This window comes from Burkholderia sp. AU18528 (assembly GCF_002223215.2).
GTDB classification, from domain to species: domain Bacteria; phylum Pseudomonadota; class Gammaproteobacteria; order Burkholderiales; family Burkholderiaceae; genus Burkholderia; species Burkholderia semiarida.
Map to the genome: position 1 here is coordinate 2,173,379 of NZ_NKFC02000006.1, position 51,362 is coordinate 2,224,740.

Sequence of the window (51,362 nt, forward strand, 5' to 3'; positions counted from 1 at the left end):
CTGGCGGCCGAACGTCAGCGAACCGTAGGTACGATCGGCGAGCCCGACGTACGCCATGCGCCCGAACTCGCGGCCATTCTGCGCGGCCGTGCCCGTCATCACGTTGAAGCCGTTTTCGAGCTGGAAGACCGCGGACAGCCCCTGCCCCAGATCCTCCTTGCCCTTCAGCCCCCAGCGCGGGTTCTGGTTCGTGCCGGACAGCGCCTGCCACGCGTTCTTGCCGCCCTGATTCGTCGCGAACCCGACACCGGCCGAGATGAGACCGTACAGCGTGATGCTGCTTTGCGCACCGGCATGGGTCGCGAAGGCGCCGAGCATCGCGAGCGGAGCGAGCTTGTAGAGAGTTTTCATGCGGGTCGGGTGGTCGATGAGGGTCCAGGCGCGGCAGGGTTCCGCGAAACTGGGCACGACTATACGAACCCGGATCGGATAATAAAAGTTTGCTTTCCTTATATGTCAATAAAACGGATTTATTCTCATCTTCACGCCTTCCGTGCTCGGCGAACGGGCCGTCAATCCGCCGTGTCCCCACCCTTCGGCAGCTTCGACCACGCGCCGCGCCCCGGCATCGGCGACCAGGCCGGGCGGGTCTTGCGCGCGCTGTCGATCACGACCAGATAGCGGCCCGCGATCGGCGTGATGTCGCGATCGCGACGCAGCACCCACAGCGACTTGCCGGCCTCTACGCGTGCCTGATAGTCGTCGTCGAGCAGCCCGTGCTGGTCGAGGAACGTATTCAGCGACGCGGGAATCCGTACGCAGCCCTTCGAATGCCGGATGCCGAGCAGCGCTTCGAGCCGGTCGGGGTCGGTCGCATGCATCTGGAAGCGCATCGGCGACACGCCGCCCTTGCCCCAGCCGCGCTCGCCGTCCACCCAGCCGAAATCGTAGATGCGCATGTCGCGGCGGCCGTAGCCGCGGATACCGTTCTCGTTCGTCGTGCCTTCCGCGCGGAAATCCATCGTATCGGGCGAGTGATGGAACACGCCGAGCGGCGTCAGGAAATGGTCGTACTGGCCCGGCAACCCGGTGCCGACCGGTGATGCGCCGATCATCAGCCACGCATTGGCCGGCGTCGCGCGAAAATAGATGAACAGCGCCTGCACGTTCGGCGCGCGATCGACCATCACGACGTATTCGCCCGCGAGATCGCCGAGGTCCGCATCGGCGAGTGCTTTCTGAAGCCGCTCGCCGTACGCGCGCTGCTCGTTCGCCGGCACGTTCAGGCGTCGCGTGACTTCCTGCGTGAATCGCTTGCGGATGTCGAGCGCGCGCGTCGTCGCGCGTTGGGCTTCCTCGGCCGACAGCGGCGGATGCCGGCGCGGCGGAGTGGGCGCAGGCGGCTCGGCCTCGCTGGCGGATGTGTCGGAGGCGCCCGATGCAGGCGCGGCGGCCGACGACGCGGAAGCGGCCGACGCACCCGATGCCGCGCCCGCGGGTTCCGCGTAATTCACGTGTGACGCGGCGGATGCCGGCGCTGCCGCCGATGATGCACCCGGCGCCGCATGCGCGGACGAAGCCGGATGCGTACCGGAGGGCGCCGAAGCAGGCGGCACAGCGGGTGAGGATGAGGATGACGCGGCAGACGGCGCAGCGTCGGACGCGGCAAAGGCAGGCCGCTCGGCGAGCACGGAAATCGACACTGCTGCAGCAAGCCACACGGATGCGGCGACTGCGCGGTTGAGGCAACGCGGCTTCGCAAAGCGCCGCGTCAAATAGGCAAGAATCATACGTTCGAGGCCATCGGCCGATCCGGCCGCCGCATGCTGCTGGTGCGAGCGGCGCATCTTCCGCGCAAGCCATCGACACGTGCGGCGCATCGCGCGCGCCCGGCGCCGACGCCTCTTCGCGGCGGAGCCGTTCGCTGATGCAACGCGGGCGCTCCGATGGCGGCTAATGAGTCGTCAGGCCCTCCATTTTACTCGTCGGTGCGTGAATCGGCAGCGACGAAAACCGCGATTTCCCGTGAAATTGCGCTTCGTCACGCTTTGTTTCAACTCGTTTCCACTTGCGCGTTCGTTGCATGGCAGGCTCGTGCCGTTCGATCGATTCGGTCAACCAATCATTCCAACGCCCCGTCCATCTGAACTCAGAACCTCGACCACATCGCACGCATGTCGCACGAACCGCGCGACACGCGTGCGCACCTGCCCACTACTTCGAGATGGTTTCGAGCGCGATACCCTTCGTGCGCGGTCCCATCCCTCCGATCGCGGCCATTACGATCACCATCGCGCCCGCGATGAACGCGAACACGCCGAACGTGCCGAAACCGCGCAGCACGGCCGCGATCACGAACGACGAGAAGATTGCCGAGAAGCGGCTCCACGAATAGACGAAACCGACGGCCCGCGCGCGGATCGACGTCGGGAACAGCTCCGCCTGATATGCGTGGAAGCTGTACGACATGATGTTGCTCGCGAGCGTGAGGCCGATGCCGAGCACGATCAGGAAAGCGCCCACCGTCGTCTGGCTGAACAGCAGCCCGCACACGACGATCGCCGCCGCCATTGCGACGATCACCGACTTGCGCTCGAAGCGATCGGCGATCACGAGGCCGATCAGTGGGCCGATCGGCGCCGCGAGCGCGATCACGCTCGAATACATCAGGCTCGACGTGATCGTGATGCCCTGCTTGATCAGCAGCGTCGGCACCCAGTTCGCGAAACCGTAGAAGCCGACCGTCTGGAACACGTTGAAGATCGTCATCATGATCGTGCGGCTGCGATACGGCGGCACCCACATGTCGCGGAAGCTGCCGCGCGGCGGCACGGGTTCGGCCGGCGCGGGCAGCGGCAGCGGCCGCCCGTATTCGGCTTCGACCTTCGCCTCGAGCGCGCGCATGATGCGGTCGGCTTCGTCGACCCGGCCCTGCTGCGCGAGCCAGCGCGGGCTTTCCGGCAGTTCGCGGCGGATCCACCACACGAACAGCGCGCCATGCGCGCCGATCAGCACGACCCAGCGCCAGCCGTCGAGGCCGAGCGGCGCGTGCGGCACGAGCAGGTACGCGAGAAACGCGACCACCGGCACCGCGACGAACCCCACCGCCTGCTCGCACGCGAACGCGCGACCGCGGATCTGCTTCGGCACGAGTTCGGAGATGTACGTGCCGATCGTCACCATCTCGACGCCGAGGCCGAGACCGACGACGAAGCGCCAGAAATTCAGCCCGGTCGCGGTGTCCTGGAACGCCATCACGACGTTCGCGGCCGTGTACCACAGCAGCGACCACGTGAAGATCGCGCGGCGGCCGAAGCGGTCGGCGAGGAAGCCGCACGCGATCGTGCCGATGAAGAGCCCCGAGAACAGCGCGGCGATGAAACTCGCGACGCCCGTGGTGCCGAACAGACCGTGCGTCGTCGCGGAAAGGATGCCGCTTTTCACGAGGCCCGGCGCGACGTAGCCGCTGTACAGCAGATCGTAGAGTTCGAAGAAGAAGCCGAGGCTCAGCAGCACGACGAGCTTCCAGACGCTGCGCGTCGGCGGCAGGCGGTCGAGGCGGGCCGAAATGGAGCCGGGGTCGATGGAGGGGGATGGGGCTTCTGCCTGCGGAAGGCTGTCCGTTGAGGCCATCTTGGGCGCGTCTCCTGATCGTGTCGTGTTGTGTGTTGTCGTCCGGCGGACCGTCGAACCGCCGCCGGGCGAATCGCTGCATTGTACCGGCACGCCCGTTTCGCGCAGGTGCGAGCCGGCAAGCCAGCTGCGATACAGGCGCCGAACCGATTCGATGCCCGATTCCGCGCCGGATAATGTGTAAATTGCGTAACCGTGTATCAGAGCCGAAACGCGCGTCAGCTCGGCGTTGCCGCGCCGCCTTCCCCCGCCCGCCGACGGCGCAAGCCCGGCAATACGGGCCTGCCGCGCCGTTTCGCGCAGGCACGCGCCGCCAAAATCGCGGCGAACGGCAAGACGCAATCGGTACAACCACGCGTTCCGCGCCCCGGTAACATGCTAGCGGGCCAACTACCGGCTTCCGGCTGCCTTTCGGCAACCGGCATTGTCGGCAAATCGTAAGCATTCCATGTCCATACAACGACTATCCCTGTACGCCCGCCGGATCGCGCTGATCGCGCTGCTGCAGTTCGCGGCGATCGCGACCGCGTCGGCGTTTCCGGCGGCCGCGTCCGCGCCTGTCGCGAGCGGCGTCGGCGCAACCGAGCCGGCCATCTCGCTGCCCGACGCGGTCGCGCAGCTCAAGCAGATGCAGGCCGAGCTGGACCGCATCAAGCAGCAGACTTCGACTACGTCCAACAGCAAGGAGCTGGACGCGCTCGACGATTCGGCGCAGGAACTGAGCGCCGATGTCGCGAAACTGCAGAGCGATCTCACGCCGCAACGCGCGCAGGTCCAGGCGCAACTCGACGTGCTCGGGCCGCCGCCGGCCGAAGGCGCCGCGCCGGAAACGCCCGCCGTCGCGAAGCAGCGGGCCACGCTCGACGCGCGCAAGACGCAGATCGACGCCGCGCTGAAGCAGGCCGCCGACCAGAAGGCGAGCCTCGCGAACCTGACCGAGCAATTCGCGAAGCTGCACCGCAGCCTGCTGAAGAACCAGCTCGCGTTCCGTTCGGGCAGCATCTTCAGCGCGCAGTTCTGGCTGCCGCTGTTCCACCTGGCGCCGGACGACCGTCAGCGACTCGACGATTTCAACGGCGAACTGTTCGACATGCTGCGCTCGTCGTGGGTGCCCGGGCAGCGGACGATCACCGCGATGCTGCTGATCGCCGCATTCGCGGCATGGCTCGGCGGCCGCCGGCTCATCGAGCGCGGGCTCGCCTGGGTCGCGCTGAACCGCCTGCCGCCCACGCGCCTGCGGCGCAGTGCGCTGGCGCTGTCGACCGCCCTGTCGACCTTCCTGGCAACGGCGATTGCGGTGCAGATCTTCTACCTCGCCGTCGCGCGCCGCTACGAGCTCACGCCGTCGCTGACCGATCTGTGGGACCAGTTCGTGAAGCTCGCCGCGACCTGCGCGCTGATCGCGGGCCTCGGCCGTGCGCTGCTCTGCACCAAGCACCCGTCGTGGCGCCTGCCCGCGCTCGCCGATCCCGTCGCGCTCGCGATGAAGCCGTTCCCCAGCATCCTCGCCGCGCTGCTGCTGGTATCCGGTACGCTCGAATCGATCAACCGGATCGTCGACACCAGCCTGTCGGTCACGCTGTTCGGCCGCGGCATCGTATCGCTCGTCGTCGCGCTGACGGTCGGCGCGTCGCTGTTGCGCGCGAACCGCGCGCGTGCCGCACTCGCGGCGGCAGGCGAGGCGCCGGAGCAACGCTCGACGCTCGCGGGCCTGATCCATGCCGGCGTCACGCTCGCGATCGTCGTATCATTGATCGCACTCCTGATCGGTTACATCACGGTCGCGCGCTTCATCACGTACGAGCTCGTGTGGTTCGAGATCGTGCTGTGCGCGACCTACATCCTGATCCAGTTGACGCGCGACGCGAGCGAGAGCCTGTTCTCGTCGAGCCTGTCGACGGGCCAGCAGATCAAGCACCTGTTCGCGCTCGAAGACCGTCACCTCGATCAGGCGCGCACGGTCCTGTCCGGCTTCGGCACGAGCCTGCTGATGCTGATCGCGGCGATCGCGCTGCTGACGGGCGGCTTCGGCACGACGCCCGGCGACCTGCTCGACAGCGCGGTCGCGATGATCGGCAGCCAGCGGCTGCAGAGCCTGAACATCATGCCCGACCGGATCATGAACGCCGTGATCGGGTTCGCGATCGGCTTCTACCTGCTGCGCTCGCTGCGCCGCTGGCTCGACGGCGAGTTCATGCCCGCGCTCGGCATGGATACCGGCATGCGCGTGTCGCTGATCACGCTGTTCACCAACGTCGGCTACGTGCTGCTCGTGCTGATGACGCTCGGTCTGCTCGGCGTCAGGTGGAGCAATCTCGCGTGGATCGTCAGCGCGTTGTCGGTCGGTATCGGCTTCGGCCTGCAGGAAATCGTGAAGAACTTCGTGTCGGGGCTGATCCTGTTGACCGAGCGCCCGGTGAAGGTGGGCGACATGGTCAGCATCGCGGGCGTCGAAGGCGACATCCGCCGCATCAACGTGCGCGCGACCGAGATCCAGTTGAGCGACCGCTCGACCGTGATCGTGCCGAATTCGCAGTTGATCTCGCAGAACGTGCGCAACGTAACGATGGGCAACAGCACGCAGGGTGTCGCGACGCTGGTGCTGACGTTCCCGCTGAACACCGATCCGGAACAGGTGCGCGACCTGCTGCTCGATGCGTATCGCGCGCACCCGGCGATTCTCGACAAACCGGCGCCGTCGGTGACGTTCAGCCAGCTCGCGCCGGACGGGATCACGCTGAGCGTGACGGGTTACGTGTCGAGCCCGCGGATCGCGAGTTCGACGAAGAGCGATCTGCTGTTCGAGATCCTCAAGCAGTTGCGCGCGGCGGGGATTACGCTGTCGAGCCCGCAGATGCTGGTCGTGCAGAACATGCCGGCGGAAGAGAAGTGAACAAAGACGGCCGGTCGCGTACTGCAGCTACCGCGATGGCCGTCTCCAGTCCTACCGGAATGCCCATCGTCCGATGATGCCGGCGCTGGCAAGCAGTCGAAGCCGTGCCGCCTCCCATTCGGCGAGCGTTCGCACCCGTTCCTGGCGGGCATCGGCAAGCGCCGCCTGCGCCGACAGCAGTTCCAGAATATCGCCTGCGCCGAACGCGTAACGATTGCGCGCCGATGTCAGCGCCGCTTCCGCGGCAGCCAGCAAGCGTGCCGACGCTCCCAGGTTATCCGCCGTCGTCTCCGCATCGGCGTGAGCCTTCAGCACGTCACGCAGAATCTGCTGCTGCGTATCGTGAAGCTGTGCCTGTGCCAGTTCGGTCTGAGCCTGCGCGCCGCGAATCCGATACGTGCGGGAAAAACCGTCAAAGAACGGAATCGTCAGAGTCAGGCCGATGCTGGTTTGCGTCGCCCGCACCGACTGCAGCCCCTGATTCGGGTAGCCGTTCCGGGACAACGTGCCGCTCAGATCCAGCGTCGGCATACCCTCTGACCGTGCAGTCGTCACCTTCGCTTGTGCAGCCTCCCATTTGGCTCGCGCTGCACGAATCTCGGGATGAGAACCTTCGGCCGCGCGAAGCCAGTCGCTTAGCTGGCGCTCCGCGTCCAGCGCAACTGGTACGACTGCCTCTTCGACCTCGACCCGCGTGCCGGCGGGCAGACCGGTCGCAAAGACCAGTTCGGCGCGGGCCCGCGCGACCTCTCCGCCCGCTCGCCGGGCAGCGAGCAATGCCTTGGCCAACGCCGTCTCCGCCTGCAATACGTCTGCTCGGGATGCAACGCCCATGGCCAGTCGCTTACGCGACGCACGCAGCGTCGATTCCGCCAAGGTCGCGGATTCGGTACGCGCGGCAAACGCGGCTTGAGCATTCTGAACATCGAAATAACTCCCGACGACATCCGCGACCGCCTTTTGCATCGCTGCGTCGTGGCTCGCCAGCGCGGCCGTCAGCAGCTGTTGCGCCGCCGCGCCGTTTGCAGCCCGCCCGCCAAAGTCGAGTAGCCGCCAGTTCAACGTCGCGTTCGACGCTCGACCGACACCGCGCGTATTCATCGACGGTGCATCGGGATACCGGCTATATGTCGTCAGTTGGCTGATCGATCCGCTGATAGTGGGGAGCCATGCCGATCTGGCTTCACCCACCGCAGCGGCCTGGATCTTGATCGATGCCCACGCCGCTCGGATACGGGGGTTGTGGCATAGCGCAAGATCGACCGCATCACCAATCGTCAGCGGCTTCGCCGGGTCAGTCGACGAAGCGCACACAACTGGCGCGTCATCGCCCGGTAATCGCTTCCCCGCATCCAGCACCGGCGGACGGGTCAGCAGCGGATCGGCGAGGCCATCCGGAATCCAGCGTGTTTCGGCATTGCACGCAATCGAAACCAACATCAGGCCGAAGATCCACGGACGCGCGCGATCTTTCAAGCTCCTAGCGCTCACGCAAACTCTCCCGTGCATGCTGCAGCAACGGCGACAGCACATACTCGATTACCCGCCGCGTGCCGGTTCTGATTTCCGCACTGCCCGACATACCCGGCGACAGTGCGATCTCGCGACCGTCGATCATCAGCGCCGAACGATCGAGCATGATCCTGACCGAGTAGACGAGCCCCTTCTTGTCGTCGTCTATCGCATCGCGCGAGACATGACTCACGGTCGCCGACACCGTGCCGTATTTCGTGTACTCGAATGCGTCGATCTTCACGCTGGCGGCCTGCCCTTCCTTGACGAAGCCGATATCCCGGTTGTCGACGAATGCTTCCATTTCTACCGCCCCCTCTCGCGGCACGATCTGCATCAGCGGCTGCGCGGCCGGCACCGCCGTCCCGATGGTGTGGACGGCGAGCTGCTGGACGGTTCCGTCGATCGGCGCGGTCAGGCGCAGCAGTTCCCCGTGTGCCTCCGCTCGCCGCATGTCGCCCGACGACGCGTCCACGATACGCTGCGCATCGTTCAGCGCATCCTGGGTATTCCTTCGCGTCTCTGCCACGAGCGCCGCGCGTTGGTGACGAGCATCCGCCAGTTGTCCGGCCATATCGATGCGCTGCTGCTCGGCCTCGATCCACGCGTGCTCCGCAACGTCACCGGTCTTCATCAACCTGGCGTAATCGTCCGCACGACGCGCCGCAAGCGGAGCGGCCTGACCGTACCTGTGTATTTCGCTGTCGAGACGGTCCCGCCGCGCGACGAAATCGCGCCATTGATCCAGCAGGTGTCGCTCGACCTCGCGCCGCCGCTCGGGCGACACGCCCTCCACATCCGCCAGTCGAGGTTGTCGCCCCGTGTCGATCGCGTCGATCAACGCCCGTGCACGCTCGACCTGCAGTACCGCATTCAGCCGGTCGCCGTCCGCCCGTTGACGTTCGGCGTCGATCACGCGTGTGTCGAGATCGATCAGCGCATCGCCCGTCTTCACGATCTGCCCGTCGCGCACGTGCAGCGCTCTGACGCTCGCCACTTCGACCGCCGCCAGTGTCTTGGTCCGGGAGGATGGAATGATCTTGCCGCCGCCGTCGACGACAATGTCGATTTTCCCGAAATACGACCAGACGATCGCCGTCATCACGAGCAGGATGAGAATGCGCGCGACCCACCGGCCTGCCGGCGAGACAGGCGCCGCCTGGACCGACAGCGCCGCCGGGAGAAATTCGGCCTCGTTCGCGTCGAATGTCGGCAGCGTCATCCGATGGCGTCGCTTCCAGCAGTGACGCCAGACGTCGCGGTAACGCCCCACCAGTTCACGCCAGGCCTCTGCCTGCTGCCGCACGCTCATGTCCGTGCCTCCGCTACGTCGCGGCCGCCCTGTTGCAGCGAATACAAGTGTGCGTAGATGCCATCCCGCATGCGCAGCAGTGTGTCGTGCGTACCGCTTTCCACGATCTGCCCGCGATCCATCACGAGAATCCGGTCGGCATCGCGCACCGCCGAGAGCCGGTGCGCAATGATCAATACCGTGCGTCGCGCGCAGATGTCGCGCATGTTGGCCTGTATGACGGCTTCGGATTCGTAGTCAAGCGCGCTGGTCGCCTCGTCGAATATCAGGATGCGTGGATCGGTCATCAATGCGCGGGCAATGGCGATGCGCTGCCGCTGGCCACCCGAGAGTCCGGTGCCATGCTCGCCGACGAGTGTGTCGTACCCCTCCGGAAGTTCGCAGACGAACTCGTGTGCGCCGGCCAGCCTCGCAGCATCGATCACCGCGTCGATCGACGCAGTGGGTCGAGCCAGCGCGATGTTGTCCCGTACCGAACGATTGAACAGCGTGTTTTCCTGCAAAACGACGCCAATCTGCTGGCGAAGGCTCGCCGTATCGATCACGGCGATATCCTGCCCGTCGACGAGCACTCGCCCGCGATCCGGCACGTATAGCCGCTGCGCGAGCTTGGTCAGCGTGCTTTTGCCCGACCCGGAGCGGCCAACGATTCCAATGACCTCCCCCGCCGCGATCCTGACGGAGATCTGCCGGATGACATCGCTTGCATCCGGCCGGTAGCGAAACGATACCTGGTCGAACTCGATCGCCCCGTCGAGACGGGGTACACGCGTCTTTTTCGCTGCGGTTTCGGGCGCCGTGTTCAGGATATCCCCGAGGCGCCCCATCGAAATCCCCACCTGCTGAAAGTCGTTCCACAACTGCGCGAGACGCAGTATCGGACTGGATACCTGCCCGGCCAGCATGTTGAACGCGACGAGCTCGCCGACCGTCAACTTGCCGTCGATCACCAGCATGGCGCCCAGCCACATGATCGCCGCGGTCACCAGCTTGCTGATCAACGCCACGCCGCCGCTTGCAATCGTGGCAACGTTGGTCGCCGCCAGCCCCGCACTCACATAAGCGGCCAGTTGACGATCCCATCGGTCCGTCCAGCGCGGCTCGAGTGCCATCGCCTTGACCGTATCGATTCCGCTGATGGTTTCAACGAGGAATGACTGATTCTCGGCGCCCTTATTGAATTTTTCGTTCAGACGCCGCCGAATGATCGGCGTAAACACGACCGACAACAACCCGTAGAGCGGAATCGAAACAACGACGATCAACGTAAGCCACGCGCTGTACCAGAGCATCACCCCGAGAAAAACGAACGAAAACGCGAGGTCCATCACCAGCGTCACGGCGTTGCCGGTCAGGAACGCGCGAATGTTCTCCAGCTCGCGAATACGGGCGACGGAATCGCCTACACGGCGCGCCTGAAACCACGCCAGCGGTAACGCCAAAAGATGGCGGAAGAGCCGCGCGCCGAGTTCGACGTCGATCTTGCTGCTCGTATGCGCGAAGACCCACGTTCGTATCCCCGAGAGCGCCGCCTCGAACAGCGTCGCGCAAATCAGCCCAACGGCGATCACGTTCAACGTCTTCATCGCGTGATTGACGAGCACCTTGTCCATCACCACCTGGAAAAAGAGCGGCGTGGCGAGCGCAATCAACTGCAACACCAGAGAAATCACGAGGACCTCGCCCAGCAGCTTCCGATACGTGACGATTGCCGGAATGAACCAGCTGAAATCGAAGCGCGCCAGAGTGCCCGCAATGCTGCTCCTGCTCGTGAAATAGATGAGCTCTCCCGTCCAGATTTCTAGAAGACGCTCGCGCGTCAGCACGGTAGGCGCCTCCCCCGGAAACTGGACAAGCGTTCGGGGCGCGCGCGTTCCATCCCCGGCCTGATACTGCGCGACCACGAAATAGCCGCCTTCACCCTTCATCCGTGCGACCGCGGGCATAGGCGCCCGATCCAGTCGTTCGGGGTTCTGTTGAACGACCCGGGCCGTCATGCCGAGCGAACGCGCGGCTCGCAGGATTGTTTGAGTATCGAAACGATCGAAACCAAATTCATGTCGCAACGCGGCTTCGTCGGCCGCGATGCCGTGCAGGCTCGCCATCGTCAGAACGACGGCGAGACCGGAGTCGACATCCTGCGTCGGAAACGACGCCTGAGGCCGGAAATTGGAACTGTCCATGGAGGGAATACGTGGCGAGGAAGGAAATGCGATACGGCCGGCAGCAGGCCGTCCGGTCGCACTAATGTGCAACCGGACGGATGGACGTTCGGGAACGGGAATTAGCGCCAGCTTGTCGCCAGCGTGGGCGCAAGCGCGGCCTGATGCTCAGGGGGCAGCGTTACCGCTCCTGCAGCCGGCGGCGACCATGCCGCCATGGCCTGTACCAGCTTCTCGACATCGGCGTTGACGAGCGTCCGACCATCGTCCAAGCGGATCTGCTCGATCTGATAGCGTGATCCCGAGTACCAGTCCCGAACCGTAGCCGTATCGCTGGAGCCGAGGATACTGATCTCGAGATCGTCGCCGACGTGACGGAACCACAATTGATCCGCGGATACGCCAGCCCCGATGCTGATCACATCGCTGTTGCCGAGCGTTTCGTCGTCGTCCCGGATCGTGTCGCGGCCGGACCCGCGGCCAAATCGATAGGTATCGTTGCCCAAGCCGCCGACCAGGATGTCGTTGCCGGCACCACCATCCAGCACGTTGTTACCGCGATTGCCGATGATCGTGTTGTCGAGTGCGTTACCCGTGCCGTCGATGTCCTCGTTCCACAGTTTCAGCGCTTCGGCCGTGTAGATCGCGTAGGCATTCGGTACGTTGGCGGCTGCCCGGAACTCCTGAAGGCTGATGTAGCGCGTCATGTCGCTGACGCGCCGGCGGCCCGAGTCGGCGATATAGAAGCCTTTGAGCTGGCCGTCAGAGTCTCCATAGACCGCGCCCGTCACGGTGACGACGTGATTCACGCCACCGCCATCGAGATAAGCGCTGTCCTCCCAGAGCCGCCCCGAGTTCAGCGCGAGTATCACGCCACGACCACTGCGCACGAGATTCGCAACCGCATGCTCGTCGTAGCCGGCAAGCAGATTGTTTGCAATACCGTAACTCTTGAGCAGCGCCTGTTGCTGAACGTAATTCGACCCGCCTCGCTGGTAATCCGTTGCCGCCGGGCTGGTGACGGCCCATTGATTGTCGATTGCGCGTCGGACGACGTCTCCCTCAGTCGTCGGCGTCCCGGTCTGCGTCAACAGATTCGCGATCGAGGTCAGCGCACACGTTCCCTGGAACGTCGGAACCGCATCGCCTTGCATGTAATCCAGCTCGTTGGCCTTCGGGTACCCGTACACGTGAACAGCCACGCCGTCGACAAGCCCTTTTTCCGGCTTGCCGAAATCCAGCAGGTTCAGGTTCTCGACGTGTTCGCCCAACGTATAGCTGATCTTGCTCTGCACGGTATCGATACCCTCGCCGGCGAATTCGACGACACGGTCGCCGACATTGTCGACGTAGTAGGTATCGTTGCCCTTTCCGCCGATCATCGTATCGGCACCGGTGACACCATCGAGGATGTTGTCTGCGCTGTTGCCGACGATCCGGTTATCGAGCGCATTGCCCGTGCCGTTGATGTTGAAGCCTTCGACGAGTCTCAATTCTTCGATATTGGCATTGAGAATGTAGTTTGCGCTGCTGATGACCGTGTCGTAACCCTCGTTTGCGTATTCGAGAATCACGTCATTGACGCTGTTCACGATATAGGTATCGTTGCCCGCGCCGCCTTCCATGTGATCCGCGCCGGCCCCACCGTCGAGATAGTCGTCGCCGAGACCGCCGAGCAGCGTGTCATTGCCTTCTCCACCGTAGAGATAGTCATCGTCGGTTTCACCGGGGCCTAGCGTCCTCTTCGCCTCGTTGTCGCCGGTGAAACCCACCAGCAAATCGTCGCCGGCGCCGCCGTACAGGATGTCGTTTCCGACCTGGCCGAACAGTCGGTCGTCGCCGTCGCCGCCGTAAAGCCGGTCGTGGCCGTCGCCCCCCTGAATTTCGTCGTTGCCTGCGTCGCCGTGGAGCAGATCGTTGCCGAGACCGCCGAGGATCAGATCGTTTCCGGCTCCGCCGTAGATCGTATCGTCGTCGGTTTCCCATGCGGCCAGCGACTGCTTCGCGTCATTGCTGGCCGTAAAGCCGACGAGAATATCGTCGCCGTCGCCACCCCAGATCGTGTCGTTGCCTGCACCACCAAAAATCTTGTCGTTGCCGGATTCACCGGAAAGCGCGTCGTTGCCGTTGCCGCCGTTCAACTCGTCGTTACCCGCCCCACCGAAGAGCCGGTCGTCGCCATCTCCGCCGTCGAGGAAATCGTGGTCGTTGCCGCCGTCGAGGTAATCGTTGCCCAAACCGCCGTACAGCGCATCATTGCCGTTGCCGCCATACAGCGTGTCGTTGTCGGATTCACCCCACGACAACGTTTGCTTCGCATCGTTGCTGGCGGTGAAGCCGACCAGCACGTCATCGCCATCGCCGCCCCAGAGCACGTCGTCGCCGGCTTCGCCGAAGATGCGGTCGTTACCGGCGTCTCCAAGTAGCTGGTCGTTGCCTGCGTCACCATGCAGTTCGTCGTTCCCGGCGCCGCCGAAGACCGTATCGTTTCCGTCCCCGCCACTCACGAAGTCCGCTCCGTCGCCACCGTCCATGTAGTCGTGGCCGAGGCCTCCCCACATCCGGTCGTTGCCGGCGCCACCGTACATGACGTCGTCATCCGTTTCGCCCCAGGCCAGCGTTTGCTTGCTTTCGTTCGATGCGGTAAAGCCCATCATGATGTCGTCACCGTCGCCGCCGTTCATGATGTCGTTGCCGACCTGGCCAAATAGCCTGTCGTTGCCGATCCCGCCGTCGAGGACGTCGTTGCCGGCGCCGCCGTTGAGTTCGTCGTCACCTTCCTCGCCGTACAGTCTGTCGTCGCCGTCATAGCCGAACAGCGTGTCGTTGCCGGTGCCGCCCCACAAATTGTCGTTGCGGCTGCTGCCGCCCATGATGTCGTCGCCGCCGCCGGCGAGGAAGTTCACGAGCAGGCCGCTGTTGATCCAGTGACCGTATGCGGCGTAGTAGTTCGCATCGAATACGTCGTTGCCGTCGGTTCCGACGAGATAGGTTCGATTGCTGTTGTTGACCTTGATTTGATTCGGGCCGAAAAAGATAAAGTCTCTGCCGCCGTTGACCCAGTAAATATTGTCGTTGTCGCGCAACCACCGATAGTTCGAAAACGGTACGCTCGGCGCCAGATAGATTCTTCCGGGCTGGCCCGCAACGTCGCTCCCCTTCCACGGCGCGGCGGCAGAGCCTGCCGCATACCAAGCGTTGCCGCGGGTCAGAAGGTCGTAATCGATAGCGCGGATCTCGGAAATCCCTGCCTGCCGGAGTGTTTGAAATTCGCCCGCGTCGCCGATGCCATCTTCATTGGTGTCGACCCAGACTTGCAGCCCGCTCAATTCCGCGCCTGAAAGCTTGCCGTCGCGATTGGCGTCAAGCGATCCAAGCGCTGCCGCGCTCAGGCGACGCCGCTGCGCGTCGAGCAGTACGGGGGTCTTGTTTGCAATCGATACTGCCGCGTCCAGTGCGGCGCTTTTCGCTTCGTAGAATGCGCCGATCGGGTTTTGCCAGCCTGCGGGCATCGTGAACCCGTAGTCGTTTTTTCCGCCAAAGGTCAGGGTTCGCGAAATAATCTGGCTCAGATCCAGATAACTTGTGCCGCTCAGTAGGCCGGTGGCGCGATATCGCGACAGCAGGCTGTCGGCAAAGGCGGCATCGCGGACGTTGGACAAGTCGTAGCGCTGACCGCCGTTTACGACGAAATTGCGGTCGGTAACGCCGTCGCCGTTGGTGTCTTCGCGGATTACGCTGGCGCCGTTACCGAGGTGGGTTTCTGTTTTGATGTTGTCGAAGACGCCGTCGCAGTTGGCATCGGTTCTGGTAGTAACCACGCGGCCATCATTGGCAAATCGAGTCTCTTGAAGCCTGGCACCATTCGTCGCATATCTTACATATTCCGTCACCTGTCCGTTCGAGCCGTACAACGTTGCGGTACTGAGCGCCCCGCTAACGTACTGGTTGATCTGCGTTGCACCGGTAGAAAATACCAGCGTGGTGGCCTTGATAAAACCCGTCGCCAGATCCAATGAATAGCTCACTCCCGCGACTGGCGCTTGGGACAAACGTTTGCCGGTCGCACCGTAAGCTACTCCATTTTGCTCATAGTACGTTGTATCCAGATCCGCTCCGGGACGCGCCCGAGCCAGATAGTTTCCCGCCACCTCGATCATGACCAGCTCCAGCGTGTCAGCAGACATCTTTCCGACGTTCGCGTCGTAGACCTTGGTCAGCGCACTGTTCAGATCGAATCCGGGCGCAGTGTCGTGGTCCGGGCGATCGCCCAGTACGGGGATCAACACACCGCCGTTTTTTGCGATCTCCCGAGATACCAACCAATTGTTATAGGCAGCCGCAGCCTCTCTTGTCACTCCCACCATAGCCGCCACATGGTAGTCGTCTCGCATCTCAGCTGCATGGAGCCGCTCCCGAGCTTGATCGCGTGCATCGTTGACATAGTGGCCAATCTCGTGACTCAAGATGCCGACCAAAACACGCGGATCGAGTCCGTCGAACGTCATTCCACCGTAACTCCCAAATACAATTCCTGGCCGCCGACGATCCCAGAATATTCCCCGCTCGTCAGTGTCAACCCTAATTGCCTCCAGATCCTTATTCACAACACCTTCGTTGTATTTGATTATTTGCTCTACAAGCAGATTACTCTTATTAATCAGATCAATAGCCTCTCGCCCCAACTCAATATCTCGAAACAATTCTTCACGACCAGTTATCCGCATAATCCGCCTCACTTTCTCCCACGATTCATCGAAATATAAACACCACTAATACAACCACCACGATCAATCGAAAAAACCGCCCTGGTATTCACATCCTTCTTTTCATATATATATGCCCACCACGTCCCGTGAGAAACCGGATATTTTTCAACATTATCAAATATCTCGAACAGATCGCTCGGTGTTATACATATTTCCTTGCTATCAATGGGGAGCGACAACCCGGCCCTATAGAAACCTCTCCCCATAGGCCAGAATATTCCATAGTCAAACCCTCTCGTCTTCCTGTATTCTTTAGAGGATGCCATGCGTTTCACATCAACCCCATACCCCTCAATCACTCCCTTGCTATCGCTAACTGGCTGCCGTGGGTCCACTCTGTAGTCAATCCTTAGTCGATTCGCAACAAACTCGACATTCTCAAGATCGCCAGAATCTGCAACAGTCTTGATATCCGTCAAAAAAATCTTTGGAGACCGAACCGGGTAATCCTCCACTGAATTAATCGCACACGCAGAGACAAAAAACGAAATCACGAGCAAAACAAAAATCTTCCTCACGCCCCCCAATGCTAAGCCATGACGTCGACCATCCTCTGGCAGCAATGGCAAGCCATCTTGATCCGCTTCATATTTCATACGTAGATCTAATCAATATATACACAACATCAACACTTATCCCTACATCACACTATTGAACCGCACGATGCCATGTCACGAAGATATAGAAATAATTGAAAGAAGACAAGCGAACGCTTAACTTCCGTACGCATACGAAACGACAGAATAATTCCGTACTTGTCCGAGTATGCGATATATTCCTGCCGAGCACCGTCGGTTAAGTCTCCCAATAGCATCCCCCACGCAGGCTAATCTCAACATAAAGAAGGAAACGGATGGCGGTCGTAAAGCGGTGGCCACGGCCGCGCTAACAATTCCGCCCAATTTTCACCAGAATCCCGACGTCAATTTGGAGACGAAGGCTCCGCTTCCTATGCGATCTTGGAAAACAAGCCATCTTTCCAAGATCCGCCGTGCGACCTCAACGTAATTCAAAAGTTGAACATCAAGTCGGCTACAAACAATGCTATCCAACGTGCTGATTGTTACGTTACTCAACTCATCCAAGCTCTGCCACATCGTACTCGCATATTGGACCCACGCAGCAGGACCCGTAGAAAGACACACCGCATTGTTCGACACTTACCCCATCTGAGCGGAACCATATTGCAGCGAATTTAATTCCTTTCCCATGGCGAACCCAGCCCATCCCACTCATCAAGTTCATGCCAAGCCATGAATCACTCCTCTTTCGATGAAAAAATTCTGGTCATAAAAAACCAAATCCAACTAAGACCTAGAGAAATACTCATAATATGAGCACCGCCGGCGAACAATGGCCCCACCAAGCCAAGCCACAATCGAGACTCACTAATTGGAATGAAATTAAATTCGTAGTAATACCCCTCAACCAAAACAAAAATCCCACATAAAAGGAAAAACGGAGCCCCAAAAATTACCTTTGCCTTCCCTGCCATCGACAATCTTTCATACGTTTCCCTCCCCTTAGCCTGACCAGCATAAAGCAAGCGAAATCCGACCAGAAGCCTAAAAGGGAACGCGGCAAGCATCAGTGCAAAATAGAGTGCAGTGACGTCGGGGAATTTTGACTTTTCAACAGCACCGAATATCAAAGGAAATACTTTGCCGACGCCGGCTACAATCACATCCAGAAAGGGCCATTGCACCAGCACATCCTCCGGCGCAAGCCAAGCTACGATTACACCGGCGACATGCAATACCAGAATAACCGGACTGAATTTATAAATTCCAATTATTTCACCAACAATACTTCGAGATTCATTCGAATCAGTTTCCTTTTTCAATATTGAGTCACGTCCCATTAATTTTACTTTCCAATCCATTCAACATTGGCGACCCATATTAAAGCCACCCCAACCAGTTCTTACTCATTCATCAATCGCTCGACGCCAATACTTCTTTCTGCTCAGATTCGCGTAATTTCATAATTCGAAATATCAATGTCATCCCAAAAACCACATGAAAATCCGTTTTCTGCCGTACCTTACCCGTCACCGAGCACAACACCACAAAGGTATAGAAAGAATTGAAAGAAAACAAGCAAACGATTAATTTTTCATACACATACGAAACAAGGAAAACAATTCCGTACTTGTCTGATCCACGCCTTACAACCCCGAATTAGCTGCCCTTTACACATTCACAATACCAGTCGATCTACTCTATAGACCCATGAGCCAATCAATACCGCAAAAAATCAAAAAAGCCGGCGCTGTGGTAGCAATGCCGTTCAGTCAAAACCTGAAAGGTATTTTTGTTTTATCGTTGGAGTAGTAAATTTATCGTTGGAGTTGTAAACGGAGCGGCAAACTGTTAACTTGGTCAGCGATGCTGAACGACCACCTGACCTTTCTACTGGATACCGCACCTGCCGACCTCAGTCGACTCAGCAAAGCATCTGCCACATAACTGGATCGAACAGGCCATCGAAGCGGCGGGCGCGGCCGGCATTCGTCGGCGGTGCTTACCGGCCGAACAACTGGTGTGGCTGGTCATCGCGCTAGCAATCTACCGGCACTGGTCAACCAGCGAGGTGGTCGATAGATTCGATCTGGTCTTGCCAACGAGGGCACGTTCGTCAGCAAGAGCACCGTCGCTCAAGCACGCCCAGGCCCGGCGATGCGCCCGCGGCCCGGCTTATCGGGTTCATTCCGTGCCATTTTTACCCCCTCATTTTCGACGACACCCATGAGACAAAAATAAAAACCCATACAAAACCTACTGCAACACCGAATGCCTCAACACCGCCCGCAAATAATGGCCCGACAAGCCCAAGAAAAAATCTAGAATTTGAAATAGGAATGATGTTAATTTCATAGTACGGCCGACCAAACAATACCGCCACGATCCCAAACCCAAAGAAAATAACGACTCCAATTGAAGCAAAAATTCTTTTCCAGAAAAATCCTCTAATTATTTCAAATGTCCTATCCCTATCCGCATAAAATGCCCTAGTTGAATCAATGATTCTCAGCGGCAGAAACACATACATGATCGAAAAATACAATCCGGTCACCTCAGGAAACACCGACCTCTCAATCGCTTCCCCTATAACTGGAAATATATTCGCCATATAGGACACAAACCTTCCGAGCGTCTGGTATTGCACCAATATGTCATCGGGAGCAAACCATGCCATCAGAGCGGAGACGAAATGCAAAGCCAACATTCGCGGACAGTAGCGGTAATACCTCAGAAGGCCTTTCAATTCATTCATAGATTGCTTCGCCAGAATTCTTATACTCGCAAAGAGGCCTCACCCTACAATCGGCCTTAATTTACGTCCCTCAAAGCCACATCGACCCCTCAAAAATATAGAAAGAATTGAAAGAAAACAAGCAAACGCTTAATTTTCATACACATACGAAACAAGGAAAACAATTCCGTACTTGTCTGACCCACGTCTTACGGTCCTGAATTAGCTGATCTATATATACCCACCACCAGTCGATCTACTCTATAGACCCACGAGCCAATCAATACCGCCAAAATAAAAAAGCCGGCACTCTGGCCGGCTTTTCCGCTAAACCTGAAGACCGACGTATTGTCAGTCGCTATGTACAGTCAGCACACGATACGTGTTCACGACACGGTGCATCAAACATCAAACTTCACCCCCTGCGCCAGCGGCAGTTGCCGGCTGTAGTTAATCGTATTCGTCGCCCTGCGCATATACGCCTTCCATGCATCCGAACCCGACTCGCGCCCACCGCCCGTTTCCTTCTCGCCACCGAACGCGCCGCCGATTTCCGCGCCGCTCGTGCCGATGTTCACGTTGACGATCCCGCAATCGCTGCCGGCCGCCGACATGAACTGCTCGGCCTCGCGCATGTCGTTCGTGAAGATCGCCGACGACAAGCCTTGCGGCACCGCGTTGTGCAGCTCGATCGCGTCGTCGAAGTTGTCGTAGACCATCACGTACAGAATCGGCGCGAACGTCTCGCGCTCGACCACCGCCGACTGCTTCGGCATCCGCACGATGGCCGGACGCACGTAGTACGCATCCGCATGACCGACGTCGACGCGCTCGCCGCCCTTCACTTCGCCGCCCTGCTCGCGCGCATCGGCCAGCGCCTTCTGCATCGCGTCGAACGACGCACGATCGACCAGCGGGCCGACCAGCGTGCCTTCCTCGAGCGGATTGCCGACCTTCACCGACGCATAGGCCTTCTCGATGCGCGGCAGCAGTTGCTCGACGAGGCTGCGATGCACGATCAAACGGCGCAGCGTCGTGCAGCGCTGGCCGGCCGTGCCGACCGCCGCGAACGTGACCGCGCGCACGACGAGATCGAGGTCGGCGCTCGGCGCGACGATCATCCCGTTGTTGCCGCCGAGTTCGAGGATGCCGCGTGCCAGGCGCTGGCTCAGCACCTTCGCGACTTCCTGGCCCATCCGCACGCTGCCCGTCGCGCTGACGACCGGCACCTTCTTCGACGCCGCCAGCGCCTCGCCGACATCGCGCATGCCGAGCACCAGTTGGCTCAGCTCCGCCGGCGCGACGCCCGGATGCGTCTTCTCGAACTCGCGAAGCGCCTTCTGGAGCAGCACGTGGCAAGCGATCGCGGTGAGCGGCGTCTTCTCGGACGGCTTCCACACGACCGAATCGCCGCACACGAACGCGAGCGCCGCATTCCACGCCCACACCGCGACCGGGAAGTTGAACGCCGAAATCACGCCGCACACGCCGATCGGGTGCCACGTTTCCATCATCCGGTGGCCCGGGCGCTCCGATGCGATCGTGAGGCCGTAAAGCTGGCGCGACAGGCCGACCGCGAAATCGCAGATGTCGATCATTTCCTGCACTTCGCCGAGCCCTTCCGACGTGATCTTGCCGGCCTCGAGCGTGACGAGGCGGCCCAGCTCGGCCTTGCGCTCGCGCAGCACGTTGCCGAACACGCGCACGAGTTCGCCGCGCACCGGCGCCGGCACCGTGCGCCACTTGAGGAACGCGTCGTGCGCGGCGTCGATCTTGCGCTCGGCGTCGGCGGGCGTGTCGACGGCCAGCGTCGCGAGCGTCGCGCCGTCGAGCGGCGAACGCGCGGTCAGCGCATTGCCTTTCCACTGGGCGAGATCGATGTCGAGCGCGGCAAGAATGTCGTTGAATTGCATCACTTCCTCTTCAGGGACAGATTGATCGGTGCGGCGGCAGCGCCGCCCGCGTGATTCGATTGGAGCGCGTTCGAGCGCCTCGTGCAAGCGGATGCGCCGCGCGGCGGGCCCGATGCGCCATCCGGCGCATCGCGCTGCGCCGCCGCCGAAAGCCCGCCCGGACGGCGCGCCCCGGCCTCGCGAGGCACGATCCATGAAACACATTGTCGATGGCCACAAGTCGGGCCGCTATTGATATTAACTCACGACTTCATTCCCAAAACGCAAGAAGTCAGTCGGGCAGCCGCGTCCGTTCGTGCTCCGATATCGGACGTTTCCAAAGCTCGTGGACGGGTGCTCGGACGCGTCGCGCCGCGACAGTAGTTGATGATCATCCCGCATCACCCTGTTCGGAAATATCGTTTGCCCGCCCGCGCACCCCGCACCCACAATCGGTGCGACGTCGAGGTGCAACGCACCCGGCGTGCCGCCGGCCGCCACTACGGCGCCCGGACGACCGACGAAGGCGCACGCATCAGGGCCCGGCTCAGCGGGCCGGCTTCGCCCCGCATCACCGCTGCCCGGCCCGCGGCCGGCAACGCGTCGCGCTTCGTCACCGAACAACAATCCCGGAGACAGCGCCCAGCGCCCGCCATGCATTCAGATGCCCGCCCCGATTCGTCCCGCCCGTCCGGCTCGCCGCCCGCGAAGCCGTCCCTCCACCGTGCGTTGCAGGCCCGCCATCTGCGGATGATCGCGATCGGCGGCTCGATCGGCACGGGCCTGTTCGTCGCGTCCGGCGCGTCGATCTCGCAGGCCGGGCCGGGCGGCGCGATGCTTGCGTACATGGTGATCGGCCTGATGGTCTATTTCCTGATGACGAGCCTCGGCGAGATGGCCGCGTTCATGCCGGTGTCGGGCTCGTTCGCGACCTACGGCGCGAAGTTCGTCGACGAAGGCTTCGGCTTCGCGCTCGGCTGGAACTACTGGTACAGCTGGGCCGTGACGCTGGCGGTGGAACTGGTCGCCGCGCAGCTCGTGATGAATTACTGGTTCCCGCACGTGCCGGGCGTCTGGTGGAGCGCGCTGTTTCTCACGCTGATCTTCGCGCTCAACGCGCTGTCGGTGCGCGGCTTCGGCGAAGCCGAATACTGGTTCGCGCTGGTCAAGGTGCTGACGGTGCTCGCGTTCGTCGGCGTCGGACTGCTGATGATCTTCGGGATCATGCAGGGCGGCCCGAGCGCCGGCTGGGGTAACTTCACGACGGGCGACGCGCCGTTCGTCGGCGGCTGGGCGACGATGCTCGGCGTCGCGATGATCGCGGGCTTCTCGTTCCAGGGCACCGAGATGATCGGCGTCGCGGCCGGCGAATCGGAAAACCCGCGCACGACGATTCCGCGCGCGGTGAGCCAGATCTTCTGGCGCATCCTGCTGTTCTACGTGTTCGCGATTTTCGTGATCGGCGTGCTGATTCCGTACACCGACCCGAGCCTGCTGAAGAGCGACGTGACCGATATCGGCGTGAGCCCCTTCACGCTCGTGTTCCGCCACGCGGGCCTCGCGTTCGCGGCCGGCGTGATGAACGCGGTGATCCTGACGGCCGTGCTGTCGGCGGGCAACTCGGGGATGTATGCGTCGACGCGGATGCTCTACAACCTCGCGCTCGAGGGTCGTGCGCCGAAGCTGTTCGCGAAGCTGTCGCCGGGCGGCGTGCCGCGCAACGCGCTGTATGCGACCACCGCCGTCGGCGCACTGTGCTTCCTCACGTCGCTGTATGGCGACAAGACCGTGTACCTGTGGCTGCTCAACACGTCGGGCATGGCCGGCTTCATCACGTGGCTCGGCATCGCGGTCAGCCACTACCGCTTCCGCAAGGGCTTCCTGAAGCAGGGTTACCGGCTCGACCAGTTGCCGTACCGGTCGAAGTGGTTCCCGTTCGGCCCGCTGCTCGCGTTCGCGCTGTGCGCGGTCGTCGCGCTCGGCCAGGACTACCACGCGTTCCTCGCCGACAGGATCGACTGGACAGGCGTCGCCGCGACCTACATCGGCCTGCCGTTCTTCCTCGCGATCTGGCTCGGCTACGCACTCGTGCGCAAATGCCGCCTGGTGCGCTACGAGGACATGGAAATCGCGCCGTGGATCGAACGCAACGCGGCGCATGAAGCAGCCGAAAAGGCCGACGCCGGTTATCCGGCCTACGTTGCCCGCCCGGTCAACCCGACGCCGGGCGCCTGACGCCCGGTACCGCGCCAGCGGCCACCCCTTCGCGGCGCCCGGCCCGCTGCGCTGAAAACCCCATTCGACGCGGCGCGCGCGTTCAGGCAAGATCGACGCGCCGCCCGTTTTTCCGCCGTCACGAGTCACCGAACACGCATGCAGAACTTCTACGAAGCCACCGTTTCCCGCCAGCCCTACCCGCAACTGACCGGCACGATCGATACGCAGGTCTGCATCGTCGGCGGCGGCCTCGCCGGCCTGTGCACGGCGCTCGGCCTCGTCGAACGCGGCGTGCACGACGTCGTGGTGCTGGACAGCGAGCGGGTCGGCTTCGGTGCGTCGGGCCGCAACGGCGGCTTCGTGTTCGGCGGCTACAGCCTCGACAACGCCGACCTGCTGCGCACGCTCGGCCGCGACGAAGGGCGCCGGCTATACCGGCTCACCGTCGACGCGGTCGACCTGATCCGCGCGCGCATCGCCCGCTACGGGATCGACTGCGACATCGTCGACCGCGGCGTGATGCTCGCGAACTGGTTCGACGATCCGGCGCGGCTCGACAGCGTGCGCACGCTGATGAAAGACGAGCTCGGCGTCGACTGGGAACCCGTCCCGACCGACGCGCTGCGCGAGCGGCTGAAGACGCGGCGCTATTACGGCGGCCTGTTCGAGCCGAACGCATTCCATTTCCATCCGCTGAAGTACGTGCTCGGCGTCGCGGCGGCCGCGTCGCGCGGCGGCGCCCGCGTGTTCGAGCGCTCGGCCGCGCTCTGCATCGCGCGCGACGGCGCCGGTTACGTCGTGCGCACGGCCCAGGGCGCGGTGCGCGCGAAGGACGTCGTGTTCGCCGGCGGCGGCTACGCGCGCGGCGTGTCGCCGCGCATCGAGCGCGCGGTGCTGCCGATCGCGACCTACGTGATCGCGACCGAACCGCTCGGCACGCGCCTGCCCGACGCGATCGACGCGCCGTACGCGATCTACGACACGCGTTTCGCGTTCGACTACTACCGTCCGCTGAAGGACACGCGGATCCTGTGGGGCGGCCGGATCTCCGTGCTCGACCGCGGCCCCGACGCGATCGCGCGCCTGCTGCGGCGCGACCTGCTGCGCGTGTATCCGCAACTGGACGGCGTGAAGGTCGACTACGCGTGGGGCGGGCTGATGAGCTACGCGCGGCACAAGATGCCGCAGATCGGCCGCGACGCCGACGGCGTGTGGCACGCGATCGCTTTCGGCGGCCACGGGATGGCGCCGACCACGGTGGCCGGCGAGACGCTCGCCGCCGCGCTGGCCGAAGGCCGGCCGGTGCCGGACGGCTTCGCCGCGTTCGGGCTCACGCGCACGTTCGGGCTGGCCGGCCTCGCCGCCGCGCAGCTTGCGTATACGGCGTACCAGGCCCGTGACGCGCTCGCGTCGTGCCGCCGCTGAGCGCCCGCGGCGGCCTTGCCGATTAGAGCGGAAGGTCGGCCGGGCGGGCATTTTCCGCATGCTAGAATGCCTTTTCCAAGCCGCCGCGAACCACAACAAAGTCACATGAAAGCAGGAAGCAAGGCCGCCACGTCCGACCCCCGCGCGCTTGCGTCCGATGCGCGGCGCAAATACGATCCCGAGCAAACCAAGCGCAACATCCTCGAGGTCGCCACGCAGGAATTTTCCGCGATGGGCCTCGCCGGTGCGCGCGTCGACGCGATCGCCGAGCGGACGAACACGACGAAGCGGATGCTCTACTACTACTTCGAAAGCAAGGAAGGCCTGTACGAGGCCGTGCTGGAGAAGGTGTACGGCGACATCCGCGCATTCGAGCAGGAACTGCACGTCGGCGACATGGAGCCGCGCGAAGGCATGCGCCGTCTCGTCGAATTCACGTTCGACTATCACGACAAGCATCGCGATTTCGTCCGCCTCGTGTCGATCGAGAACATCCACGGCGCGAAATATCTCGAACAGCTCAAGTCGTTCAAGAACCGCAACGTCAGCATCATCAAGACGCTCGAGGAACTGGTCGAGCGCGGCGCGGCCAGCGGCGCGTTCCGCAAGGACATCGACGCATACGACCTGCACCTGCTGATCAGCTCGTTCTGCTTCCATCGCGTGGCGAACCGCTACACGTTCGGCGCCGCATTCGGCCGCGATCCGTCGGCGCCGCGCCTGCGCGCGCGGCATCGCGACACGATCGCCGACGCGGTGCTCCGCTACGTCGCCGCGTAAGCGACGGCAGCCCGTCGGAGCGCGCGCCCGCCGCGCCCGTCGCACGTCGGCGCATCAGTCCGTCGGCGCGGTCGACGCGAGCGCGATCCGCGCCTTCTCTTCCGGGCTGCCCGCCACGTAATACTTCTTCGCCCAGCTCGAATCCGGCGCGAGCGCGAGCCGTGCACGCGCGCCCGTGCCGCGCTGCTTCGCACGAATCGCCAATGCGCGAGCGCGATAGTGCTCGTAAAGTCGCAGGAATTCCGCGAGATAGATCGCCGCGATCCGCTTGTCGCGGATCTCGAGCAGGTTCTCGTCGTTGTACTGCTCGGAATTGCGGCTCATGTTCGCCGAGCCCGTATAGACGACCGGATTCGCGCCTTCCGCATCGATCACGATGAACTTGTGGTGGATCACGACGGGCGGAAACGCCGGCGCCGGCTCGCCCGGGAAGAGCCGCAACTCCGGCTCGAAACCCTGCGGCACGGTGGCCGGCGAGAAATACGACGCGTCGATCACGTCGTGGTTGTCGCGGCTGCGGTGGTACAGCTCGAGGTTCGCGAGCGCCGCCGCATCGAGCGGCTGGCCGGCCTGCCGCGCGGCATCGGCCTTCGTCGCGCCGCCAACGTTGATCCGGTTCACCAGGCCGAACATCATCAGCCCGCGGTCGCCGGCCGCGAAGCACGCATCGCGCAGCGCCGCGTCGGTCGGCATGAACAGACAGAACGACACCGAATGCTTCGCGGCCGCGATCGCGGCGACGATCGTATCGATCTCGGTACGCTGCCCCGCCGGCTCCGGCGAGTACGCGACACGTACCTGCGCGCTGCCGATCGTCATCGGCGCCGACCAGCCGGGCGACAGCCGGGCGGTTTCCGCAATCGACGGATTCCCGGCCAGCGCGAGGGCGCGCTCGTTGTACAGCGCGGCGAGCGCGGGCGAGTCGAACGCATGCAGTACGTTGGCCTGCTCGGTGAGCCCCTCGGTCGTGAAGTTCGCGGAACCCGTCAGCACGCGCGCGGGCGCCGGGTTCGACCGCGCATCGGTCACGATGAACTTGTCGTGCATGATGTGCGTCCGGTCGCGCGGCGCGAGCGTCGCGAGGCCCTGCAGCGCATCGACGGCCGGCTGGTTCGGCGACGGCAGCGGCGGCTTGCCCTTGCGCGCCGTCGTGTGCGCGTCATAGACGATCGCGAGCGACGCTTCGCCATGCCGGCGCCCGAACGCGGCGAATGCAGGCAGCGCCCACAGCGTGTCGGTCAGGTGATAGACGGCCGACACCGCGCGCGACGCGGGATCGAGCATCTGAGCGAACACCTGCTCCATGTCGTTCGCGAGCCACGTGCGCAGCTTCAGCGCCTGCGCGGCGCTCGGCGCCTCGTTCGGCGCGAGGCCGAGCGCCGCGACCTGCTTCGCGAACGCCTGCGAGCTGACCACCGCGCGGTTGAACCACGTGCCGATGCCGTCCTCGACGTGCGCGGGCAGCACGACGTCGCACGCGCCGGCTTGCGCGTCGAGCACCTGCAGGTTCGCCGGCGTGCCGACGACCGGATAGACGTCGTAGCGAAACGACGCACCGCGGTCCTGCGGATCGATGCGCGCGTCCCACCACATGAATTTCTGGATCGGCGCCTGATCGGTCGGCGCATCGCCCTGCGTGTCGGCGGCCGGGCCGTCGAACGTCAGGCGGTTGGGCAGCCAGCTGTCCGGCGCACGCGTCTTGCCGTCGGCCGACCAGAAGCCCGGCGTGCGCCGGATCGCGAAGCCGAGGAAATCGGCGCGCGACGCCGCATCGGGCCAGTCGAAAGCCAGCAGGACGAGGGTGGGGGAAAGATAGCTGCGCACGCTGACGGCCATTCGTTGCTCCCTGGCCTGACGGCCGGTCGAGGTGAATGGGTCAGTGTCGACGGCGGTTCTTCCGGCACGATGACCGTTCGATGAACCTTGTATGTCGGACGCGCGTCAGTCGCACACGAGCAGCTCGATGCCGCGAGCGGTCAGCGCGCGGCGCACCGCCTTGTCCGGCGCGCGTTCGGTGACGAGATAGCGGGCGGCCGACGCGCCGTTGATCCGCACCGGCGTCACGCGGCCGAACTTCGAATGGTCGGCGACGATGATCGCCGTGCCCGCCGCCGCGATCATCCGGCTGCGCACTTCTGCCGCGAGCCGCGAATAGTCGGTGCATTCGCCGTCGGGCGTGATGCCGCCGGCGCCGACGAACGCGAAATCGACGTGGTATTGCGCGAGCTGGTGGATCGTGTCGAGCCCGAACGTGGCGTCCTCGTCGTCGGACAGCTCGCCGCCGAGCAGCGTCACGCGGTTGCCGTTGCGCCGCGCGAGCACGAACGCGGTGCGCCAGTCGTTCGTGTAGATCGACAGCCGGTGCCGGTCGGCGAGCGCCAGCGCGACCGCATGCGGCGTGCTGCCCGAATCGATCAGCACCGATGCATCGTCGGGCACGAATTCGGCCGCGCGCCGCCCGATCGTGCGCTTCGCGTCGGCGTTCGCGGCTTCGCGCTCGGACAGGCTCGGCTCGCGGCGATCCGCGGCCAGCGCGCCGCCATGCGTCATCACGAGCAGGCCGCGCGCGGCCAGCGCGTTCAGGTCGCGCCGCACGGTTTCGCGCGACACGTCGAGCGAACGGACGAGTTCCGCGACCGACAGCGCGCCCGAGCGTCCAAGCTCCGACAGGATGTATTGATGACGTTGTTCCGCCAGCATCGCGTGTGCGCCCGAGGCGACTGGTAATGGGTAAGCCGGCCATTGTATTACGGTCGTTTGACGACCATTTGACCGCGCCGGGGAATGCGGCCGGGCGGCGGCCGCGCACGTCGCCCGAAAGCGAAATTCAGTATTGCCGGGCGCGCGCGAATCGGCGCGGCGCCGGTTGCTACACTTGGCGTTTCGCCGAACGACCGACCAAGACCGACCAACCAAGGGGCTCGCGCCATGTATCGCAAAGGCAGTGTGATCGAAATCCAGTTTCCGCCGGAACGCCTCAACGACGCGGCGGGCGACCCGTACTGGATCGACCTGACGCTCGACGAAGCGCGCCGACTCTACGAACAGCTCGCCGCGCGCTTCGCGACCGACGCGCGCGCCAACCAGCCGCTCGATACGTTCTCGATCGACTGATCGCCGCCGCGTCGTAGCCGCCCGCACGGGGCGGTACGCATCGCCTTCGCATCGCCCACCCGGCGCGCGATGATCGCCCGCACCGTCACGCACCGCCCGGCGTGAGTGCAGGATTCGACAAGACACCGGCACGGCTTCGCCCGATACTGGCCGACTTTCCGGTTCTGTCCGGCCGCGTCGCGGCCCGTCACGCATGCTCAACTCGATCGTCGCCGCCGTTTTCGTCGCGCTCTGGTCCACCGGCTTCATCGTTGCACGGGCGATCAAGCCCTACGCCGATCCGAACCTGTTCCTGCTGGCGCGCTTCGCGGGCACGGCCGCGCTGTTCGGCGTGGTGGCGCTCGTCGCACGCGCGCCGTGGCCGGCCCGCCGCGAATGGCCGCGCCACCTGATCGCCGGCGCGCTGCTGCAAGGCGTCTATCTCGGCGCGAGCTACTGGGCCGTCGCGCAAGGATTGAACGCGGGCGTGATGGCGCTGCTCGGCGCGCTGCAGCCGCTCGCCACCGCCGTGCTCGCGGTCGCGCTGTTCAACGAACGCCTGCCCGCGCGCGGCTGGCTCGGGATGGCGCTCGGGCTGGCCGGCGTCGCGCTCGTGCTCGCGCCGAAGGTCACGGGCGGCGTCGCGCCGCCGCCGGGCGCGGCGCCTGCGTGGCTCGTCGTCACCGTGTCGGTTCTCGCGGTCGGGGCGATCACCGCCGGCTCGCTGTACCAGAAAGGCAAGCTCGCGCAGAGCGACCTGCGCACGGCGGTCGCCGTGCAGAACTTCGGCGCGGCGGTCGTCGCGGCCGCCTTCGTCGTGCTGCTCCATGAAACCCGCTGGATCGGCGCGCCGGCGCTGTGGGTGTCGCTCGTATGGGGCGTCGTGTTCCTGTCCGGCGGCGCGGTCACGATGCTGATGTGGATGCTGCGGCGCGGCAACGCCGCTCGCGCGACGTCGCTGCTGTTTCTCGCGCCGCCGCTGGCCGCGCTGCAGGGTTACGGGCTGTTCGGCGAAACGCTCGCGACGATCCAGCTCGCCGGCTTCGCGCTCGCGCTGGTGGGCGTCGTGCTCGCGCGGCGCTGACGCCGGCCGTCGCCCCGCCCGGAGGCCGTTCGCGCCGCATCCCGCACCTGCCTGGCGCACCGCGCACCATGGCGACGCGCCGCGTCTCGCCGAAGCAACGCGAAACCGCCGGAAACGCAGGCCCGGCGCGGCGGCGCGCCGCGATTGCGCTTATGATGGGCGCCTTGCAATTCGTTCCGGAATTTCCCTCATGACCTCCGCCGATTACGCCAGCCGCCAACGCGCGATCATTGCCGAACTGAACGTCGCCCCGCACTTCGACGCCGAAGCCGAAATCGCCCGGCGCGTCGATTTCCTCGCGCAGTACCTTCGTTCGACCGGCCTGCGGACCTACGTGCTCGGCATCAGCGGCGGCGTCGATTCGTCGACGGCCGGCCGCCTTGCGCAACTGGCGGTCGAGCGCCTGCGCGCCGACGGCTACGATGCACGCTTCATCGCGATGCGCCTGCCGAACGGCGTGCAGAACGACGAAGAGGATGCGCAGCGCGCGCTGGCGTTCGTGCGCGCGGACGAGGTGCTGACGGTCGACGTGAAGCCGGCCGCCGATGCGATGCTCCGTTCGCTGGTCGCATCCGGCCATGCGTTCGACACGCCCGCGCAGCAGGATTTCGTGCACGGCAACATCAAGGCGCGCGAGCGCATGATCGCGCAGTACGCGGTAGCCGGCGCGCGGCGCGGCATCGTGATCGGCACGGATCACGCGGCCGAATCGCTGATGGGTTTCTTCACGAAGTTCGGCGACGGCGGCGCGGACATCCTGCCGCTCGCGGGCCTGAGCAAGCGTCGCGTGCGCGCGGTCGCGCGCGCGCTCGGCGGCGACGAGCTGATCGTGATGAAGGTGCCGACGGCCGACCTCGAGGAGCTGCGCCCGCTGCGCCCCGACGAGCACGCGTATGGCGTGACCTACGACGAGATCGACGATTTCCTCGAAGGCAAGCCGGTTGCCGATCGCGTGTATGAAACGGTGCTGCGCTTCTACGACGGCTCACGCCACAAGCGCGCACTGCCGTACACGATGTTCGACTGGCCGGCCACCGCATAAGCCGGCCGCCGCGCCACCGACATACCGCCGCGCGCACCGTCACGGCTGCGCGCGGCCGACCGGCGACGGGCCCGCGCGCCCGCCCGTCTTCTTCGCCTGCAGCGCACGAATGCGCATCCGCGCGCCCGTATCGCTGACCGTCGCGTCGTACATCGTCGCGAGATCGCGCTTGAGCGCGGTGCGCGACCCGGCGTCGAGGTACACCATGTGCCCCGACGGATAGAACCGCGCGGACAGGTTCTGCCGCACCTTCTGGTCCTCCAGCGGCATCTGCTGCAGATCGATCACGGTCTGGTAGAACGGCGTGACGAAATCGTAGAAGCCGTTCGCCGACAGCACCTTCAGGTCCACGTTCAGCGCCATCACCGCGGCGAGGTCGCCGGCCGTGTAGAGAATCACGTTGCCCTGTGCATCGATGCCCTGCTGCGCGCCGGTCGGGTCGATGTGGCTGAAATCCCAGTTCTTGAAAGCCTGGTCGTTCAGGTCCGTGAACGCCGAGTTCGACGTGAACTTCAACTGCTCGTTCAGGTAGCTGTTCCACATCGCCGTATAGACGCCCGTCACGGCCGTCATCGTCGGGTCATTGCCGCCCGAATTCGGGTCGATCTTGCCGGCGATGCCCGACGAGATCCCGGTCACGCGGCCGTCGTACGAACCGAGCGCGAGCCCCTGCGCATGCAGCAGCGTCGTCAGGAACAGCGAATTGCCGCGCGTGTCGTAGCCCGCGATGTCGAGGCCCCACGATTGCAGCGTCGCCGTGTCGATGCCCGTGTATTCCGACAGTTTCCGCACCGTGGCCGGGTCCGCATGCGGCGCCGCGCGCAGCGCGCTCAGGTAGTCGGTGCGCGCGAACTGCGCGACTTCCTCGACGAACGCGCCGAGATCGCTCGGCGCCGGCTTGATGCCGAGCTTCTTGTGATACCACGCGTCGGCCGCGGCGGTCGGCAGCGTGCCGACCGGGTTGCCGGCCTGCCGGTAATCGAGGATCGACGATTGCAGCGTGACGCCGTTCAGGTCCACGCCGTCCTCGTGCAGCTTGTACGCGAGCACGCAGCTGCGCGCGGTGCCGTACGATTCGCCGAACAGGTATTTCGGCGAATTCCAGCGGTTGTTCTTCGTCAGGTAGCGCTTGATGAACTGCTTCAGCGAATCCGCATCCTGGTCGACGCCCCAGAAGTCGCGATTCTTGTTCGGCGCGACGGCCGCCGAATAGCCGGTGCCGACCGGATTGATGAACACCAGGTCGCTGTGGTCGATCATGCTGTCCGGGTTGTCTTCGATCTGGTACGGCGCGGGCGGCGTGAACCCCGGCATCGACGTCTTGATGCGCTTCGGCGCGAACGAGCCGAGCAGCACGAACACCGACGACGAGCCGGGCCCGCCGTTATAGAAGAACGTCACGGGCCGCGTTTCTTCCTTCGCGCCGTCCGCCGTGAACGCGACGTAGAAGATTTTCGCGGCCGGCTGCGAACTGCTGGGATCGACGGTCACGAGGTGGCCGACCGTCGCCGTGTACGCGATGCGCCTGCCGTCGATCAGGATCGTGTGGTGCGTGATCGCGGCCGCTTCGGTCGTGTCGGTCACCGAGTCGTCGGGGCCGTTGCCGTACGCGACCGGATCGAAGAACGGCTGGTCGCGGCCGCGGCTCAGCGCGACCGGGTTGATGGTCGGCGGCACGCCGTGCGAATTGTGGTCGCCGTGATGCAGCGGATACACGCCGCCGGAAGATGCGGAATCGATGCCCATCGTGCTGCTCCTGGAGGTGAAAAAAGACGCGGGAAGATCACCCGCGTCGAAAGTAAAGGCAGGTACCGGCGCGTCAGCTCGACGGCTTGCGCGCGAGGAGCGCCGCCAGTTTCGCGCCGTCGGGGCTGCCGAGCCCCGTGCACGCGTCCCAGCCGGCCGCGGCCGCATAGGTGCCATTCGATCCTTTCGTGATGTCGCGCAACGCATCCGGATGCTTGTACAGCACCGGATTGATCCAGCCGGCCGATGCGCCGGCCGCCGCATTGATCCGCGCGATCAGCGCGGCCCACAGCGGTGCGACCGCGCTCGTGCCGCCCATCACCGCGGGCGTGCCGGCGACCGACACTTCGTAGCCCGTCTGCGGCGACGCATCGCCGGCCACGTCCGGCACACCGCGCTTGGCGAGCGGCGTGGCGGTGCCGTCGGCGCGTGCGACCTTCAGCCCCTGCTGCCACGCCGGCAGGTCGAACAGCGAACTGACGCCGCCGCCGCCCGCGCCGCCGCCCGACGCCTCGTCGTTCCACGTGACCTCGCTGCGGATGCCCTGCCCGGGCAGCGCATCGAGCTGCGTGCCGCCGCAGCCGAGCACGTACGGGCTCGACGCCGGGAAATCGACGTGATCGGCGCCATCCTGCAGCCCGTCGCCCGAGCCGCTGTCGCCCGACGCCGCGCATACGGTGATGCCCTGCGCGGCGGCCGCCTGCAGCACGCGGTTGAACGCGTGTGCCGACTGCGCCTGCCAGATCGCTTCCGGGCCGCCCCAGCTGATCGAGATCACGGAAGGCCGGTGGGTCTTGTCGGTGACGGCCGCGTTGACGGCCTGGATGAAGCCCGCGTCGCTGTTCGGCGCGAGGTAGACGGCGATCTTCGCGGCCGGTGCGATCGCGCCGGCGATCTCGATGTCGAGCGCGACTTCGCCGTCCGGCCCGTTCGGCTCGCCGGTCGGCGCATTGCGGCCGGTGCCGACGTTCACGTCGACGAGCGTCGGCGGTGTCGTGATCCCGAGCCCGCGGAAATACTGCTGGATGTCCGCCGCGCGATAGCCGCCGCCGAGTTCGACGATCGCGATGCATTGCCCGGCGCCGTCGCCGGCCGGAAAGTCGTACAGCGACGCAAGCTGGATCGGCGTGAACGTGACGGCCGCCGCGCCGCGCGCAGGCTTGAACGGCGGACGGAAGCGGAAGTGCGGCCGCGCCTGCGGGCGGCTGTCGAGGCCGAGCACGGCGGTTACCGCGTCGCCGAGCTCGTCGGGCAGCGCGATCGGGCCCGAGCGGCCGCGATACTGGCCGATCGACCGATGCTCGAAACGCTCGAGCTTCACGCTGAACGCGGCTTCGAACTGCGCGATCGTGCCGGACACCACGACGACGCTTTCGACCGGGTCGACGCGATCGACCGTCAGTTGATGACGATGCGCGAATTCCTCGGTCTTGCGGATGTCGTCGGGATTGGCGGAGAAACGCTGCGCGAATGCGTCGCGCGACACCGGTTTTGCGCGGGCGTCGCCGGTGGCGAGCTGGTGGACCAATGCATCGAGTTGCCCTTCTTCCTGCCGCCGCAACATGATCGTGACGTGGATGCGTTCTGCCGGATCGCACTGGCCGAGACACTTGGACTCGGCGACGATGCGGGGTTCACGGTCGGCTTGAAGATGCCTTGCCATGTTCAGACCCTCCTTGGTACCGCGTTGCACGGAACAGCCAGGAAATCGGACATAGCCTGCGGACGACGGTTCCGTTCGGTCAGTCGATTCGCGACGGCGCGTTTTGCGACGGCGCGTTCGCGATCACGCGAAGTCAGAGGAAGTTTAGAACAGTCAGACGATTTGCGCGCACGCCCTTCTGCGGCAAGCGTTTGCGCGAAGGCCGGCATCGCGCGCGGCCTGAATCGACTCGTGCATGGCCCGCCCGCGCGGCCGATCGCCCGGCCGGCGGCCATGTCGGCGCAACGCTCAGTCCATCGACAAACGCAGCGCGAAACCGATCAACGCCGCGGAGAAGGTCCAGCGCTGCACCGTCTGCGCGAGCGGATGCGCACGCATCCACGCCGCGATGCGCGACGCGCCGAACACGCACGCGAGGTCGAAGCACACGCCGGCCGCCACCAGCAGCGCACCGAGTTCGAACATCTGCCAGACGACCGGCCCGACCTCGGGCCGCACGAACTGCGGCAGCAGCACCGAGCAGAACAACAGCGCCTTCGGGTTCAGCAGATTGGTCAGCAATCCCTTCACGAACGACTGCCGCAGTTCGCCCGCCGCCGCGTCGCCGTCGCCGAGCGCGAACACGGGCGAGCGGAACACCTGGATCGCGACATACGCGAGATAGAGTGCGCCGCCGTAGCGGATCACCTCGTACAGCCACGGCGCGCCGCGGATCAGCGCCGCGACGCCGCATGCCGACAGCGTCACGTGCACGGTGCGGGCGAGCGACAGGCCGGCGGCCGCCGCCATCCCCGGCCGCACGCCGCGGCCGATGCTGGTTTGCAGCACGAGCGCCATGTCGGGCCCTGGCACCGCGTAAATGGCCGCCAGCGCGGCGAGATAAATCAACAGCAAATGCGTGGAAATCATGGTCTGCCCCTCGTCCTTCAATGACGATATGTTGCCGCCGAAGGCAGAGGGATTATTGGCCATTTGCGGCTCAGGAATGGCGAGTCGGAGCGGAATCCGCCACAATCACGGGGTCACGACAAGGATTCCGCCAACATGATCGACCTCGACAAAACCGACCGCGCGATCCTCGCCGCGGTGCAGCGCGACGGCCGCCTGCCGATCGCGCGGCTCGCCGAATCCGTCGGCCTGTCCGAGACGCCTTGCGCGCGGCGCCTCAAACGTCTGGAAAACGACGGCTACATCGAGCGCTACCGCGCCCAACTGTCGCGCCAGGCGCTCGGTTTCGGCGTGGTCGCGTTCGTGCTCGTGCGGTTCGCGACGCACGACCGCAAGGTCGCCGACCGGTTCGAACGGGAAGTGCTCGGCATCGAGCGGATCCTGGCCTGCCACAACGTCGCGGGCACCGCCGACTACCTGTTGCAGGTGGTCGCGCGCGATCTCGACGATTACGGCACGTTCCTGCGCGATTCGCTGCGGATGCTGCCGGGCGTGACGTCGATCGAATCGGCGCTGTCGCTGCGCGAGGTGAAGCACGATGCGGGGTTGCCGGTGCCGTGATGCATGGCTGGCCGGCAAGCCGCCCGCGCAACGCGCGTTCACCTGGTCGGCCGCGCCGCGCCGGCGTCACACCACGTCGGGCGCCTGATGCGCGCGCTCGAGATCCTCGAGAAACGCTTCGACCACCGGATCGCCGCGTCCGTCGCGCGCCACGACCATGTGGAACGTGACCTCGTAGTGCAGTTGCTCCGGATTGAGCGGTGCGAGCAGGCCCTGCGCCACATAGGGCGCCGCGAAGTGCTGCGGCAGGTAGCCGAGGTGATGGCCTGACAGGATCAGCAGCGCGACGGCCTCCATGTTGTCGGCGGTCGCGGTCACGCGATCGGGCGTCGTCGACATCTGCGCTTCCGGCAGCGGATACGAGCGCCAGGCCCACTCGAAGCCGGCGACGTCGGCCGGCGTCAGCGTGCCGGCGCCCTCGAACAGCGGATGGCCACGGCCGCAGTAGGCGACCTGCCGCTCGATGAACAGCGGCGTGTAGTGCAGCGTCGGCACGCGATGCCAGAAATAGCCGACCGCGATCTGGATCTCGTTGCTCAGCAACTTTTCCTCGAGATCGCCGGGCGCGCGCACCGAGATCGAGAAGCGCACCGCCTCGTCGCGCGTGCGGAACGCGGCGATGGCTTCGGCGATCCGCGCGTTCTGGCTCACCGGCGTATGGCCGATCAGGCCGATGTTCAGCGTGCCGACCAGTTGGCGATCCATGTGCCGCGCGGCCATCCCGAATTCGTCGAGCGCCGCGAGCAGCTTGCGGCTCATCGCGTGGAACCGTTCGCCCTTCGGCGTGAGCCGGAAGCCGCTGCGGCCGCGCTCGCACAGCCGGTAGCCGAGCCGCGTCTCGAGCGACGACAGCTGCGCGCTGATCGTCGACTGGCCGACGTTCAGTATCGCCTGCGCGGCCGACACGCCGCCCGCGTCCGTGACCGCGAGAAACACGCGGATCAACCGCAGATCGAGGGTCGACAGATTCCCCAGCACGTTCATCCCCTTCCATACATCGATGAAGATCGATGTTTACGTCGATATCTTCGCATTCTTCTTTGCCGGCGGAGCGCGTAAAACTGTGCGCCAGGCCGCGTCGCATGATACGGCAACCCCACACCGGAAGAGACGAACCCATGAACGACCACACCCATTTCCAGCCGCTCGGCGGCAATGAAATGCCGCGCTCCGGCGGCATCGCGACGATGATGCGCCTGCCGCACGTGGCGAGCGCCGAAGGCCTCGACGCATGTTTCGTCGGCGTGCCGTTCGATCTCGGTACGTCGAACCGCACCGGCGCGCGCTTCGGCCCGCGCCAGATCCGCACCGAATCCGTGCTGCTGCGCCCGTACAACATGGCCACGCGCGCGGCGCCCTTCGATTCGCTGCAGATCGCCGACATCGGCGACGTCGCGATCAACCCGTACAACCTGCACGATTCGATCGCCCGCATCGAGGCCGCGTACGACGCGATTCTCGAGCACGACTGCAAGCCGATCACACTCGGCGGCGATCATACGATCGCGCTGCCGATCCTGCGCGCGATCCACCGCAAGCACGGCAAGGTTGCATTGATCCACGTCGATGCACACGCCGACGTGAACGATACGATGATGGGCGAAAAGATCGCGCACGGCACGCCGTTCCGCCGCGCGGTCGAGGAAGGGTTGCTGCACGGCGACAAGGTCACGCAGATCGGCCTGCGCGGCACCGGCTACGCGGCCGAGGATTTCGACTGGTGCCGGGAGCAGGGCTTCCGCGTCGTCCAGGCCGAGGAATGCTGGAACAAATCGCTCGCGCCGCTGATGGAAGAAGTGCGCGCGCGCATCGGCGACACGCCCGTCTACATCACGTTCGACATCGACGGCATCGACCCGGCCTACGCACCGGGCACCGGCACGCCGGAAATCGCGGGCCTCACGGTGCCGCAAGCGCTCGAGATCATCCGCGGCGCGAAGGGGCTGAACATCGTCGGCTGCGATCTCGTCGAAGTCGCGCCGCCGTACGACCCGTTCGGCACCACGGCGCTGCTCGGCGCGAACCTCGCGTACGAGCTGCTGTGCGTGCTGCCGGGCGTCGCCTACCGCGACTGATCCCGGCGCCGCCACTATTCCAAATCAGAGGATTCCAGAGGAGCACACACCAAGATGGGGACTTCCGTCAAGCAACCGAAGCGTGCGGCGCTCGCTTCGTTCGTCGGCACCACGATCGAATGGTACGACTTCTATAGTTATGCGACCGCCGCCGCCATCGTGTTCGGGCCGCTGTTCTTTCCCGGCGAAAACCGCTTCATCAGCCTGCTCGCATCGTTCGGTTCGTTCGCGGTCGGTTTCTTCGCGCGGCCGCTCGGCGGCGTGATGTTCGGCTATCTGGGCGACCGCTTCGGCCGCAAGCGCTCGCTGCTCGCGACGCTGATGCTGATGGCCGTGTCGACGGTCGCGATCGGCCTGCTGCCCACCCATGCGCAAGCCGGCGTGATCGCACCGATCCTGCTCGTGCTGATGCGCGTGCTGCAAGGCATCGCGGTCGGCGGCGAATGGGGCGGCGCGGTGCTGCTCGCCGGCGAGCATGCACCCGAGGGCAAGCGCACGTTCTTCGCGTCGTTCGCGCAGTTGGGCAGCGCGAGCGGCCTGATCCTGTCGATGCTCGCGTTCGGCGCGATCAGCACGCTGTCGAAGGACGACATGATGAGCTGGGGCTGGCGCGTGCCGTTCCTCGCGAGTTCCGTGCTGCTGATCGTCGGCTTCGTGATCCGCGCGAGCGTGTCGGAATCGCCCGAGTTCGAGGAAGTCAGGAAGAGCGGCAACATCGCGCAAAAACCGCTGCGCGAAGCGCTCAAGGTCTGGCCGCTGCTGCTGCTCGCGATCGGCGCGAACGTTTACGGGATCGCCGGCGTGTATTTCAGCAACATCTTCATGATCAGCTATGCGACGCAATTCCTGTCGCTCGACCGGTCGATGGTGCTGCATTGCATGACGATCGTCGCGGTGCTGCAGTTCGTCGTGCAGCTCGCGGCCGCGTTCCTCGCGCAGCGCTTCGGCACCACGCGCGTGCTGCTGATCACCGGCGCCTGGGCGATGATCGTCCCGTTCGTGATGCTGCCGCTCGTGCACCTGGGCACGCCGGTGTCGATCACGATCGGCGTCGGACTCGCGACGCTCGCGGAATCGGGCTACTACTCGGTCGTCGCGGGCTTCGTCAGCGGCATCTTCGTCGCGCGGATCCGCTATACGGCGATCTCGATCGCGTACCAGGTGTGCGGCGCGCTCGCCGGCGGCCTCACGCCGCTGGTCGCGACCATCATCGCGCAGCACGCCGCGCCGCAATGGTGGCCGCTCGCGCTCCAGTACACGAGTGCGGCCGTGCTGTCGTCGCTCTGCGTGTGGCTGATCTCGCGCCGCGTCCGCATCGACGATGCGGGTGCGCCCGGCAAGACGAACGACGCGCTGCCGCGCGGCACGCGCACCGCGTAGCGCTCGACGCGTGGTGCACATGCATGCATGACAAAAAACGACCCGCTGCCGCGGGTCGTTTTTTTCGTCCGATCGTCGATCGCGACGGTACCGCACCGCGTTCGCTGCGTCACTGCACCTGATTGCGCAGCGTCTTCGCGGCGGCGACCATGTTCGTCAGCGCCGGAATCACTTCCGCCCACTGCCGCGTCTTCAGCCCGCAATCCGGGTTCACCCACAGACGTTCCGCCGGAATCCGTTCGGCCGCCTTCTTCATCAACCCGACGATGTGATCCTGCGTCGGAATGTTCGGCGAATGGATGTCGTACACGCCCGGCCCGATTTCATTCGGATACTTGAACGTGTCGAACGCGTCGAGCAGCTCCATGTCGGAGCGCGACGTCTCGATCGTGATCACGTCGGCATCCATGTCGGCGATCGACGCGATGATGTCGTTGAATTCCGAATAGCACATGTGCGTGTGGATCTGCGTATCGTCCTGCACCCCGTTCGCGGCGATGCGGAACGACTCGACGGCCCACTTCAGGTATTCGCTCCATTGCGCGCGGCGCAACGGCAGACCTTCGCGCAGCGCCGCTTCGTCGATCTGGATCACGCGCACGCCCGCCTTCTCGAGATCGAGCACTTCGTCGCGGATCGCCAGCGCAAGCTGGTAGCACGATACCGAGCGCGGCTGGTCGTCACGCACGAACGACCAGTTCAGGATCGTCACCGGGCCGGTCAGCATGCCCTTCATCGGCTTGTCCGTCAGTGACTGCGCATAGGCGATCCACTCGACCGTCATCGCCTTCGGGCGGCTGATGTCGCCGAACAGGATCGGCGGCTTCACGCAGCGCGAACCGTACGACTGGACCCAGCCGAACTGGCTGAACGCGTAGCCGTCGAGTTGCTCGCCGAAGTATTCGACCATGTCGTTGCGCTCGGCTTCGCCATGCACGAGCACGTCGAGTTCGAGCGACTCCTGTTCGCGCACGCTGCGTTCGATCTCGGCCTGCATCGCCGTGCGATAGCCGGCTTCGTCCAGCGCGCCGGCCTTGAACCGGCTGCGCGCCTGGCGGATCTCGGCGGTCTGCGGGAACGAACCGATCGTCGTCGTCGGAAACGCCGGCAGGTTCAGTCGCGCCGACTGCTTCGACGCACGCTGCGTATAGGGGCTCGCACGGTTGCCGAGCTGCGTGTCGATGCGCGCGATTGCGGCCTTCACCGCCGGGTTGTTCACGCGCGGCGAGCGGCGGCGCGAATCGATCGCGGCGGCATTCGCGGCGAGCGCGCCGGCCACCTTGTCGCGGCCTTCGTTCAGCGCGATCGCGAGCACCTTCAACTCGTCGAGTTTCTGCAGCGCGAACGCGAGCCACGAGCGGATTTCCGCGTCGAGCTTCTCCTCGCTCGCGAGATCGACCGGCACATGCAGCAGCGAGCACGACGGCGCGAGCCACAGCCGGTCGCCCAGTTGCTTCGCGAGCGGTTCGAGCCAGTCGAGCGTCGCGTTCAGGTCGGTCTTCCAGATGTTGCGGCCATTGATCGCGCCCACCGACAGCACGCGGTCTGCCGGCAGTTCACGCACCAGCGCGTCGACTTCGTCGCGCGCGTTGATCGCGTCGATATGCAGGCCGTCGACCGGCAGCGACGCCGCGAGCGTCAGGTTGTCCTGAAGCTGGCCGAAGTACGTGGCGAGCAGTAGCTTGATGCGGCGCGTTTCCAGCGCCGCGTACGCGGTGCGCAACGCCTGGCGCCATTCGGCATCGAGCTCGGTCACGAGAATCGGCTCGTCGATCTGCGCCCATTCGACGCCCTGCGCGGTCAGCGTGTCGAGCAGCGCGCCGTACACCGGCAGCAGCTTCGGCAGCAACGCGAGGCGATCGGAATCGTCCTTCGACTTGCCGAGCCACAGGTACGTGACGGGGCCGAGAATCACCGGTTTCGCGCGCACGCCCTGCGCGTTCGCTTCGGCCAGTTGCTGCAGCAGACGCGACGGATCGAGCGAGAAATTCGTATCCGCGTGGAACTCCGGCACGATGTAGTGGTAGTTCGTGTCGAACCACTTCGTCATTTCGCCGGCCGCGACACCGCCGCAGCACGCCGCATGTTCTTCCGCCGACTGCGCCGAACGGCCGCGCGCGACGCGGAAATAGTTGTCGAGCGCATCGCCGTGGAAATCCTGCACGCGCTTCGGCAGGTTGCCGAGCGTGAAGCTCATGTCGAGCACCTGGTCGTAGAACGCGAAGTCGCCGATCGGCGCGAGATCGAGATCACGCTGGTCGTGCCAGTGGCGCCGCCGCAACTCGGCGCCGAGCGCCTTCAGTTCGTCGCGCGACGATTCGCCCTTCCAGTAGCGTTCGAGACCGAACTTGAGTTCGCGCTTCGCGCCGATGCGCGGAAAACCGAGGTTGTGTGTCGTGACCATGAAGCTGCCGTCCAGAGAAAAATGAAGATCCGGCAGCCATCATAGGGATTTCAAACCATGAAATAAAATGGCATTATTTCATTCATCCATTAACATTCTTCATGTATTCGTGGAAATGAGCGCCATCCATGCTGGAACGATTCCATCTCGTCGTCATTCGTGAAGTCGAGCGCCAGGGCTCGCTGACCGCGGCGGCCAATGCACTGCACCTCACGCAGTCGGCGCTCAGCCATACCGTCAGGAAAATCGAGCAGCAGCTCGGCACACCGATCTGGGACCGGGAAGGCCGCGGCCTGCGGCTCACGCAGGGCGGGCAGTATCTGCTGAAGCTGGCGAACCGGCTGCTGCCGCAGTTCGAGCTCGCCGAGGAACGGATGAAGCAGTACGCGAAGGGCGAGCGCGGCACGCTGCGCATCGGGATGGAGTGCCACCCGTGCTACCAGTGGCTGCTGAAGGTCGTGTCGCCGTACCTGTCGCGCTGGCCCGACGTCGACGTGGACGTGAAGCAGCGCTTCCAGTTCGGCGGCATCGGCGCGCTGTTCGGTTACGACATCGACGTGCTGGTGACGCCCGATCCGCTGAACAAGCCGGGGCTGCGTTTCGATCCCGTGTTCGACTACGAACAGGTGCTCGTGGTCGCGGATTCGCACCGGTTCGCGCATGCCGACTACGTGACGCCCGCGCAGCTGGCCGACGAGATCCTGATCACGTACCCGGTCGAAACCGATCGGCTCGACATCTACAACCAGTTCCTGACGCCGGCCGGCATCGTGCCGAGGCGGCACAAGTCGATCGAGACGACCGACATCATGTTGCAGATGGTCGCGAGCGGGCGCGGCGTGGCCGCGCTGCCGCGGTGGCTCGCGGACGAGTACGCGGACCGGATGCCGGTCGTGCCGGTCAAGCTCGGCAAGAAGGGCATCGCGAAGCAGATCTTCCTCGGCATCCGTGAAGCGGATGCATCGATTGACTATCTGGCGGCGTTCGTCGCGCTGGCGCGCGAATCGACGTGGAGCGCGCCGCGCATGCTGCGCTAGGCGCGCCCGGTTGCCCCGCGCGTCAGGCGGCGCGCATTCCCGCGCGCTCGCCGCGCTCGACCCATGCGCCGAACAGCAGGCCGATCGTCGTCCACATGATCACCTGCATGCCGATGGCCGCCACGCGGAATTTCCACAGCAAGGCCGCCGGGAAATCGGCCGGCAACTCGCTGACCGACGGCAGCCCGATCTGCACGGCCGCGATGATCGCGACGAACACGAGCCCGGCGACGATCGATGCGTTCCACTGCCCGAGCTTCGCCAGCAGATGGCGGCGCACGCTGACCGAGAACACCATCGTCGCCACCGAGATCGCGATCATCAGGAAAAACAGGCCCGTGCGATAGCCGATCGTGTCGGGGTCGCCGACCGACGGCGGATTGGCCGGGTACTTGAGGTTCGGCACGATCACGAGCGCGACGAACGCCGCCAGCGCGAGCCACGCGGCGAGCGGGCGCGCCGGCAGGCGGCTGCCGCGCCCGTATGCATACGCGAAGACCAGCGAGAACAGCCCGCCGAATGCCGCGCCGTAGGTCACGACGCCCGTCAGCAGCCCGAGGCCGGCCTGCGTGTGGCGGCTGACCAGCTCGGGCTCCGGCGCCTCGCCTTGGGCGGCGGTGGTTTTTTCCTCGAAGGCGATTGCCTGATCGACTTGCGGTTCGCCGACGATTTTCGCGAAACCGAACGTGAGGAGGCCCGCGGCGATGCCGGCGAGCATCCCGCGCATGAGCAGCTTTCCGACCATCTTTTACTCCGCGTCAGTGGCAGGGAAAGCCGAGCAGATGGCGGCCGTCGTGGACGAATTCGTGTACGACCATGCCCGGCACGAGCGACGTCGCGCCCTGTTCCGCACCGACGAAATAGAGTGCGAGCAGCAGGATCAGGCCGACGAACACGGCCCACGGCAACAGCTCACGGACGGGGATGGGCGCCGGCACGACCGCCGGCTTCAGCACTGCTTCGCTCATGGATGCACCTCAGGGGAATCGCGCCCCGACAAATGATGGATGGGTACGAAGGCAGGTCTGGCTTCCGGGATCATCGATTCTCCGGTTACAGTGGCGCGACCGCGCCGGAATTGCACCGGCTTCCGCGCTTCGTATCGGGCGAATTGTACGCGCGAACGTTCGCGTATTGAAGCGATGCCACATGGGCAAGCGCATCCCGTTCCGGATCATCCGACAACCGACATGACCCTGCCTGCCTCGCTGCGCCTGATCGCGCACGCATCGACCCGCGCCATGCGCACCGGCACGTTTCCCGACGACGATCCGCTCGACGCACTCGGGCTCGCCGAAGCCGCTGCGTTGCGCGGCCGATGGATGGGCGTTGCCGGCTCGCTCGTGCTGTGCAGCCCGGCACGCTGCGCAAGGCAGACGGCCGACGCACTCGGGCTGCACGCCGATATCGACGATGCGCTGCGCGACCTCGACTACGGCAACTGGCGCGGCAAGCGGCTGCACGATCTCGCGCGCGACCTGCCCGACGAACTTGCAGCGTGGATCGGCTCGCCGTCCGCGTCGCCGCATCGCGGCGAATCGTTCGACGCCGCCGCGCATCGGGTCGGCACATGGCTGGCCGCATTGCCGCGCGATCGCGATGTCGTCGCGATCACGCATGCACCGATCGTCCGCGCGGCCATCGCGCACGTGCTGCGGATGGATCGCGAGGCGGCCGCCCGCCTCGACGTCGCGCCGCTGTCGTGCACGACGTTCGTCGCGTCGCCCGGCGGCTGGACGTTGGCCGCGACAGACGACGTGCACGACACGGGTGCGTAGGCCACTGTCTCGTTCACGATGTGGGTAGACGATGCGCCCCGACGCGTCACATGCCGCCGCTTGCCTTACATCCCGTAAGACGCACCGTTCGCCGTCCCACCTGTCATCAAACTGACTGCTAGCCGCAGCTAGGATCGGACGCGGTTCCCTCACGAGATGCCGTCATGAATCAACCCGCTTCGTCCTCCCCGCACCATCCCGGCTCCGTCGCACGCAACAGGCAGATCGGTTATGCCGCATTTCTGCTGGTGCTCGTGCTCGGCGCCGTCTATATCGCCACGCACTTGCTCGCCGATCTGGCGCCGGTCCGCGAAGGGACGCTGTTCCCGTATCTGCTGCTCGGCGCCGCGCTGCTGATCGCGCTCGGCTTCGAATTCGTCAACGGCTTCCACGACACCGCGAATGCGGTCGCCACCGTGATCTATACGCACTCGCTGACGCCGAACGTCGCAGTGATCTGGTCGGGCATGTGGAACTTCCTCGGTGTGATGGTCTCGAGCGGTGCCGTCGCCTTCGGCATCCTGCAGTTGCTGCCGGTCGAGCTGATCCTGCAGGTCGGCAGCGGCGCGGGCTTCGCGATGGTGTTCGCACTGCTGATCGCCGCGATCGTCTGGAACCTCACGACCTGGTATTTCGGATTGCCGTCTTCGAGCTCGCATACGCTGATCGGCTCGATCATCGGCGTGGGGCTGATGAACCAGCTGATGCACGGGCCGTCCGGCACGAGCGGCGTCGACTGGGGCCAGGCGCTCGGCGTCGGCAAGTCGCTGCTGCTCTCGCCGATCGTCGGTTTCCTGTGTGCATCGCTGCTGCTACTCGCGCTGAAGGCCGTCGTGCGGATTCCCGAGCTGTACAAGGAACCGCCGAAGGACCAGCCGCCGCCGTTCTGGATTCGCTGCCTGCTGATCCTCACCTGCACCGGCGTGTCGTTCGCACACGGGTCGAACGACGGGCAGAAAGGGATGGGCCTCATCATGCTTATCCTGATCGGCACCGTGCCCACCGCGTATGCGCTGAACAAGGCCGTCACGCCCGCCGAATCGCAGACCTTCGTGGCCGTGGCGAACCAGGCGGCCGCGACGTTCGGGAAGTACACGAACGGCGTCGCGCCGTCCGCGAACCCGCGCGCCGATGTCGAACACTACGTGCAGCATCGTGAACTGACGCCCGCCGTACTGCCGGCCGTCGCGCAGTTGTCCACGTCGCTCGCGACCGCCGTCGGCGCGTCGGGCTCGATGGCGGCCGTGCCGCAGCGCGACGTCGACAACGTGCGCAACACGATGTATCTCGTCTCCGAAGCCATTCGCCTGATCGAGAAGTCGGGCCAGCCCGCGTTCGCGGCAGACGACAAGCTCGCGATCAACAACTATCGCACGCAGCTCGACCACGCGACCAAGTTCATTCCGACGTGGGTGAAGGTCGCCGTCGCGATCGCGCTGGGTCTCGGCACGATGGTCGGCTGGAAGCGGATCGTCGTGACCGTCGGCGAAAAAATCGGCAAGCAGCATCTGACGTACGGACAGGGCGCATCGGCCGAACTCGTCGCGATGCTGACGATCGGCGCCGCCGACGTGTACGGGTTGCCCGTATCGACGACTCACGTGCTGTCGTCGGGTGTCGCGGGCACGATGGCGGCGAACGGCTCCGGCTTGCAATGGAGCACGGTGCGCAGCCTCGTCCTCGCATGGGTGCTGACGCTGCCGGCGTCGATCGCGCTAGCGGCCGGGCTTTACTGGCTGTTCCGGTCGCTGGCCTGATCGCGGACGCGGCGGGTGGCGGGCGATCGCCGGCTATCCGCCGCGGCAGGTGGGATATGGCGCTTCTCCGCTTCTCCGCTCCGGCACGTCGCAACATTCAGTGTGTCGATGCCGCGCCTTCAATGCTTCCTGGCCCGAATTAAAGCGCAAAATCTGGAGCGCGCCGGCACGCGGACGCCGCTAGACTGGGTTCATCAACTTTCATCGTGAATCCGACCGTGCGCGACCGCACGACGCCGCACTGCCGATGCCCCGAGGTACGCCCGTGAACATTGCCGATCTGCAACCCGCCGTCGACTCGCAGGACATCGCGCAACGCGTCGACACCCTCGACTGGTCGAGCGTCGATGCCGAGCTCGATCGCTACGGATGCGCGCGCGTGCCGGGCCTGATGTCGGCACGCGAGTGCGATGCACTCGCGTCGCTCTATCCGCGCGATGCGCTCTATCGTTCACGCGTCGTGATGGCGCGGCACGGCTTTGGCCGCGGCGAGTACAAGTATTTCGCATATCCGCTGCCCGCGGTCATCGCCGAGCTGCGCGCGACGATCTACCCGCATCTCGCGCCGATCGCGAATCGCTGGAACCAGGCGCTCGGATGCGACGTCCGTTATCCGAAAGACCATGCGACGTTCCTAGACCGCTGCCACGCAGCGGGACAGACGCGACCGACACCGCTGATCCTGCAATACGGTGCCGACGACTACAACTGCCTCCATCAGGACCTGTATGGCGAGCACGTGTTTCCGCTGCAGGTCGCGATCCTGCTGTCGGCGCCGGGCCGCGATTTCAGTGGCGGGGAATTCGTGCTGACGGAACAGCGACCACGCATGCAGTCGCGTGCGGAAGTGGTGCCGCTGACACAAGGCGACGCGGTGATCTTCGCGGTACACGGCCGGCCCGTGCAGGGAACCCGCGGCGTCTATCGCGTCAACCTGCGGCACGGCGTCAGCCGGATTCGAAGCGGCCACCGCCATACGGTCGGCATCATCTTCCATGACGCGCAGTAGGGAGGTAGTGGATAGCGGGCATTGGGCATTGGGCATCGGGACGGACGGCTGCTGTCTCGTCCCGCCCCTGTCGCGCATCGCATGCATGGTCGCCGCGGCACCGCACGCTATCGTTCCGAGAGCGTTCCGACAAAGCACGATCGACCAGAAGGCCGCGTGCCCGCAATGACTGAATACCGATTGCGCCGACCGTCAAGCGATCCACGCAGAAACGAATCGGCCCTTCAGGGTGAGTGCTGCAAAACATCCGCGCTCACCTGTCGCCCCGCCGATACGATTGCCAGTCCGGCCTATCCTCGCGCCATGTTGGCCCGCAGCCGGTCGCCGGCATCGGAGGCCAGCCGTGCATAGCCCGGCAACGTCAGCAGCGCGAGCACGCCCGCCGCGACGAACGCCCAGCGGAAATCGTCGAGCACGTAGTGCATGCCGGCCGCGTCGCCGCGCCCCCATGCCGCGAGCCGCAGCGACAATGCACCGAACGCGATCCCCATCCCGATCGTCATCTGCTGCGCGGCGCTCCACAGCGTGCTGGCCGCGCTCGTTTGCTGAGGCGGGATATCCGCATAGGCCAGCGTCGCGAGCGTCGTGAACTGCATCGACCGCGTGAGCCCGTAGACGAATACGACGAACAGCGTGATCGCCAGCGGCGTCGACGCAGTCAGCCAGCCGCATGCGATCGTGAAAATGCCGACGATCGTGACGTCGACGAGCGCAACGCGCCGGAAGCCGTAACGATCAAGGATCCACGACGTGCCCGCCTTCATCCCGAGATTGCCGAGCGCGCTCGCGAGCAGCAGCAGGCCGGACTGAAACGGCGATAGCCCGAAGCCGACCTGGAACAACAGCGGCAGCAGGTACGGGACGGCGTTGATCGCCATCCGCGTGATCGAGCCGGTGATCACGGTCACCGAGAACGTCGGCACCTTCAGCGTCGTGAAATCGAGCAGCGGATGCGCGCAGCGTCGCGCATGCAGCCAAGCGGCAATGCCGAACAGCACGCTCGCGCCCACCAGGGCACCCGCGCGCGTGAAATCGACATCCTGCTGGCCAGCCGCTTCGGTGCCGATCAACAGGCAGGTCAATGCGCCGCCGGCCAGCACGAAGCCGACCCAGTCGAGCGGCCGTTGCTCGCCGGCCCGCGTATTCCGGACGATCAGCCAGGTACAAACGAGCGCGGCAAGGCCGAACGGGACGTTCAACAGGAAGATCCATCTCCACGATGCATAGGTCGTGATGAAGCCCCCGATCGGCGGCCCGACGACGGGCGCGACGATCCCCGGCCACGTGATCGTCGCGATCGCGCGCATCAGCCTCGCCTTCTCGGTACTGCGCACGACGATCATCCGCCCGACCGGCACCATCATCGCCCCGCCGACACCCTGCAGCAGCCGGGCAGCCGTAAACGACATCACCCCTTCGGACAGCCCGCACAGCACCGACGCGCCGGTAAAGACGACGATCGCACTCGCAAAGACGGTGCGTGAACCATAGCGATCCGCGATCCAGCCGCTGATCGGGATGAACACCGCCAGCGCCAGCATGTAGGCCGTCATCCCGAGGCTCAGTGCGTTCGGTCCGACGCCGAAGGAGCGGGCCATTTGCGGCAGCGCGGTCGCGATCACCGTCGTGTCGAGGTACTCCATGAAGAAGGTCGCGGCGACGAGATACGGCAAGAAGTCGGTCGTCCGACCACTTTGAGCGGGGCTGTCAGTCATGAACGATGCAGAAGACGGAATGCAAAAAGCGCCGACCGCCGGCGGATGCAGGCAAAGCACCGGGAATCGGGACGAGCGATGATATTACCCCGAAGGGCTTGCTTCCCGCTCTGCCGGGCATGTCGCGCGAATGAACTTTATGCGCATAGATTTTTATGATGATGTCGTGCTGCGATCGCCGAGTGGTGCGTATGACACGGCGCCTCGAAGGACGGGCAGATGCAGGGATTTTTCGTCAGGAGGCAGTATTCATCGATCATTGCCGATCAACATCGCTCATCATCAGCCATCGCAACATCGTCGCCGAATGTGCAATATTGGTGGAGCAGCCCCCTGAAACGCCGGACACAGTCACCCACTTACAATAACGGGTAGGCATAAGACTGTGTTTTTGACTAACACCAGGCAGGAAGTGATGGAAGTGTTGACGGGCCCGGAGCGCCGGCGGCGCTGGACGGCGGAGCAGAAGCTGGCGATGGTTCGCGAGAGTTTCGAGCCGGGGAAATCGGTTTCGATGGTCGCGCGCCAGCACGGCGTGAATCCGAACCAACTGTTCCACTGGCGCAAGCTGTACCAGGATGGGAGCCTGTCAGCGGTCAAAGCTGGCGAGGAGGTGGTTCCGGCCTCGGAACTGGCCGACGCGCTCAAGCAGATTCGTGAGCTGCAACGGATGCTCGGCAAGAAGACCATGGAGAACGAGATTCTCCGCGAAGCAGTCGAGTACGGCCGGGCAAAAAAATGGATAGCGCACTCGCCCTCGCTGCCGGAGGACGACCAGTGAAACTGGTTTGTGAAGTTCTCGGCGTGTCGCGCTCGAACGTATTGGCACGACTGTCGCGTCCGGCGACGTGGCGCGATGGCCGTCAATCAAGGCGGACTGACGACGCGGTCGCGGTCGAGGAAATCCACCGGGTCATCGGCGATTTGCCCAGCTATGGCTATCGCCGAGTTTGGGGCATATTGCGCAACGAGCGCGTCGCGGTTGGGCTGGCGCCGTTCAATGCCAAGCGCATCTATCGCGTCATGCGCACGCACGGGTTGCTGATGCAGCGCCGACCGACTCCACCGCGGCCGCAACGTCGACATGACGGCAAAGTGGCCGTCGCGCGCAGCAATCAGCGATGGTGCTCGGACGGCTTCGAGTTCCGCTGCGACAACGGCGAGCCGCTGCGGGTGACGTTTGCGCTGGATTGCTGCGACCGAGAGGCGATGAGCTGGGCGGCCACGACAGCAGGCCACAGCGGCGACATCGTGCGAGACGTGATGCTGGCTGCAGTGGAAAATCGGTTTGGCAACGAACTGCATACCCCGTCCGAAATCGAGTGGCTGAGCGACAACGGTTCGGGGTACACGGCCGACGACACGCGCCGGTTCGCAGTGGCCATCGGCCTGAAGCCATTGACCACACCGGTGTGCAGCCCACAAAGTAATGGGATGGCAGAGAGCTTCGTGAAGACGATGAAACGCGACTACGTCGCCTTTATGCCGAAGCCGGACGCAGCGACTGCCGCACGCAACTTGGCCATCGCGTTCGAGCATTACAACGAGAAGCATCCCCATAGCGCGCTGAAATACCGCTCGCCTCGCGAGTTCCGGCGCTCGATGGATTCAGCAACCTTAGTGTGACGCTGTGTCCGGTATTACAGGGGCAACTCCAATTGGCCAGAATCGATCCTGAAGACGGATGGTACGGTTAGCGGAAGGAGGTGCTGGGAGATTCAGGACGGTACAACGGCCGCTACCCGAGAATAACGGAGCGCAGGATGGACCGGTCTGCACTGCTATTCATTACGTCGCAGCGGGACTCGGCGCAGGTAGCCTCGGTAATGCTTCACCGCCGGCCTTTTGGGATGCCGAAATGCAAAAACCCCCGCCTGTTCGGGCGGGGGTTTTTGGCTTAGGGAGCCTGACGATTACCTACTTTCACACGGGAATCCGCACTATCATCGGCGTAGAGTCGTTTCACGGTCCTGTTCGGGATGGGAAGGGGTGGGACCGACTCGCTATGGTCATCAGGCAAAGAGGGTTGTTCTGCTGGCGTGGCCAACAGAACCAATCTGGGAAGAAGCAGTAATCAGGTTGTGTGTATCACACACGAGAATCCAACTTGTCGCTTTGGATCGCTGCTCGTGCAGAGCACGGCGCAGATCCATAAGGCAGACTTGTTATAGGATCAAGCCTTACGGGCAATTAGTATCGGTTAGCTGAACGCATTACTGCGCTTACACACCCGACCTATCAACGTCCTGGTCTCGAACGACCCTTCAAGGGGATCTAGTC

The 51,362-nt window shown here is 64.4% G+C and carries 36 protein-coding genes, 2 rRNA genes, 1 pseudogene and 1 riboswitch (1 of these 40 cut by a window edge); of the genes and pseudogenes, 16 read left to right on the forward strand and 23 right to left on the reverse strand.

The annotated features are described in order from the left end of the window. The 3 genes from CFB52_RS26535 to CFB52_RS26545 all read right to left on the reverse strand — a co-directional run. Positions 1-351: the start of a porin gene (locus CFB52_RS26535; protein WP_059575526.1), read on the reverse strand. Its footprint begins 762 nt before the window's first position; the window shows 351 of its 1,113 coding nt (coding positions 1-351); its start codon is at positions 349-351; its stop codon lies beyond the left edge, outside the window. A gap of 161 nt (positions 352-512) precedes the next feature. Next, the gene (locus CFB52_RS26540) at positions 513-1,820 is read right to left on the reverse strand and encodes a hypothetical protein (protein WP_081066569.1); all 1,308 of its coding nucleotides are present in this window, start codon (positions 1,818-1,820) and stop codon (positions 513-515) included. 334 nt (positions 1,821-2,154) lie between these two features. Continuing rightward, on the reverse strand, positions 2,155-3,573 hold the full coding sequence (locus tag CFB52_RS26545; protein ID WP_059575530.1) for an MFS transporter: 1,419 nt from the start codon (positions 3,571-3,573) through the stop codon (positions 2,155-2,157). Between the two features lie 448 nt (positions 3,574-4,021). Here CFB52_RS26545 and CFB52_RS26550 point away from each other — a divergent pair, with 448 nt between their 5' ends. Next, on the forward strand, positions 4,022-6,466 hold the full coding sequence (locus tag CFB52_RS26550; RefSeq protein ID WP_059575532.1) for a DUF3772 domain-containing protein: 2,445 nt from the start codon (positions 4,022-4,024) through the stop codon (positions 6,464-6,466). A 51-nt stretch (positions 6,467-6,517) separates the two neighbouring features. Here CFB52_RS26550 and CFB52_RS26555 read toward each other — a convergent pair whose 3' ends face one another. From CFB52_RS26555 to CFB52_RS26575, 6 genes are all read right to left on the reverse strand, one after another. Then, positions 6,518-7,975: a TolC family protein gene (locus CFB52_RS26555; protein ID WP_059575535.1), complete on the reverse strand. Its 1,458-nt coding sequence runs from the start codon at positions 7,973-7,975 to the stop codon at positions 6,518-6,520. After that, positions 7,947-9,290, reverse strand: coding sequence for an HlyD family type I secretion periplasmic adaptor subunit (locus CFB52_RS26560; RefSeq protein ID WP_059575537.1), 1,344 nt, complete (start codon positions 9,288-9,290; stop codon positions 7,947-7,949). Before CFB52_RS26560 ends, CFB52_RS26555 begins: the two co-directional genes overlap by 29 nt. Further along, on the reverse strand, positions 9,287-11,473 hold the full coding sequence (locus CFB52_RS26565) for a type I secretion system permease/ATPase (protein ID WP_059575539.1): 2,187 nt from the start codon (positions 11,471-11,473) through the stop codon (positions 9,287-9,289). Before CFB52_RS26565 ends, CFB52_RS26560 begins: the two co-directional genes overlap by 4 nt. A 101-nt stretch (positions 11,474-11,574) precedes the next feature. Continuing rightward, a complete protein-coding gene (locus CFB52_RS26570) occupies positions 11,575-16,179 on the reverse strand; it encodes a calcium-binding protein (protein ID WP_059575541.1) in 4,605 nt (1,534 codons plus the stop codon). Positions 16,180-16,187: 8 nt separating this feature from the next. Then, the gene (locus CFB52_RS34410) at positions 16,188-16,817 is read right to left on the reverse strand and encodes a hypothetical protein (RefSeq protein WP_143328761.1); all 630 of its coding nucleotides are present in this window, start codon (positions 16,815-16,817) and stop codon (positions 16,188-16,190) included. 662 nt (positions 16,818-17,479) lie between these two features. After that, the gene (locus CFB52_RS26575) at positions 17,480-18,103 is read right to left on the reverse strand and encodes a hypothetical protein (RefSeq protein ID WP_226094230.1); all 624 of its coding nucleotides are present in this window, start codon (positions 18,101-18,103) and stop codon (positions 17,480-17,482) included. Positions 18,104-18,608: 505 nt separating this feature from the next. Here CFB52_RS26575 and CFB52_RS26580 point away from each other — a divergent pair. Further along, positions 18,609-18,887 (forward strand): annotated as a pseudogene (locus CFB52_RS26580) (transposase domain-containing protein); the annotation flags it as partial. Between the two features lie 55 nt (positions 18,888-18,942). Here CFB52_RS26580 and CFB52_RS34805 read toward each other — a convergent pair. Both CFB52_RS34805 and CFB52_RS26585 read right to left on the reverse strand, forming a co-directional pair. Next, the gene (locus CFB52_RS34805; protein ID WP_179231793.1) at positions 18,943-19,497 is read right to left on the reverse strand and encodes a hypothetical protein; all 555 of its coding nucleotides are present in this window, start codon (positions 19,495-19,497) and stop codon (positions 18,943-18,945) included. Positions 19,498-19,877: 380 nt separating this feature from the next. Then, positions 19,878-21,389, reverse strand: coding sequence for an aldehyde dehydrogenase family protein (locus CFB52_RS26585; RefSeq protein ID WP_059575543.1), 1,512 nt, complete (start codon positions 21,387-21,389; stop codon positions 19,878-19,880). Positions 21,390-22,022: 633 nt separating this feature from the next. On the opposite strand from CFB52_RS26585, the gene CFB52_RS26590 reads away from it, so the two are divergent. From CFB52_RS26590 to CFB52_RS26600, 3 genes are all read left to right on the forward strand, one after another. Continuing rightward, positions 22,023-23,603: an amino acid permease gene (locus CFB52_RS26590; protein WP_059575550.1), complete on the forward strand. Its 1,581-nt coding sequence runs from the start codon at positions 22,023-22,025 to the stop codon at positions 23,601-23,603. Positions 23,604-23,741: 138 nt separating this feature from the next. Next, positions 23,742-25,010: an FAD-binding oxidoreductase gene (locus tag CFB52_RS26595; protein WP_059575552.1), complete on the forward strand. Its 1,269-nt coding sequence runs from the start codon at positions 23,742-23,744 to the stop codon at positions 25,008-25,010. Positions 25,011-25,115: 105 nt separating this feature from the next. Next, positions 25,116-25,790 (forward strand): TetR family transcriptional regulator, encoded by a 675-nt coding sequence (locus CFB52_RS26600; RefSeq protein WP_059575553.1) that lies wholly within the window; start codon positions 25,116-25,118, stop codon positions 25,788-25,790. A gap of 54 nt (positions 25,791-25,844) precedes the next feature. Here the strand turns inward: CFB52_RS26600 and CFB52_RS26605 are convergent, their stop codons facing one another. Both CFB52_RS26605 and CFB52_RS26610 read right to left on the reverse strand, forming a co-directional pair. Further along, positions 25,845-27,626 (reverse strand): phospholipase D-like domain-containing protein, encoded by a 1,782-nt coding sequence (locus tag CFB52_RS26605; protein ID WP_099317834.1) that lies wholly within the window; start codon positions 27,624-27,626, stop codon positions 25,845-25,847. A 105-nt stretch (positions 27,627-27,731) separates the two neighbouring features. Further along, on the reverse strand, positions 27,732-28,490 hold the full coding sequence (locus tag CFB52_RS26610) for a DeoR/GlpR family DNA-binding transcription regulator (protein ID WP_099317835.1): 759 nt from the start codon (positions 28,488-28,490) through the stop codon (positions 27,732-27,734). Between the two features lie 228 nt (positions 28,491-28,718). Here CFB52_RS26610 and CFB52_RS26620 point away from each other — a divergent pair, with 228 nt between their 5' ends. The 3 genes from CFB52_RS26620 (at position 28,719) to nadE (ending at position 31,009) form a co-directional block, all read left to right on the forward strand. Beyond that, positions 28,719-28,904, forward strand: a complete 186-nt coding sequence (locus CFB52_RS26620; protein WP_006480515.1) for a hypothetical protein — start codon at positions 28,719-28,721, stop codon at positions 28,902-28,904. 193 nt (positions 28,905-29,097) lie between these two features. After that, positions 29,098-29,967, forward strand: a complete 870-nt coding sequence (locus CFB52_RS26625) for a DMT family transporter (RefSeq protein WP_099317836.1) — start codon at positions 29,098-29,100, stop codon at positions 29,965-29,967. Positions 29,968-30,157: 190 nt separating this feature from the next. Then, complete coding sequence (nadE, locus tag CFB52_RS26630; protein WP_059575561.1) at positions 30,158-31,009, forward strand: ammonia-dependent NAD(+) synthetase; 852 nt, start codon at positions 30,158-30,160, stop codon at positions 31,007-31,009. Between the two features lie 39 nt (positions 31,010-31,048). On the opposite strand, the gene CFB52_RS26635 is transcribed toward nadE, so the two are convergent. From CFB52_RS26635 to CFB52_RS26645, 3 genes are all read right to left on the reverse strand, one after another. After that, the gene (locus CFB52_RS26635; protein WP_099317837.1) at positions 31,049-32,755 is read right to left on the reverse strand and encodes a S10 family peptidase; all 1,707 of its coding nucleotides are present in this window, start codon (positions 32,753-32,755) and stop codon (positions 31,049-31,051) included. Between the two features lie 73 nt (positions 32,756-32,828). Then, positions 32,829-34,418 (reverse strand): protease pro-enzyme activation domain-containing protein, encoded by a 1,590-nt coding sequence (locus tag CFB52_RS26640; RefSeq protein ID WP_099317838.1) that lies wholly within the window; start codon positions 34,416-34,418, stop codon positions 32,829-32,831. A 288-nt stretch (positions 34,419-34,706) separates the two neighbouring features. Further along, entirely contained in the window at positions 34,707-35,327 is a 621-nt protein-coding gene (locus CFB52_RS26645; RefSeq protein WP_059643529.1) for a LysE family translocator, read from the reverse strand. Between the two features lie 135 nt (positions 35,328-35,462). Between CFB52_RS26645 and CFB52_RS26650 the strand changes: the two genes are divergently transcribed. Beyond that, complete coding sequence (locus tag CFB52_RS26650) at positions 35,463-35,927, forward strand: Lrp/AsnC family transcriptional regulator (protein WP_006488501.1); 465 nt, start codon at positions 35,463-35,465, stop codon at positions 35,925-35,927. A 66-nt stretch (positions 35,928-35,993) separates the two neighbouring features. Here CFB52_RS26650 and CFB52_RS26655 read toward each other — a convergent pair whose 3' ends face one another. Continuing rightward, positions 35,994-36,911, reverse strand: a complete 918-nt coding sequence (locus tag CFB52_RS26655; RefSeq protein WP_179231794.1) for a LysR family transcriptional regulator — start codon at positions 36,909-36,911, stop codon at positions 35,994-35,996. Positions 36,912-37,045: 134 nt separating this feature from the next. On the opposite strand from CFB52_RS26655, the gene speB reads away from it, so the two are divergent. Both speB and CFB52_RS26665 read left to right on the forward strand, forming a co-directional pair. Then, positions 37,046-38,002, forward strand: coding sequence for an agmatinase (gene speB, locus CFB52_RS26660; protein ID WP_059575568.1), 957 nt, complete (start codon positions 37,046-37,048; stop codon positions 38,000-38,002). A gap of 54 nt (positions 38,003-38,056) precedes the next feature. Then, positions 38,057-39,382, forward strand: a complete 1,326-nt coding sequence (locus CFB52_RS26665; protein ID WP_060315178.1) for an MFS transporter — start codon at positions 38,057-38,059, stop codon at positions 39,380-39,382. Between the two features lie 109 nt (positions 39,383-39,491). Here CFB52_RS26665 and metE read toward each other — a convergent pair whose 3' ends face one another. After that, positions 39,492-41,786, reverse strand: a complete 2,295-nt coding sequence (metE, locus tag CFB52_RS26670) for a 5-methyltetrahydropteroyltriglutamate--homocysteine S-methyltransferase (RefSeq protein WP_059575574.1) — start codon at positions 41,784-41,786, stop codon at positions 39,492-39,494. 128 nt (positions 41,787-41,914) lie between these two features. On the opposite strand from metE, the gene CFB52_RS26675 reads away from it, so the two are divergent. Then, positions 41,915-42,823, forward strand: a complete 909-nt coding sequence (locus CFB52_RS26675) for a LysR family transcriptional regulator (RefSeq protein ID WP_099317839.1) — start codon at positions 41,915-41,917, stop codon at positions 42,821-42,823. Between the two features lie 22 nt (positions 42,824-42,845). On the opposite strand, the gene CFB52_RS26680 is transcribed toward CFB52_RS26675, so the two are convergent. Then, complete coding sequence (locus CFB52_RS26680; protein ID WP_059575577.1) at positions 42,846-43,568, reverse strand: CbtA family protein; 723 nt, start codon at positions 43,566-43,568, stop codon at positions 42,846-42,848. A gap of 13 nt (positions 43,569-43,581) precedes the next feature. Continuing rightward, complete coding sequence (locus CFB52_RS26685) at positions 43,582-43,791, reverse strand: CbtB-domain containing protein (protein WP_034175140.1); 210 nt, start codon at positions 43,789-43,791, stop codon at positions 43,582-43,584. Between the two features lie 32 nt (positions 43,792-43,823). Next, positions 43,824-43,967: riboswitch (cobalamin riboswitch) on the reverse strand. Positions 43,968-44,013: 46 nt separating this feature from the next. Here CFB52_RS26685 and CFB52_RS26690 point away from each other — a divergent pair. The 3 genes from CFB52_RS26690 (at position 44,014) to CFB52_RS26700 (ending at position 47,367) form a co-directional block, all read left to right on the forward strand. Beyond that, on the forward strand, positions 44,014-44,601 hold the full coding sequence (locus CFB52_RS26690; protein ID WP_099317840.1) for a histidine phosphatase family protein: 588 nt from the start codon (positions 44,014-44,016) through the stop codon (positions 44,599-44,601). Between the two features lie 164 nt (positions 44,602-44,765). Then, on the forward strand, positions 44,766-46,358 hold the full coding sequence (locus CFB52_RS26695; protein WP_099317841.1) for an inorganic phosphate transporter: 1,593 nt from the start codon (positions 44,766-44,768) through the stop codon (positions 46,356-46,358). A 247-nt stretch (positions 46,359-46,605) separates the two neighbouring features. After that, entirely contained in the window at positions 46,606-47,367 is a 762-nt protein-coding gene (locus CFB52_RS26700; protein WP_099317842.1) for a 2OG-Fe(II) oxygenase, read from the forward strand. Between the two features lie 290 nt (positions 47,368-47,657). Here the strand turns inward: CFB52_RS26700 and CFB52_RS26705 are convergent, their stop codons facing one another. Further along, positions 47,658-49,082 (reverse strand): DHA2 family efflux MFS transporter permease subunit, encoded by a 1,425-nt coding sequence (locus CFB52_RS26705; protein WP_099317843.1) that lies wholly within the window; start codon positions 49,080-49,082, stop codon positions 47,658-47,660. A 415-nt stretch (positions 49,083-49,497) separates the two neighbouring features. On the opposite strand from CFB52_RS26705, the gene CFB52_RS26710 reads away from it, so the two are divergent. Continuing rightward, positions 49,498-50,708, forward strand: a protein-coding gene (locus CFB52_RS26710; RefSeq protein WP_099317844.1) for an IS3 family transposase whose coding sequence is annotated in 2 segments (ribosomal slippage) — positions 49,498-49,813 and positions 49,813-50,708 — 1,212 coding nt in all. Because the reading frame shifts where the segments join, the coding sequence is not laid out codon by codon here. A gap of 278 nt (positions 50,709-50,986) precedes the next feature. Here the strand turns inward: CFB52_RS26710 and rrf are convergent. Both rrf and CFB52_RS26720 read right to left on the reverse strand, forming a co-directional pair. Next, a 5S ribosomal RNA gene (gene rrf, locus CFB52_RS26715) occupies positions 50,987-51,099 on the reverse strand. 152 nt (positions 51,100-51,251) lie between these two features. Next, positions 51,252-51,362, reverse strand: a 23S ribosomal RNA gene (locus tag CFB52_RS26720); the annotation flags it as partial.

Excerpts from the sequence above, each read along its gene's own strand:
- CFB52_RS26540 (WP_081066569.1), bottom strand. The coding sequence starts at position 1,820 with ATGCGCCGCACGTGTCGATGGCTTGCGCGGAAGATGCGCCGCTCGCAC.
- CFB52_RS26545 (WP_059575530.1), bottom strand. The coding sequence starts at position 3,573 with ATGGCCTCAACGGACAGCCTTCCGCAGGCAGAAGCCCCATCCCCCTCC.
- CFB52_RS26550 (WP_059575532.1), top strand. The coding sequence starts at position 4,022 with ATGTCCATACAACGACTATCCCTGTACGCCCGCCGGATCGCGCTGATC.
- CFB52_RS26555 (WP_059575535.1), bottom strand. The coding sequence starts at position 7,975 with ATGCACGGGAGAGTTTGCGTGAGCGCTAGGAGCTTGAAAGATCGCGCG.
- CFB52_RS26560 (WP_059575537.1), bottom strand. The coding sequence starts at position 9,290 with ATGAGCGTGCGGCAGCAGGCAGAGGCCTGGCGTGAACTGGTGGGGCGT.
- CFB52_RS26565 (WP_059575539.1), bottom strand. The coding sequence starts at position 11,473 with ATGGACAGTTCCAATTTCCGGCCTCAGGCGTCGTTTCCGACGCAGGAT.
- CFB52_RS26570 (WP_059575541.1), bottom strand. The coding sequence starts at position 16,179 with ATGCGGATAACTGGTCGTGAAGAATTGTTTCGAGATATTGAGTTGGGG.
- CFB52_RS34410 (WP_143328761.1), bottom strand. The coding sequence starts at position 16,817 with ATGAAATATGAAGCGGATCAAGATGGCTTGCCATTGCTGCCAGAGGAT.
- CFB52_RS26575 (WP_226094230.1), bottom strand. The coding sequence starts at position 18,103 with ATGGATTGGAAAGTAAAATTAATGGGACGTGACTCAATATTGAAAAAG.
- CFB52_RS34805 (WP_179231793.1), bottom strand. The coding sequence starts at position 19,497 with ATGAATGAATTGAAAGGCCTTCTGAGGTATTACCGCTACTGTCCGCGA.
- CFB52_RS26585 (WP_059575543.1), bottom strand. The coding sequence starts at position 21,389 with ATGCAATTCAACGACATTCTTGCCGCGCTCGACATCGATCTCGCCCAG.
- CFB52_RS26590 (WP_059575550.1), top strand. The coding sequence starts at position 22,023 with ATGCATTCAGATGCCCGCCCCGATTCGTCCCGCCCGTCCGGCTCGCCG.
- CFB52_RS26595 (WP_059575552.1), top strand. The coding sequence starts at position 23,742 with ATGCAGAACTTCTACGAAGCCACCGTTTCCCGCCAGCCCTACCCGCAA.
- CFB52_RS26600 (WP_059575553.1), top strand. The coding sequence starts at position 25,116 with ATGAAAGCAGGAAGCAAGGCCGCCACGTCCGACCCCCGCGCGCTTGCG.
- CFB52_RS26605 (WP_099317834.1), bottom strand. The coding sequence starts at position 27,626 with ATGGCCGTCAGCGTGCGCAGCTATCTTTCCCCCACCCTCGTCCTGCTG.
- CFB52_RS26610 (WP_099317835.1), bottom strand. The coding sequence starts at position 28,490 with ATGCTGGCGGAACAACGTCATCAATACATCCTGTCGGAGCTTGGACGC.
- CFB52_RS26620 (WP_006480515.1), top strand. The coding sequence starts at position 28,719 with ATGTATCGCAAAGGCAGTGTGATCGAAATCCAGTTTCCGCCGGAACGC.
- CFB52_RS26625 (WP_099317836.1), top strand. The coding sequence starts at position 29,098 with ATGCTCAACTCGATCGTCGCCGCCGTTTTCGTCGCGCTCTGGTCCACC.
- nadE (WP_059575561.1), top strand. The coding sequence starts at position 30,158 with ATGACCTCCGCCGATTACGCCAGCCGCCAACGCGCGATCATTGCCGAA.
- CFB52_RS26635 (WP_099317837.1), bottom strand. The coding sequence starts at position 32,755 with ATGGGCATCGATTCCGCATCTTCCGGCGGCGTGTATCCGCTGCATCAC.
- CFB52_RS26640 (WP_099317838.1), bottom strand. The coding sequence starts at position 34,418 with ATGGCAAGGCATCTTCAAGCCGACCGTGAACCCCGCATCGTCGCCGAG.
- CFB52_RS26645 (WP_059643529.1), bottom strand. The coding sequence starts at position 35,327 with ATGATTTCCACGCATTTGCTGTTGATTTATCTCGCCGCGCTGGCGGCC.
- CFB52_RS26650 (WP_006488501.1), top strand. The coding sequence starts at position 35,463 with ATGATCGACCTCGACAAAACCGACCGCGCGATCCTCGCCGCGGTGCAG.
- CFB52_RS26655 (WP_179231794.1), bottom strand. The coding sequence starts at position 36,911 with ATGAACGTGCTGGGGAATCTGTCGACCCTCGATCTGCGGTTGATCCGC.
- speB (WP_059575568.1), top strand. The coding sequence starts at position 37,046 with ATGAACGACCACACCCATTTCCAGCCGCTCGGCGGCAATGAAATGCCG.
- CFB52_RS26665 (WP_060315178.1), top strand. The coding sequence starts at position 38,057 with ATGGGGACTTCCGTCAAGCAACCGAAGCGTGCGGCGCTCGCTTCGTTC.
- metE (WP_059575574.1), bottom strand. The coding sequence starts at position 41,786 with ATGGTCACGACACACAACCTCGGTTTTCCGCGCATCGGCGCGAAGCGC.
- CFB52_RS26675 (WP_099317839.1), top strand. The coding sequence starts at position 41,915 with ATGCTGGAACGATTCCATCTCGTCGTCATTCGTGAAGTCGAGCGCCAG.
- CFB52_RS26680 (WP_059575577.1), bottom strand. The coding sequence starts at position 43,568 with ATGGTCGGAAAGCTGCTCATGCGCGGGATGCTCGCCGGCATCGCCGCG.
- CFB52_RS26685 (WP_034175140.1), bottom strand. The coding sequence starts at position 43,791 with ATGAGCGAAGCAGTGCTGAAGCCGGCGGTCGTGCCGGCGCCCATCCCC.
- CFB52_RS26690 (WP_099317840.1), top strand. The coding sequence starts at position 44,014 with ATGACCCTGCCTGCCTCGCTGCGCCTGATCGCGCACGCATCGACCCGC.
- CFB52_RS26695 (WP_099317841.1), top strand. The coding sequence starts at position 44,766 with ATGAATCAACCCGCTTCGTCCTCCCCGCACCATCCCGGCTCCGTCGCA.
- CFB52_RS26700 (WP_099317842.1), top strand. The coding sequence starts at position 46,606 with ATGCCCCGAGGTACGCCCGTGAACATTGCCGATCTGCAACCCGCCGTC.
- CFB52_RS26705 (WP_099317843.1), bottom strand. The coding sequence starts at position 49,082 with ATGACTGACAGCCCCGCTCAAAGTGGTCGGACGACCGACTTCTTGCCG.